Source organism: Legionella santicrucis, assembly GCF_001468135.1.
GTDB classification, from domain to species: domain Bacteria; phylum Pseudomonadota; class Gammaproteobacteria; order Legionellales; family Legionellaceae; genus Legionella; species Legionella santicrucis.
On record NZ_LNYU01000009.1, the window covers coordinates 224301 to 269708 of the forward strand.

A 45408-nucleotide genomic window follows, 5' to 3' on the forward strand; every position below is an offset into this window, starting at 1 on the left:
TCAAGCGTTCCATCAGGCGCTTGAGTTTTTTGAAACCCCTGTAGAAATAGTAGAAATTCCCTTTGCAAACAGTATATTGCCTGGTTATCTTTATCTGCATGAATCTTCAAATCATCCCAGACCTATTCTCATTGACACTGGAGGCGGGGATGGTACCAAAGAAGAGTGTTATAGTACTGCCGCTGAAGCATTAAAACGAGGCTTTCATTGCTTAACTTTTGAAGGTCCTGGTCAAGGCAGTATGTTGCGTTTCAATAAAATTCCTTTTATTCCTGATTGGGAGCAAGTGATTCATGCAGTTGTTGATTTTATTATAGACCGCCCTGAAATCGATCCCAATAAAATTTTCTTGATTGGCCGAAGCTTTGGAGGATATCTCGCTGCGCGGGCGGTAACCAAAGAAACACGAATTGCTGCGTGTATTGTTGATCCAGGTATATTTGATGCGAGTGCTAATCTAGAAGCAAAATTTAATTCGTTGATGACACAATTTCCAGATTTAAAAAATGCTTCTTTAGAGCAAGCTTTGGCTTATCTTATGAAAACAGATGAAAACTTACGATTTATGTTAGAAAGCAGGAAGTGGCGATTTGGTGCTAAAACTATTGAGGAAATGCTCCATAAAACTCGTGCCTACACGTTAAAGGGATTAGTCGAAAAGATTCAATGTCCCATGCTGGTTTGTGATAATACTTTAGAGTACATCACATTAGGTCAGGCAAAAAAGCTATATGATCAGCTACAGTGCAAAAAGCAATACATTCTTTTTGATGCTAAAGAAGGTACAGGAGGTCATTGTGAACCACTTGCCCCGAGATTATTTAGCGCAAAAATCTATGCCTGGCTCAACGCATTGTAAGTTATATTCAGGTGGTAAAATGAACTATACAAATTGATGCGAGCCAGCAAAATATAGGATAAGAATATGGATTTGCTGTCATTAATTACCTTGGACAAGCAAGCGGTTCTTGCGAAGTTAAATAGTTCTTTGGATGGTTTAACTCATTTAGAAGCTCAAAAAAGGCAAACATTATATGGAGTTAACGAAATTGCCCAAAGGCCTTATCGTCTTCTTATTATGGAAGCAATTTCACATTCAACTAATCCACTTGTTGCTATTTTGTTGATTGCAGCTGTAGTTTCAGCTTTTACTGGAAATGTTGTTAGTTCGATGATTATCATTATTATGGTTATAATGAGCATTGGTCTTGATTATTTCCAAAGTCATCGTTCACTTGTTGCCATCAAAAAACTACAACGACATATTGCGTCTACGGCAAATGTATTGAGGGATCAAAAATGGAATGAAATACCCTGTCGTGAATTGGTTCCAGGAGATATTATCCATCTTATCGCTGGTGATTTGATACCCGCGGATGCTTTATTACTAAAAGCTAAAGACTTACATATCCAGCAAGCGGCTCTTACTGGTGAATCTTTGCCTGTAGAAAAAGAGGCAATTTATGAAAATCATACCTCCCAAAATATAGCAGATGCCAAAAATGCTGTTTTTTCAGGCTCGTCTGTGGTTAGTGGCACAGCAACGGCGATTGTTGTAGCAACCGGACAGGACACGCAATTTGGCAATATCATTAAAGCATTTGCTAAAGTTGCGCCACATACTGAGTTTGAAAAAGGTATTACCCGTTTTGGTTTGTTCATCATGAAAGTAGTATTTTTTCTTGTACTCTTTGTATTCGCTGTCAATGTTTATTTGAAACGCTCTTTACTTGAGTCGCTGTTATTTGCTGTTGCTCTAGCGGTTGGCCTTACACCTGAGTTATTGCCGATGATTACTACTGTGACTCTTGCTGCGGGAGCAGTTCATATGGCAAGAAAAAAAGTAATCGTCAAAAATTTGTCTGCGATACAGAATTTTGGGAGCATTGATATCCTTTGTAGCGATAAAACAGGGACTTTGACTCGTGGTGAAATGATTTTAGAGCAACATATAGATCCCTTAGGCAATAAATCAGAAAATGTAATGTTGTGGGCCTACTTAAACAGTCTTTTTGGTACGGAAATTCCTAACCCATTTAATCTTGCTGTATTAAAAAAAGTTAATATTAATCCTTTAGATGCCGCAATATTAAAACACGATCATCCTGATCTGAAAACCTACCATAAAATCGATGAAATTCCTTTTGATTTTGAACGTCGCCGCTCGAGCGTTGTTGTGGAACAAGGTGGAGCGCATATTTTGATTATTAAAGGTGCACCCGAAAATGTAACTCAAGAGTGTACTCATTGTAATATAGAGGGTGAAATTCATCTAATGGATGAAATATGGTACAAAAAAATCGAGACTACTTTTTTGTCTTTAAGTAAGCTGGGGTATCGAACTTTGGCCGTTGCTTATCGTGAAATAGAGCCAAAATCTTCCTATGATGTGCGTGATGAAAAGGAAATGGTTTTAGGAGGGTTTCTCGCATTTTTTGATCCAGCACTTAAGGATATCCCTGAGGTTATAAAAAAATTATCTAGAGAAGGAGTAACGATAAAAATTTTAACGGGAGATAATGATTTGGTGACATCCCATGTGTGCCAACAAGTAGGACTTGATTCCAGTAGGATCGTGACAGGCGGACAATTAGAACATATTAGTGATATGGCATTGGGTGAAATTGCAGAAGAAGTAAATGTATTTGCGCGTATTTCTCCGATGCAAAAACAACGAATTATTAGTGTCCTTCGTGGACGTGGGCATGTAGTAGGTTATATTGGAGATGGAATTAATGATGTTCCTTCATTACATAGCGCAGATGTAGGCATTTCGGTTGCGGGTGCTGTAGATGTAGCACGCGAAGCAGCTGATATTATTTTATTGAAGCATCATTTAAGCGTATTGTTAAGTGGCATTCTTGAAGGGCGAAAGTCTTTTGGAAACGTGATGAAATATCTTATGATGGGAACCAGCTCAAATTTTGGTAATATGTTAAGCATGGCTGGGGCAATTCTTCTTTTGCCATTTTTGCCGATGTTACCCACGCAAATTCTTTTAAATAATCTTCTTTATGATATTTCTCAAATAGTAATTCCAACGGACAATGTAGATCCTAGTTTTGCACGTAAACCTAAACACTGGGATATAACACTCATTCGCAAGTTTATGTTTTACATAGGTCCTATAAGCTCTATTTTTGATTTTCTAACTTTTTTTGTCATGCTAAAGATTTTTGTTGCAACAGAATCTTTATTTCAAACCGGTTGGTTTGTTGAGTCATTAGCGACCCAAACGTTGGTTGTATTTGTAATTCGTACTGCCAAAAGCCCTTGGAAAAGCAAACCAAGTACCCCCTTAATCTGCATGGCATTATTTATTGTCTTTTTTGCAGCGCTGTTACCCTTTACTCCAATTGCAAAGTTTTTGGGGTTTGTTCCTTTACCGCCAACTTATTTTCTATTTCTTATTACAGCTACGGTAACTTATTTGTTTTTAGTAGAGTTCATTAAAAAGAAGCTAATGTGGAAATGGATTGCAACAAAGTGAAATAATAATCCATTACCCCAATGGATTTGAAAATTTTTGCAAATAAAGTGCGCCAAATTGATATGAAGCATAATCTGTGATATGTCCTACGTCACGATAAACAGGGATTCCGTTGACGTCTGCTTTGCATATTCCTTGTATGCATTGTACTTTCTTAGGATCAAAAATGATTAACTGTGGGTATTTGCTTTTCATTTTATGAAATAATTGACTAAGCCTTTGATCCGTTTCAAGTAAATTAAAATTACATTCAGCAGAGTTATAAGCTTTTCTTAATTTTATATGCTTAAAGAAACAGTCATGAAAGTTCTCTTGCATTCGCGCTGTCGCTTTAATTAATATGGGTTTTGCTCCAGAGCTTATAATTGTTGCCAGTGCTTTATCTAATGCGGCTTCTAATCGTTTTTGACCTAATACTAATGAACGTTTATCTCCTAAATGATTTATTACACTTGCTGATAAATAGTTTTCCCAGAGTTGTCCAATAATCACATAATCATAATGATTGTTTTGAATCATTTGATAATATTTTTGAGTGAGCTCATAACAGGATTGGTAAATTTGATTTTTAAAATGCCACCAGTCATAAAGATAAATTCCAGGTAAAGTGAGGCATGACGAGACCCCTTGCATTAATATTGTGGTGTTGGCATCTTTTCCTAGCACATCCATAAACCCCCAATAATGATTGGAAAATGAATCACCAATCATTATTGCTTTTTTACTGTCGCTTTTTTTAGAACCAACAAGACATTGCAAGTTGATCTCTTGTTCCTTATCAGTGATACATGTAGGTCGTAACTTACTTTCGTATTGTTCTAGTTGTTGATAAATGGTGGCTAATTCGCCATCAAAGCGTTTAGGAAACCCCTTATTGAGGCTGACAAAATAGGAAGCAAGATGGATAACAAATATTGGAATAAATACTAAGAGCACCAAAGTATAGCGTAATGGAATATGTCTTAAATGTCTTGCTGGTTTTTCGATATATTTCCAAGAAAGATAAGCTAATACAAAAGTAAGTATATAGGCAAAAAGTTGAATAGCGAAGGTTTCTACAATACCTTGATATCTTAAGAGTGAAAAAATAACCCAATGCCAAATGTATAGAGAATAAGATAATAGCCCTATAAAGACCATAGGTTTAGTGGAAAGTAATTTGCTCGAGAGGCATTCGGGGAAAAATCTTCCCAGAATAATAAGTACTCCTGTTGCGAGACAAACCGCAAGTGCAAGTTCGTCAGGATACCCTGTTAAAACTGGATTAAGATTTGCGATATAAAATAGCGAGAATAAAGCAACACCTCCAATGAGATTTAATAAATATCGATTCAGTTTATGAGTAATTGGAGGAATCAACGCAATGCAGGCACCAATTAAAAACTCATAGATTCTACTCAACAATAAATAATAGGTATGGGCAGGTAACGTTTTAGCATTGTGTAATGAATAGAGAAAAGCAATTAAAGTAAGAATATATATGGAAATAGGTAGATATTTTTCAGGTATAAAACGATATAAGCCATAAAGGAGGCAAGGCAGAAGTAAGTAACATTGCCATTCTATGGAAAGAGACCAGGTATGTAATAGCGGAAGTTGATGGGTATCCGGTGAAAAATAACCGGTTGTAGTTTTGTCAAAAAATAAATTGGATAAAAATAAAGAGGTTTTGCGCGCGCTTTTGCTGTACCGCATTAAATCATCAGGTAAAAAAAATAATACAGCCAATGCAGTTGTCAAAAAGAGTAAACAAACAAATACAGGTTGTAAGCGCCATAGCCTACGATTATAAAAATCTAAAAAGGAAAAAGAATGGTTATTTAGTGACCCATGAATAATACTGGTGATGAGAAAACCAGAAATAACGAAAAAGACATCGACACCTATAAATCCTGAAGGAAAAAAGTGGAGGCCGCCGTGATAAATTAGGACCAGTATAATAGCAATGGCTCTTAGTCCATCAATATCGGGGCGGTATGTCATTCATTCTCGAATAAAAAGAATAATGCTATCATTTTGGTTACGCTTTATCTATATAACTTGAGTTCTACATCAAGGCATTTCCATGCCTAGATGCTGCTAAACGAACGTTATCCCATAAATGCGTAGCATTTATAGGGAATCCAGTTCTAAATAAAATGAGTTCGATATAAAAAATGGCGTTTATTTTTTATATCGAACTCCTATTATATGATATAAATTAACATGAGCTTGGGGTAAGCGTTTTATTAATGGATAAAAATGAATACGATACGTGCTTTTTTCGCAATTGTACCTTCAAAGGAAATACGTCTTCATTTATTGAATATTTTGCAATCTTTAAAGCAAGACATGCCTGAAGATTATATTCGTTGGGTTGATATAGAAAACTTGCATATAACGTTGCACTTTATTGCCCAATTTCAATTAAAAGACATGGCCTTGGTGAACAAAAAAATATCAAACGTATTAAAGCATATTCCATGTTTCCAATTAAAATTAGGGCCAGTAGAATGGTTTCCCACGTTACGACATCCTAAAGTTCTTTCTTTGATTGTCGAACCGCATGATCTTTTAAGTAAACTTGTGAGTATTATTACTCACGCATTACACTTTTTAAATTATCCTATTGAATCTCGACCTTTTCGTGGTCACATGACTCTAGCAAGAGTGCGTCATCACCAGCATCAAAAGTTATTATCACAAATTAAATTGGGATATATCCCGCCAATTACTGTTGATAAGATTTATTTAATTGAAAGCAAACTAGGTCAAGGAAGATCGACATATACCACGTTGACTGAGTTTCAATTAATTTAGAACTAGAAAAGCAGTTGAGTTTGTAGTTGGTTTGTTGAGGATGGACACTTAACTACTTTTTCTAGTTTTAACGAATATTCATACTTTATTACCTATTTTTATTCAAAAGATTGATAAATCCCCACCAGTTCCGTACTTTCAATAACGTGCCCGGTTATTGCATTCAACAAGGCATCTCGACTAGCGTCATCCCCTAAGTTTATTACGGTGTTTAACGCATATAATTTAAAATGATAACTATGCGCTCCAACGGGTGGGCAGGGGCCACGATAACCTAATTCTCCCCAACTGTTTTTTGCAGTTGTAGCACCAGGAGGAATTGGGCTTGCAGTATCTAATTGGTGTATCGTTGGCGGAATATTAAATAAAATCCAATGGGTCCAAACTCCATCAGGAGCATCTGGATCATCAACTATTAATACAAGTGATTTTGTCTGTATAGGTATACTATGCCATGCTAAAGGAGGAGATTGGTCAGCTCCTTTGCAGGTATATTGAGTAGGGATTGTTGAGTTCATTTGGAATGCTGAACTTTCAAGAGTTAGGCCTCTAGCAAAACATTTATAATGAATCATACACAGTAATAAAAATACAAATAGAGAGTATTTTTTCATTTTGTTGACTCCATTTATCGGATAATAAAGTGTAGCATTGAAATCATCTACCTATGTTATTTCACTTGGGCTATTGGTTCCTATAATAGGATCAAGTAAAGTGGATTAAGTAGTTTCTTCCTTAAGTTTATGCGAAAGTAGGAATATAGATGGCAAAAGAATGTATTTTTGATTTAATTGTTGCAAAAAAAGAAAAAGCGTCTTTTGTTTTTGAAGACGAAAATTTTATTGCATTCTTGGATTCTCGTCCTCTATTTCCCGGCCATACTTTATTAGTGCCTAAAGTACATATTAAAACACTTTATGAGTTACCTGATACTTTGGTAGCGTCTCTTTTTTTATTAACCCAAAGAATCGGTAAGGCTGTTGAAAAAGCAACGGATGCTGCAGGAAGCTTTATTGCCATAAATAATACAATTAGCCAAAGCGTTCCTCATCTTCATGTTCATATTGTACCAAGAAATAAACAGGATGGATTAAAAGGTTTTTTTTGGCCTCGTACTCATTACGAGAACGAAATACATATACGTGAAGTACAAGAAAAAATAAGGCATCAAATAGAAATGATTTAAAGAAAGTAATGTACCTCTATTGTATCGTTACCTTAGCTTTAAATTGAATAACAAAATTCATCAGTTGTACTCTTGTAGTGGACTTTTTTTGTTTCTATGCATTGGTTTTTTAGCCTATGAGTCAGTTCTTCATTATGGCTAAAAGTTGTTGCCCATTCTTTAATCTTTGCAACAAGCCATCTGTGTTTATATGCAACTTCACCTTGAGCATTTAATTCTTTTACAACGAGGATTCGTGGTAATTTAAAAGGCAAAATGGATTCATTTAAAATGAGTATGGCCAAAAATATACGTAGTGAATAAAAAGAAGGTTGAAAATCACCGCTTCTATGATTAAGGCTTTTTAAAATATTGCATTTTGAATTAGTAAATTTTATATTCCCAGCGGTTAAACATCTGGCTTTATTTTGAGGTTCCCCTGTCATTTGGAAATGTTTAGGGGCACTAATGCCCGGTTGATTTTCTCGAGCAAACCATGCAATTCCATTCGTATCAACTAAAAAACGTAAGATAGGCTCTTCTTTTCGTAAACGTTTTTCGGTCAGTAATTTTTCTAAAGTGAATAATGATTCAATAAAATGAGTACATTCTTTATGATGAACTTTATTGATTAAATGATAAACATAGATAAAGTCTGGAGCAGCTGAAAAGAACTCTTGGTGCAGTTTAGAATAAAATAACATGGAAGTATCTCTATTTCCGGTAATGCGAATTGTCCACCTAAATTGTTGGTAATTTTTTCATTCTTGCTTTACAAGGTCAATAGTATATGATTAATTCATGTTCCGAACGGATTTAGTTCTGGACTTAAATAATAATAGGTTTGTTGATAAGTGCTTCCATATATAATACTAGGATGGTGTATGATGACCCATATCGCTTCAGCTGATACATCGCATTATGATAATGCGTATGATTATTCATTTCATACTTTACGAGGACATGAGCCATTGCCTCTTTCCTCTTTTCAAGGAAAAGTTTTAATGGTAGTCAATACCGCTTCTAAGTGTGGATTTACCCCGCAATATGCTGGTTTAGAGAAGCTTTATGAGCAATATAAAGACCGGGGTTTAGTTATATTAGGAGTGCCTTCAAATGATTTTGGGGGACAAGAGCCAGGAACAGAGGATGAAATTTCTAACTTTTGCCAAGTAAACTATGGTGTTAGCTTTCCAATAGCAGCTAAGGAAGTGGTTTCAGGAAAAAATGCACATCCATTTTATCTTTGGGCAAAAAAGGAATTGGGATTTGGTACGGCACCAAAATGGAATTTTCATAAGTACCTTATCAATCGCAAGGGAAAGCTGATTGATTATTTTTATTCGACCACTTCTCCAGATGCAGGAAGAGTTACCAAAATTATTGAGAAAGCATTAGACGAGCAAGTTTAAAAAAATAGCCTTGATTAGCTAAGGTATGTAAGGATTACTTAGGCTGCATCATAGCCACCTGCAACAGCGCTATAGACTTGTATCATACCATCGAGTAATTGAGCTTTTTCTTGTACTAAACTGAGCATGCTTCGATCTAGGTTTATCTTTGCGTTCACTACATTGCGGTAATCTTTTGCTCCTGCTTTGTATTGTGCTAATGCAATAGCATATCCTTTTTTCGCTGCTAAATATCCTCTGTGTGTTTGCAGATAAGATAATCTGCTTTTTTGTTCTGTCATTAGCGCATTATCTACATCTGCAAATGCAGCGTGTAATGTCTCTAGATAATCAAAATAAGTCGCTTTGAAGTTCGCTTTAGCAGATTTGATATTCTGGTAGGAGCTGGCATTAAATATTTTCATTGAAGCCGCAGCCTGAGCAATCCAAATATTAGTACTTAATTTTAAAAGATGGCTTAAATCAACAGAAGTACCTCCAACTAAGCCGGTTAATGAAATTGTTGGAAAAAAAACTGAATAAGCCACGCCAATTTGTGAATAAGCGATTTTAACATTATTTAAGGCAATCATAATGTCCGGACGATTTTTTAGAACGGACGAAGGTAGATGTTTAGGAATGAGGTTATCTAAGTTAAGCGAAAGTAAAGTACGGCTTGTGCTAATTGGTCCTGGATTTCCATTCAATAAGAAATGAATGGTGTTCTCACTTTGTGCTACCACATTTTCGATTTGTGGAATTTTTGTTTCCTCTTGTGCAAGCTGTTGATCAAGATTTGTTAATGTTTCAAGGTCACTAGCTCCTTTTTGAAACCGAACTTGCTCTAGTTGACGTAGTTTTTTTAAGTCATGGCATAGTGTTTTTTCTATCGCTAGTTGCTCGCGCTGGCTTAAGAGCATGAAATAAGCGCCACTCATTTGACTAATAATTCCTAGTTTTGTTGCTTGAGTTTGAGCTTTTTGGAGATCTAAAGAGGCTTGGGCTGCTTTAATGTCATTAATGTTGTTTAATATATTAACAGTATACCCCGGCACAAAACCTGCATTGTATTCTTTAAATCTCAAATTGGATAGGCTTGAGAATAAAGGAGTTTTAGCCAATTGTCCTTGGGGTGTAATATGCGTATTCCATGTTCTGCCTGCAATTCCGCTTGCGGATCCATCAAGAGTTGGAATCCAAGCATATTGAGCTGCTTTAAGCTGAGCTTGTGCTTGCTCAATCGTCGCATAAGAACTTTGGATTTGATAATTAGAAGAAAGCGTTTGATATATAAGTTGATCAAGCTCAGGGTCTTTTAACTTTTTCCACCATGCAATTTGACTTAAAACAGTTTCGTCGTTGACATACTTTACTCCACTACGAGTGCTTTTAGGATAATTAACTTTTTCAGGAGCGATACAGTTTTTGCAACATGATCCTAGCAACATAGTGAATAAATAGAGCAAGACAATTTTTAGTTTCATCATTTTATCACTTTATTTAATCGAGTTTTGTTCTAAATATTTTTCCTGTCAAAAGTACCAGGATCAAAGCAATGAATAAAATAGGTAAAATGTTAGGGATTATTTGGCTAACAGTATTACCTTTGAGTAAAATTCCACGCGTAATACGAATGAAATAAGTCATTGGAATACAGTATCCTAACATTTGGGCCCATATTGGCATGCCATAGAAAGAAAAAATATAACCTGATAGAAACATTGAAGGAAGTTGATAAAACACACTAAGTTGCATGGCTTGCATAGGAGTGCGTGCGATTGTGGAATAAATCATCCCAACCATCAGATTGGCAATAATAAATGGTGCTGAAGCAACATACAGTAAAAGCAAACTTCCTTCAGTGGGGATATTAATTAATAGCTTGCCAAAAATTAAAATACTTGTGAGCTGTAAATAACCCAAAACAATATAAGGGACTACCTTACCTAAAATAATCTCTGTAGGTTTTAAAGGAGTGCTGAGCAGCATTTCCATCGTACCGGATTCTTTTTCTGAAGTAATGGCGGTTGATGTGAGCATGACCATGGTTAATGTTAGTAATACACCAATTAAGCCGGGAACAATATTATAAGAGCTTGTATTCGATTCATTATAAAGTCGGTGAATCGTGAGGTTCACATTCCTTTGTGAGTTGGCTGGTACCGAGGCACTTAAACCTTGTTTATTAAAACTATTTAAAGTTTGGCTCAAAATCGGCAGTGCATTTCCTAGCGCGCTGGCACTACTTCCAGGATCAGAGCCATCAATTTCAACTAATAGTTGGGGGGTTTCATTACGTATGTATTTGCGGGTAAAATTAGGAGGAATAGTAAAAGCAAAACTTATTTTTCCATTAGCAAGATCTTGATTTTTTTGATTTTCACTAGATGCTTCATGAGTTACTTTAAAATAACCGGAAGCTTCGAGTGCACTGATATAACTGCGAGTTAAAGGAGAATTATCATAACTTACAATTGTAGTGGGTAAATGTTTGGGATCAAATTCAATAGCAAAACCAAAGAGAATAAGAAGCATAATAGGTAGAATAACCAACATGGCTATGGTGCCGCGATCTCGGGTAATAAGAATAAATTCTTTGCGGATTAAACCTGCAATGCGGGCAATCGATATTCCTTGTACAAGATTTTTATAGTTCTTCATTGCATTAATCCAATAAAAACTTCCTCAAAAGAAGGCGTAACCTCTTTAAAGGATAAGCTGTTGTCTTCTTGAATTAACTTATCCAATGCTTGATGGTTTCGTGATGAAATTCGCAATTCATTATTTACAATAGAGGCCAATAGTTCAGGGTATGAATGGTTTACTTTTTTAATTAATAAATTTTGTTCTTTCCTATCGGCTTCTGCGATAAAAGTTTTGACTTTCGAAGAGGGTATTAAGTTTTTTGTTGTACCTGTATAGAGTAACTTTCCTAAATTAATATAGGCAAGATCAGTGCATTTTTCAGCCTCATCCATATAATGGGTAGTTACTAAAATTGTAGTCCCGTCACGAGCAGTGAGCTTATGTAAATAATCCCAAAACTCTTTACGGGCTTTAGGATCAACACCAGCAGTAGGTTCATCTAAAAAGAGTAACCTGGGTTTGTGCAGTATGCTACAAGCCAGGGCTAAACGTTGTTTCCATCCTCCTGATAGCCGACCTGCTTGGGTTTTACGGTATTTTTCAAGACCAAGATCTTTGAGTATGTCATTTATTTCTTTGGCGGAGTCTTTTATTTGGAAAATATCTGCAATGAAGCGAAGATTTTCATAAACCGTTAATCCAACATAAAAACTGAATTTTTGTGGCATGTATCCAGTATGTTGTTTTATCTGGTTACTTTGCGTTCGGATATTGTAACCAAGGCAAGAACCTTCACCATCTGTGGGAGTTAAGAGGCCGCAAATCATCCTAATGGTTGTTGTCTTTCCACTACCATTAGATCCGAGAAAACCGAATATAGAGCCTTTTTCTACTTTAAGAGATATATGATCAACGGCAACTTTTTCGTCGAATTTTTTGGTTAATTCTTTAACATCAATAGCTAAATCACTCATCAGGCTAATTCCAAAGTTACAGGTTGGCCTAGATGTATTTTTTCTAAATCAGGCGAATTAATTTGGACTTCAACTCTAAAAACAAGTCGTTGGCGTTCCTCACGGGAATAGATGATAGGAGGAGTATATTCAGCAATATTAGAAATATAGGAAATATGTCCTGTAGCAAAATGAGCATTTTGATCTGTTTTAACTTTAATGTGTTCATTAAGCCGCAATTGACTTAATTTTTCCTCAGGAACAAAAAAAATAGCTTTAATATTCTTTTTTGTGATTAATGAAAGAATAGGGATACCTGCTTGGACAAATTCGCTTTGGGTATAATAGGTATCAAATATAATCCCATATTCTGGTGCGAAGTTTTCCTTACGGCTAACTAGCCATTTTTTATCTGAAACCTCTACCTGATTACTTTTGATTTTAATATTAATGTCATCAAGTTGTTGTTTGGAAATGTTTAAATCTCGTTGTGCCGCATCAAGATCATTTTGGCTAGCAGCATTTTGGTGACGCATATCTACAATGCGGCGATAATTAATTTCATTATAATTGAGTTGAGTTAAAATTTGTTGTCGTTGTGCAAGAAGTTCTTTAGTGTTTAATTGACTTATTTTAACATTATAAAGTTCATTGGTTTGCTCAAGCTTGAATAGAAATTGATTTTTTTTAACTATTTGTCCTTTTGATATGGGTAAATCAGTCAAACGTCCACCAAAGTCGGCGGATAAATAAACAAGATTCGCATCAATATAGCCACTAAACAATTTATTCTCTTTTTTGTTGCAAGAGATTAAAAGTAAGGTAATCAGTCCTATGAACAGCAAATTGCGCATTTCAAACCCATCCTGAGCTTTTTGCTTACCACGAGAATATCGCGGACAGCGATTTTGATGCTTTTATTAGGAGAAGTATATTAAGCATAAAGAATAGGCAGTGTCAAAAATAGACTCTATATGAAGAAAAATCTATACCTTGTTAATTTGTAACCTTTTTCCGAATTTGTTATTGACCTCTATCTAGTAAAATGCTAAACAGCCAGCGCCAAACAATTAAAGAGCTCAAAAACAACAAAAAGGATATCTCATGAATTTTAAATTACTTATTGGTGCATCAATAGTGCTGTACTCTTTGTTCGCTCAATCTGCTTTTGCTGCCGAGAAAAACATTATCTTTAAAAACGAAAGAGGGTCAATTTTAGAGATCAATATTTTACCTGATCATAAAATCGAGGGGTATTTCACTACGGCAGTTGCTTCTAAAACTTGCCCTCAGGCAATTAATCAAAAAAGACCTATTACTGGTTATATGACAGGGAATACCTTATCTTTTAGTGTCGTTTACCCAATGTGTGAATCAGTTTTAAGTGTCAGTGGACATTTTGATAAAGATCAAAAGACCATTGATGCAATTTCAATACTTAATAAGCAAGCAAATGACATTGCTCATGAAGGACCGGGGGCTCGTTTCATTGGTCACGATTCTTATAAAAGAATAGGATAAGATGATTGGAGGCCTGAAAGACGCTTAGGAGGCGACATTTTCGCGAAAGCAGAAATTCATTTTTATAGGAGCATTGAGCGCCTATCGATAGGGGCGCCTTGCCCGAACGGATCTATCCCCACAAAATTTAAAAAGAGGATTTAGTCACTATTTAGAGCCGTCCAGCCTGAGGAGGGAGCAAAATGCTCCATCTCGAGGGCCAGGTATAAGGTTATTGACAGCACTTCGCCCTTCCTCAGCCTGAACGATCTATGTGAAGAATAGATTAAAACCATTCTTAAATTTTGTGGGGATAGATCAGTGGCGTGAAGACGACTACAAGCTCCTGGAGTCAATGGCAATGGAGCAAAAAGCCTGTCCCAGGCTTTTTGCGGATACAAATCTAATTTTCAGTCAGTTCTCCTCTATTTATGAATAGGTTGGAATATGTTGTTTGATGTTTTGGACATTTCTTTGAGTAGTTCCTACTACCAATAAGAGTTGCGCTATGTAATAAAGGAGCATAATCAAAACAGCAAGGGGTTTTTTAGGTGACAGAACAAATAGATCCAATGCGAGCGTAAAGTCAGAGAGTAAAAAAAGACAAGCGCCAAGACGAATTAAACGTGATTGTTGCTTCACTTGAAAAGAACAAAAAACCATAAAAGTAAGAAGAAACAAATAAAGCGACACAGGTGTTTTCATTTCACCTAAATAGGGCCAAAGAACATATCCTCCAATAAGAACGAATACGAGTATCGGTAAAAAAGAAAGGAAATTTTTCTTTTGAAATTGTCCCTTTTTTAAAAAGAGACAAATGTAAGCGCAGTGTGTTGCCATAAATGCTAAGATTCCCATCTGAAGCGCGGCTTTAAGAGGTAATGTTAAAACAATGTCGCCAATGAGTGAAAAACTTAAGGCCCCGAGTAATAAGGATTTTATGGGTTGTTCTAAAGTAACTTGTAAGGTATACATCATAAGCAAAATAATAGGAATGGGCTTAAGGAACGTGGTTATAGGATATTGGATAAAGGGGAGCACTATAAGATAGAAAATCACACTCCATAAAATAAATGGTAGCGTTATTTTAAAGGGCTGTCCTGGCATAAACGTTCCTCACTGTGCATTGAAATATTTGATGCCTCAAGTATACACGAATGATACTAAGTTAACGTGAGTTTCGGCTAAAGAATCTCTTTAGCTCCAGTCTCTCTCGAACCGTTCGAAGTAAAACCACGCTCTCTGATACGAAACTCACAGGTCATAGAACGTCGTCTCTAGGTCATGCTTGCTTGTTTTTGATACACAGGATCGGTTTAAAATTTTTCCTTATTGGTTGTTTTTTGCATTTAAATCCAATCCTATCCTACAATAACATTATGACCAATATCTTGTTGTTACTAAAATGTAAGGATGTAACATGAGACAGTTGATAATGGCAATTTTTCTATTAATATTAGCTTCGTCTACCTATGCCAATGTTGCCAGTGATATTTTGTCAAGTAGAACATCAGATCAGCAGGCTCAGATTTTGGGTAATATTATTAATTCAGCCGGTTTGCCATGTACTCCTATCAAAGCCTTTTTTCAAGGACTTGATATATATGGTGCGGCCTATTGGAATATCGCTTGTACTGATGGTCGATCTTTTGTAATTCAAATTATGAATAATGCGGCAGCTACAACCACAATAGTTCAATGCAGCGCCATGAAATCATTAGGGGCCACATGTTTTACAGGATTTGGTCAATAAATAGTAATTCTGTTTATGATAATGGAAGGGGAGGTTTGGAAGTTTCATAAATTTTATTCATTATCTAAGTGATTGATTATAAAAAATAATATTTATGAATAAATAATTTTTTTATAATGCAAATATTGAGCAAAGAAATATTGTCATTGATTTCAATAAAATTTAGAATGAATTTTTTCAATGAGGGATAAGATAAAAAATGGCATCAGTATTTGAATTTTTAGGGATTAAAACACAATCTGTTTCTACTTCAGTACCTCTACTTGGTATAAACACTGAGCTTTACAAGCTACAAAGAGAATCAGAAAATTATTTCGTGATTCCAAAATCAGCTCAAGCAGCAAATGGTAATGCACTTGCTGTTGACATTAAAGAGGGGCAGAATTTTCTCTCTACAAATTCGACACATATCGAATTTTTAAATAAATGCATCGCGTTGTTTAAAGAAAAATCCGTGCAACTCCATAGTGTCGATCAAAAAATCTTAGGGAGTATTGCTTTTGGTGTAGTAGCGACTGCTTTGTCATTTCTACCTGTAGTTGGTTTCTTAGGTTGGATAGGATGGGGGGCTGCGGTTTATTATATCAATCAACGAGCGACAGCCTATACAGAGTATCATGAATCATTAACTCTATTGGTCGGAGCATGTAATTGGAGTCTTGGACAAGGTCCTGGCAAACGTAAGGATCGTTCTATTGAGCAGTTAACTAAGAATGAGGCGGTGCGGCATATGATGGCGACACTGTATCCTGTTCTTACAGAAGTTCAAGTGGAACATCTTATCGCTGATGATATCGAAGGTATTTTTGCTCAGGAACTCAAAGATTATAATACCAAGTTTCAATTGGGTTTTAATCCGCACCAATTCTTTTCTAAAAAGGACGATATTATTGCTTTAAGTAAAAAAGGAGCTGAGTTTAATCGTTGTATTTATGGTTTTAATAAAGGTGGTTTTACTGATTTTTTTGATGCCATTGTTTCTATTTTTCCCGATTTATATAAGGCGACGCTACATGGATTTCAACAGTTGAAATATTGGTGGCAAGGAAGAGCCCATTCAGCACAGAATACCGAGGAATTACATGCTTCTGAGGTTGGATTAACTCACTAAAAAGTAACGCTTCACTGTATTGTCTTTGATAGTATTTCATTTTCTATTAAATGATTTCCCATTGAACTTCAAATGCTATTGTTGTTCATTTTTATCATTGTTGATTCTTTATGATCAATGTATAATCACTCCTTGTGATTTTTATAGATAGTTTTCTGAATGTTATACAGAACTCTATTTAGATTTTATGTGGAGTAAAAATGCAATCTAAAGTGGAAGAGGCTGATATTTTTATCTATGGTAAAATGGGGCCTAAAGAAACAAATCGAATTCTCGCGGGCAAGGTTGAATTGCTCAAAAAACAGTTTGATTTTTCTTCTAAGATCGAGGTATTACAAGAAAATGAGAGGAAATTATGGTTGATTCGTGAGAGTCGAGTGGAGGGATTACTCACAGTCCAGTCAATAAGTTATGAAAAAAAGTCATCCAAATGGAAAATGAATACACCTCAACGTTATTTGTTATCCAATGAAAAAGGATGGATATGTAATAACGAAAGCCCTGGAAGTGATCTATTTGAGGCCATTGCTGCGTCTGTAGGTGGTATTATCAAGTTGACAGAAGAAAATACAGCGCCACATCTTCCTGGATTATTAAACCTTTTAGCTGAGAACGGTTATGATCCAGATAACAGAATAAATCCAAAATTGGGTGAAGAAACACAAACAACAGCATACACGACTTACACGCATACTCCTTCTCACACTAAATCACAAGCTAGTCATTTGAAATCAACGACTATTTCTTTGCCAGAAGGAATATTTATGGCTCTTTCATGCCCGCTTGCTACTAAAAAAACGGGCGAAGCAAAATTGATGAAAGATCCTGTGACTCTTGTTGCGGATGGTATTACCTACGAACGAGCTCATTTATTGGAAGAGTATCCAGCTTTACAAGAAGGTAGTGATTTTTATCCTAATATAAAGCTTAAAACGATTATTAATTATATTGCTGCAAATTCACTACAACCTAATGAGTATTTGGCTAAATTAGAGAAGGTAGAAGAGGATATCCAAGATCCTGTGCAGCTTATAACTATGGAAAATCCTGTTTTAAGTCCTAGTGGATACTCCTATGAGCAAAGCTCAATAGCGCAATGGATTCGTTCAAAACAAAGTGATCTTCCTGTATGGGGTAATATTCGGCTAATTCCTGATCCAGTTACTCGGATGGATATTAGAGGTAAGACGCTTGTTCCCAATGTTAACTTAAGGTTATTTATTGACGCATGGCCTAGTTTTTACGAGGAACAGCGACTCAGTTGTCAGCAATCTCTTCAGAATAGCTGACAAACGTTCTCCTAGAAAATAAGCTTTACTTTAGAAGCTTATTTTCGGTTTTTATCCGCTTAAGAATAAAAAGCATGGGCAAGTTGAGCTCCAATAAGTACATTGTTTTTAATTAGAGCGATATTTGCATGTAAGCTTTTTCCTTCAGTAAGCGTCGCGACTTCAGCTAATAAAAATGGAGTTAACGCTTTTCCAGAAATGTTGTTTTGTTCTGCTTTATGTAATGCGTTGATGATAATTGGTTCAATCTCATTACTAGGAATATTGAATTCAGCTGGAATTGGATTTGCGATTAATACCCCAGAGGCTGCGTCTATGCACCAATGAGTTTTTAGTATTTTAACAAGGGATGGAATATCATTTACCGATGTTGATAATTGATAAGGGGTTGAATCACTATAAAAGGCGGGTAAAACCTGAGTACGGTAACCAATGACTGGTACACTCATTGTTTCTAAAAGTTCTAATGTCCGAGGCAAATCAAGAATCGCTTTGGCGCCAGCACAAATTGTAGCAATGGGAGTTCTTGCAATTTCAATTAAGTCAGCAGAAATATCTTGGGCATCGCCTCGATGTACTCCGCCAATTCCTCCTGTTGCAAATAATTTAATCCCGGCTTTAGCGGCACAAAATAAGGTTGCAGCCACAGTAGTGCCTGCAGAATATTCATTGGCTATTATAAATGACAAATCACGTCGACTTGCTTTATATACTTCGTTGTTACATGAAAAGTGCCGTAATTCTTGTTCTGTTAAGCCGATTTTTATTTTTCCATCAAGTACAGCGATTGTTGCGGGAGTTACACCTTGTTCACGAACAATTTGCTCTACTGCTTGTGCTGTTTCATAGTTTTCAGGATAGGGCATTCCATGGGAAATGATAGTGGATTCCAAAGCTAATACAGGCTTTTTATGCTCTATAGCGAATTTAACTTCTGGTGAATAATCAAAAAATTGCAGCATGATCTGTTTCTCTTAGTTTATATGTGAATTGAATTTCGCTAAGCGTTTCAAGATTAATTTGTTCATTTACTGTAAGCGGTGATTGTATGGTTAGCGCAGCCATTGCAGCTCCTGTTTGGCATGCTTGAGCTATAGGCGTTCCTTGCTTTAACTCATAGAGAACTCCAGCAAGAAAAGCATCACCAGCCCCACTTACATCAACTACTGATTCAATAAAAAATGCTGGAAAATGCTTTTGAATTTTTTCATTAACGAGTACATAACCGAATTTACCTAAACTAATAATGCAATTTTCCACCCCTTTATCCAGTAATATTTTTCCTGCTTTGATGCAATCAGGGATTGAGTGAATGGAAATATTCGTTAATGTTTCTGCTTCAAAACGATCTGGTTTTAATAAAAAAACGTGTTCGAGGCAGGAGGATAATTTTTTTGCTTTTATTACGGAGACTGGATCAATACATAACTTAATATTTTGGGTACGGCCTATATTTAAAGCATGCTCAATGATAGGTTCTGGTAAATTGGTATCCAAAAATACAATATCTCCACAAGTCCATTCCTCCCAAGATTGAGTAAATTTTTGAAAAGGAATATGCTTAAAAATTTCCATGTCTGCTAAAGCAATATATAATTCACCCTCGTGATCGAGAAGGACGTCATAATGTGCGGTTTTTTGCTGAGGGATAGTGAGAATATTTTTAATGACTATGTCTCGATTTTTTAAATGTTTTTGGACATCTATTCCTTCTTGATCGTCACCTACGACACTGCATAAATGAATGTTATTGGTCAACAAAGCAAGATTTTTAGCTACATTATGTGCGACTCCACCAAATGTGGATAGGGATGAAACCGGGTTCGAAGTTCCCAATTGTAATTGATGGGTAGGGGTTAGTTTTCGATCAACGGTGATCCCACCAAGGCAAATTATTTTTGTCATGAAACGCTTAAAAATAACTTAAATAATGCGCATCATATCATGGGTGCTGAAAATTAAAATGAAAGATTGATTCATTTTATAAATTTAAAGGGGCCATCATTTTCAGATTATTATGGATAATTACCAAGTTCCTGGCATCCACGAACCATGTAATCCGTGAGGGATACGGCGTGGCATTTTAATCCGTGCCAGTGGTTCATCTTGGAAGTTCTGTGCATCTAAAATAAGGAATTCGCTTTGATTTGTAGCAGCATCATAAACAAATAAGAGCAAATAACCATCATCTTCTGCTTGGCTGGATCCGACAGGTGCGAAAACTGCTTCACCAATTTCTACGTGAGGGCCGAAATTATGAGTCCATGATTTTTGGTGGAGTACATCATATTTGATTAATGTATTAAACGCTCCTTTAGGATTTCCCGTTTTTGATGGTGTATAGATAAATTGATGCGGCAAAGTATCATAATCTTCTCTAATACGTGGAAATTCAACAAGGCGTTCGTCTAACTCACTATTTTTTATTGTTCCAGTTTTTAAGTTAAGGCAAATACGATTTAATCGTGGTGGAATGGATTGATTTTCTTGGGCTAGAAGTACTATTTTTTCATGTTTCACATAATCGATGATGATTTTATGATCTTGCTCGTATGCATTAGCAAAATGAAAAACAAAAAAAGGTTCTGTGTGCAACCATTTCATTTCTCCACCTGAACGCTGCATGATGCCAATGCGCACACCTAGCTCTGGTTTCCAGCTCAATACAGCGCCACCAGCCATAATTTGTTGTAGATCAAAGACTACAGGGCAGTCAAAAACAAGTACGTAATTCGTGGTTAAAATAAAATCATGTACCATAGAGCAATATGATTTTTCAATGTCCCATTTTTGAATTAATTTACCTTGTTTATCAAAGCGATAAAAAGTTAAATAAGGTGGAGTTAATGCATAATTGACAAACCATAACTCACCGGTTAGGGGATCCCATCGAGTATGCGCGCATACATCTATAGGAGGGTGATTTTTATAAGGCTGCCATTCGCCGAGGGTGTCTAAGTGTACATTCATCTCGTATGCTGGAGATCCTTCATTGAGCGCCAGGTAGGTATTGTGGTGACGAATAATATGAATGAATGCTCCATTTTTAATAGCAATAGGCTGATCTTCAGGGCCTGCCCATAGGGGATCTATGGGCTTAGGTTTTAAGACACTACTATAAAGTGCTTTTCCTGCTTTTTGCTCTTTAACTAATCCTTTAGTTTTAACAAATCGATTTTTATAGGCTGCTTGACCTTGGGCAATATAAAGAGCATGGATCATACCATCGCCATCATAAGGGTAAGTGTATGAAATAGGTGGAAATGCTGGATTAGGCCCATTACGCATATACACTCCCAATAGGTCTTGGGGAATTTCACCAATGACTTCTAATTTTTTTATGTCTAATTCATCGTGAACTGGAGCAAAATTTCCTAAAAGATAAGGATTCGTTGAGTTATTCATACATTCCTCAATTTGGTTCACTATTAACTATAGAACATAATCTATAATTGCTTAAAGAAAATTTATAAGGACAAACTATGGGATTGATGATTGATGGACACTGGCATGATGTTTGGTATGATACTTCTAAGACAGGTGGGAAGTTCAAGCGAGAACCTGCTCAATTCCACTTTACAATTAGTAATGAATCAAACGCACGTTTTCCTGCGGAAAAAGGACGCTATCATTTGTATGTATCACTCGCCTGTCCATGGGCGCACCGTACACTCATCTTTAGAAAGTTGAAGCAATTAGATGATTATATTGATGTCTCTATCGTACATCCGCACATGCTTGAAAAAGGCTGGGAATTTAAAAAAGGAATGGGGGCTACGGGAGATATCCTTTATGGACTTAATTATTTGTATGAGCTATATGCCAAAGCAAACACTCAATATACAGGTAGAGTTACTGTGCCTGTTTTGTGGGATAAAAAAGAAAAAACCATTGTTAGTAATGAATCAGCAGAAATTATTCGTCAGTTTAATCATGCATTTAATCATTTAACGGGCGATTCACAGGATTTTTATCCTGAATCTTTGCAGTCAGAAATAGATCTCTTAAATGACAAAATTTATAATTCGATTAATAATGGGGTATATCGTTGTGGTTTTGCAACAACACAAAATGCATATGAAGAGGCTTACGTCGAATTGTTTGCTTTGCTTGATGAGTTGGATAAACGTTTGCGCCATCAAAAATATTTATTAGGTGATCAACTTACAGAAGTGGACTGGCGTTTGTTTACAACATTAATTCGTTTTGATGTGGTTTATTACGGCCATTTTAAAACGAATCAACAACGAATTAGTGATTATCAAGCGTTACAACCTTATTTAAAACGTCTGTATCACTATCCTGGAGTGTATGAAACTGTAGATTTTTTACATATTAAGCAGCACTATTATTACAGTCATAAAACAATTAATCCAACACAGATCGTTCCTTTAGGACCGCAAATCTCTTTTGATTGATCATTATAATTAATAAGAAACAGACCCGCACACCTTAATACACCAAGGTGTGCGGCAAAAATAGTTGCATTAGCCTACTCGTCTTGCGCTTTTATGCCTCCTGCCATAACACATTTCTCTTGCCTAGACTCAATTCTTACGACGGGCTGAAATTATTTGGTTTTTTGTTTCTTTTTTAAATCCTCTTTAACCCAATTAATTAATCCACCTTTTATAAGTAATTCAATTTGACGTTTGGAAAGAGTTTGTTCGACTTCAATTTCTTTATCATTAATTTTTATCTTAAACGAGTCCTTATCTAAGATATTAGGAAAGTCATTGATTTCAACCATGTCATTTAAATGGATCGCATCATAATCTTTGGTGTTTTTAAATACTAAAGGCAAAATGCCAAAATTAATTAGATTTTGCCAATGTATACGGGCAAAGCTTTTTGCAATTACAGCCCTTAAGCCTAAATAACGGGGCGCTAAAGCCGCATGTTCTCGGCTTGAGCCTTGGCCATAATTATCTCCGCCTACAATAACGTGGCCTTTTTTATATTTTTTCGCACGACTTGCATAATCTGAATCGATATGGTGATAAGTAAACTCGCTAATTTTAGGAATATTGCTACGATAAGGAAGAACCTTAGCACCAGCGGGAGAAATTTCATCAGTTGATATATTATCTCCAACTATAAGTAATACAGGTATTTTCAATGAATTAGGGAAGGGATCAAAATCAGGCAAGGTGACAATATTGGGGCCCTTTACCAATTTAATGTATTTAGCCTCCTCCAAAGGCAATGGTTCTTCAAAACACCCAAGATTTAGTATTCTTTTATGGGGTAGTTTTATTTCAGGATAAGGCATATCCAAAGTTCTGGGATCGGTAATAACACCTGTTAGTGCCGAGGCTGCGGCTGTTTCAGGGCTACAAAGAAAAACTTTATCTTCATCTGTTCCTGAGCGCCCAGGAAAATTTCTTGGCACAGTGCGTAAACTGTTTTTCTTTGTTGCAGGAGCTTGCCCCATACCAATACAGCCATTGCATCCAGCCTGATGGATACGAGCACCAGCATGAATTAGATTCCCTAAATGTCCATCACGAACTAATTCTTCTAAAATAGTTCGTGAAGTTGGATTAATATCCAATGACACATTCGTATGTACAGTACGACCTTTTACGATTTCTGCGGCAATCGCAAAATCACGATAACCTGGATTTGCCGATGAACCAATATAAGCCTGATAAATTTCTTCTCCAGCAATTTCTGCAACAGGAACTACATTTCCGGGGCTGGTTGGTTTGGCAATAAGAGGTTCAAGTTTGGATAAGTCAATTTCTTCATCTTTATCATAAGATGCATTTTTATCCGCTTTTAATTCTAGCCAATCTTTTTCACGATCTTGACTTCGCAAAAATTCTTTGGTGATTTCATCTGAGGGAAATACAGTGGTTGTTGCTCCTAATTCAGCCCCCATGTTGGCAATGACATGTCTATCCATAGCACTTAAGTGTTTTAATCCTTCTCCATAGTATTCAATGATATAACCCACACCTCCCTTAACATCATGTCGACGTAACATTTCCAGGATAACGTCTTTAGCACTAACCCATTTAGGTAATTTTCCGGTTAAATGGACGCCAAGAACTTTAGGCATTTTTATATAAAGTGGATAGCCGGCAATAGCCATGGCTACCTCTAGTCCGCCAGAGCCAATAGCTATCATGCCTAATGAGCCAGCGGCACAGGTATGGCTGTCTGAACCCGTTAAGGTTTTTCCTGGCTTACCGAAATTTTGCATGTGTACTGCATGACTAATTCCATTTCCTGGACGGCTAAAATAAAGACCAAATCGCCTTGCTGCACTCGCAAGAAAGAGGTGATCATCTGGATTTTTGTTATCTTCTTGAATTAAATTATGATCGACGTATTGAACAGAAATTTCAGCTTGGGTACGTTCGAGCTCAATTGCTTCTAATTCAAGCATCACTAATGTGCCGGTTGCATCTTGACAAAGAGTTTGATCTATTTTTAGCGCAATTTCTTTTCCAGCGCTCATTTCTCCATCAAGAAGATGGGCTTTGATGATTTTTTCTGTAACATTCATGGGCTATTTCCTCCGTGAGAATAGCTAATTGTTAAAATATAGCACAGCAAAGCAAATAGGCTAAACTTCAAAAATAAAGATTGTTTTGGAGAGTTGGCATGAACTACAGTGATCGCTATCAAGCAGGCCATGTTCTAGCTGATTTATTAAAGGATTATGCAAGCAGGACTGATGTAATTATTTTGGCGTTACCTCGGGGTGGGGTACCAGTGGCTTATGAAATTGCAAAGAAGCTGTCATTAGAACTTGATATTTTTATCGTAAGAAAATTAGGTGTTCCCGGCCATGAAGAGTTTGCCATGGGGGCTATAGCATCGGGGGGTATCGTTGCTTTAAATGAAGAAGTTTTAAGTACTCTCCATATAGAAAAGGATGCTGTCAATAATGTATTACAATCAGAACAGAGTGAATTATCACGCCGTGAATCAGTTTACCGCGGTAATAAATCTTTTCCGGATCTTATGGAAAAAACTATAATTCTTGTGGATGATGGTATTGCCACAGGTTATACAATGCGCGCAGCTATTGCTGCTTTGAAACAGAAGCATCCTGCAAAAATTATTATTGCAGTTCCTGTTGCTGCGCGATCTACTTGTGATGAGCTAGCCTCTTTAGTGGACTCAATCATCTGTCCACTTCGGCCAGTTAATTTTTATGCTGTAGGATTGTGGTACAATGACTTTTCACAAACAACAGATGATGAAGTAATAAAATTGTTGGCAATTTCAAATTAATTATCGCCTCATTCAAATCTGCTTATTTTTATTTGTGGCAATATTTAATCTTAAATTGTACTTTTTATGAATTTAGGATGTGTTGACAATTCAATTTCCGACCTCCTGCGGCTTGTCTGCGGGATGCAGGATCTTGAAAGACGAATTGCCAACAGCCTCTAATAAAACTTGATATAGTTTATAGTTTGCTTGTTTGAGTCATCATATCTTGATTTTCGAGCAGCGAAATGTAGAAAATTAAGGTATTTCGCCAAGATAGCAGAATTGTAAATAGTCCTTTTAATTAATTTTCTAATTGAAAATAAAGGTGTAAAAGATGAATGACTTAATGGATAAAATTATTTTAATCACTGGTGCCTCAAGCGGAATTGGTCAAGCTTGCGCCCAGTTGTGTGCTAAATATGGTGCACGCCTCATATTATGTGCTCGGCGCGTAGAACGTCTCGAACAATTAGCTAAGGAATTGAGTCAACGTTATGGTAAAGAACATTATATTTTACCTTTAGATGTACGTGAGCATGAGCAAGTCAAGACGCAACTTGATTCCTTACCTAGCCAATGGCAGTCGATTGCGATTTTAATTAATAATGCTGGATTGGCCTTAGATACTCTTCCTGTGCAACAAGGTATTGAAGAGCATTGGGATATTATGATTGATACTAATGTTAAAGGATTGCTTTATGTAAGTCGCGCTCTAATTCCAGGTATGCTTGAGCGAGGGTATGGTCATGTGGTTAACATTGGGTCAATTGCAGGTCATGAATGTTATCCAAATGGCAATGTTTATTGTGCAACAAAGCATGCAGTACATGCTCTTTCAAAGACAATGAGATTAGATATGCTTGGTAGTCCTGTTCGTGTTACTGAAATTGCTCCGGGCGCGGTAGAAACCGAGTTTAGTGAGGTGCGATGGAATGACAAAGAAAAAGCAAAAGAATTCTATAGTGATTTTCAACCCTTGTTAGCCGAAGATATAGCTGATGCAATAGTATATTGTATTACTCGTCCTCTGCATGTAGACATTGAGGAAATGATCATAATGCCTACAGTGCAAGCTTCCGCTAATCATATATCAAAAATTAAGAATAGATAAAGGTTGTTCAAAAAATTCACACAAGTGGGTCTTTTAGTCTATTATTTATACATATAGGTAATGACTTATCCTGCCTGAACCATTCAATAGTGTCAGATAGGGAGGTTGTTTTGGAGAGTGGTGTGTAAGCCTATGTAGATGGTAGGAAGCCTTAAGCTCTGCATAAACCTCCATTATAAATTTAGTTACAGGCTCAGAATACAGGAAGTCATTGCCTGTATTTTCAGAATCCTCCCAAAAAATCAAGCGCATATTTTGTATATAAATTAATCATAATATATAATTAACTTACACTTGTTGGATTGGAATCTCTAGGAGGATGGAAAAACTAATTGCGTTTTTAGTTTTAAGCACGCCATTTTTTTAACCGTGATGCCGAGTTTTCTACACCGACTTCAACTTTAGATAAGCCAGTGTAAGGATTGAATGCTATCACAGTAATTCATGTGCTTAAAGCAGGAACTAATTATGCTTATTGGTACAAATGACGCCATTAGCATCTTTGGTAATTTTTCAGCAGGATCTTTATTAGTATTCAACAATTAGGATGGGATTATGAACAGATTGATTCTTGCTTTAATGATGGTTGGGTCCCTACTGTTAGTCACCGGTTGTGTTACTGAAAGAGTATATTATACACCAACTTATACCCCAAATTATGCTTATTCTGTTGGTTATTATCATACTAGTCCTTATTGGAACATCGATTATTTCAATAATGATGATGACGCCTATTACTACGGCTATGATGATTTAGGGGATGTAGGGTATTGGGGGATGTATGACACTTATCAAGTTTATTAGAGCCTGTTTGCAATGCTACTGCTTTGGCAAAACGGCGTGATGTTTGTGCTACGATGCTATACAAACTTTGTGTACGTTTGCTCTTCATTGCTCAAACATCAAGCAGCTAGCGAATTATAAACAGACTATTGAATCTTCATAGTCGGATTATGAAGATTCAATATATCATAATCCATACAGATACAATTAATTCTATATCCATATAATCTTGTTGATAATTATGAAAATAATCATCATTATTCTTTAGCTCGAGATACATATTCGCCTTTACGAGTATCTACTTTAATTAATTCACCTGTTTGTACAAATAAAGGTACTCGCACTACCGCACCTGTTTCTAGTTTTGCTGGTTTTCCGCCACCTCCGGAGGTATCGCCGCGTACACCAGGATCTGTTTCTATAATTTCTAAAATAACAAAATTAGGCGGGGTTACCTGTATGGGATCATTATTCCATAGAGTAACAATGCAAATGTCCTGTTCCTTTAACCATTGTTCTGCATCAGCAAGTACGTCTTTGCTCAAAGCATATTGTTCAAAACTGTCTGGAACCATAAAATGCCATTGTTCGCCATCATTATAGAGATATTGCATTTCTACATCAGCAACATCGGCAGAAGGTAAAGATTCTCCCGACTTGAAGGTACGTTCCACGACTCGGCCTGTTTTTAAATTTCGAATTTTAATACGAGTAAATGCTTGGCCTTTACCTGGTTTAACGAATTCACAATCAAGAATGGTGCAAGGTGCGTCATCAACCATTACCTTTAAACCATTTTTAAATTCATTGGTGCTATAGATTGCCATTAGTGCTCCACAGTTGAGATTTTGCTTGGTTTTAGTTAAAGTTCGCACAGTTTATCAAGTCTGTGTTATTAATGCGAGATACCTCTTTAAGTTGGCAAAAAAAATTAGCTCAGGGATTTACTTCAGTAACTGAATTATTAACTTATCTGGAGTTACCCTTATCAACTGGGAATTTACATGCTGAAAAGCAATTTCCTAGCCGTATTCCTTTGGGATTTGCAAACCGCATGCAAAAAGGAAATCCTCATGACCCCTTGTTACTCCAGGTTTTGGCCTCTGAATATGAGCTGCAAGGGGGCGAAGAATACAGTATCGATCCTTTAGATGAGCATAGTAAGAATTCAGTTCGAGGGCTTATGCACAAGTATCATGGTCGGGTTTTATTAACAATGACTGGTGTATGTGCAGTGAATTGTCGTTATTGTTTTCGCAGACATTTTCCTTATCAGGCTAATAATCCTGGACGAGCAGGATTTAAAAGTATTTGTGATTATATCGCTCAAGATACGAGTATTACCGAAGTAATTTTAAGTGGCGGTGATCCCTTATTAGCATCTGATGTTGTTTTTGCGGAGCTGATAGAACAGTTAGAGCAGATCGCTCATTTGCATACTTTACGCATCCATACACGTATTCCTGTAGTTTTTCCAGAGCGGGTTGATTCGGGCTTACTTTCAGTATTAAAAAAGGTTAAATTGAATAAGGTTATTGTGTTGCATTGTAATCATGCGCAAGAACTTGATGATTCTGTGCGACAAGCACTTCATGAGTTACGTCAAATAGGCTGTCATTTATTGAACCAAACAGTTTTGTTAGCGGGCATTAATGACAATGCTCATGTTTTAGCTGATTTGAGTCAAATATTATTTTCATTTGGTGTCTTGCCCTATTATTTACATGTATTAGATAAAGTAAAAGGGGCAGTCCATTTTGATTTGCCTTTTAATACGGTACAAGGTATTTATCGACAGTTACAAAATTTATTGCCTGGGTACTTGCTGCCTCGGTTAGTTCGCGAAGAACCTGGAAAATCAAGTAAGACTTTATTAATTTAACGAGTTTGGGGATAAGAAGACGAATCATTACTACGGAACATTCGGGTTGGGAAGGTGTTTATGCCGTCTCGAAGTCAAGATTTGGAGATGATGCTAGCGAATCTTCTCGGCGTGTACGGATCGAGATAAACATTGGATCTAATGAAATTTCTATCCTGAATTGAGGTTAATTTTAAAGACATGAAATTTAAAGAAGAGACCAAATGAGAAAGCTACCTGTTTTAAGTGTTGGCGATTGTATTGAAATTATTGCGCCATCCTCTCGTAGTACTGACAAACAGTTATTTGAATTAAAAGAATTGTTAGAGTCTTGGGGATTAAACTGTATTGTGCAGAAAGATATTTTTGCCAAAGATTTATTATGTGCTAATACGGATGAAATGCGTTTGAAGCATCTAAAAAATGCCCTGCAAAATTCACAGACAAAGGCGGTGATTTGCGTACGCGGAGGATATGGCTCTGCACGCCTGATCTCGAAATTAGCAGATATCCATCCTCCCGAAAGTAACAAAATATTTGTTGGTATTAGTGATGTGACTTGCCTTCATCTTTATTTACAGCAGCATTGGGGATGGCCAACAATTCATGGAGCAGCAGCCCCTGATAAATTTTCCCCGGAATCCCTTGCTTCTGTAAAGTCACTGTTGTTTGATGATGCACCAGTAACATTTAATGGATTAATCCCACTTAACAAACACGCACAAAAAGAAGGTTGTATCCAATCCTACGTCACTGGTGGTAATTTAACAATTATTCAATCTGGAATTGGAACATGTTGGCAAATTAATAGCCAAGATAAGATTGTTTTGCTCGAAGAGATTGGGGAGCGAGGATACCGTGTTGATCGCATGCTGGAGCATTTAAAGCAAGCATGTATTTTTACAAATGCTGCTGCAGTTTTATTGGGTGATTTTCTTGAGGGCTATGAACCTAATGGTACCTCTCTCATTGATCCTGTTTTGCAGCGTTTTGCAGAAAGTAGCGATATTCCGGTGTTAAGAATCAGAGGAGTAGGTCATGGTCCTATCAACTTACCTATTCCTTTGGGAACAAAAGCATCTTTGCAATTAGGTGAAAATGCGCATTTAACTTGTTTTCGATAAAAAACCTGATGTCGATAGAGTTCACTAAGTTCTAGACACGGCGCAAGCAAAGTGAGATGAAGATGTGTACAAAAGTACATGACTGAGCTTAGCGAAACTTACAACGATGACACCACGCGTAACTTTTTATGGTTGAAACATTACCGCCGTACCTGGCGCGTGTCATGGGATGGGCGCGGTTTCGTTTGGACGTCGATTTAGCGGCAATAGAAGTCATTGATAAGGTGAGAACAGAGGACCTCGCGTGGTCTCGTGAAAATCTTGCTGCGCCATCAATCCTAGAGGTACCACTGCACATAGGCACTCAATAGCAATACCACTATTTGAGTATCATAATAACAGGAATGAGTTAGGATAATAAGGATTGATGATTCCATCCAGATAAAACCAAGATTGTTTACTGCAAAGATGACAATCGGAAAGGAGAATATCCGCAAACAGAGTTTGTATTTCTGGGATACAGTTTCCGGTGAAGAGAAGCCAAAAATCGCAAGAATAACAAGCTATTTTTAAGCTTCACTGCTGCAGTAAGTCCTGCTGGTAGCGGGGAGGCTCCGTTGGTCGACTCTACTAACGATGTATAGAACCTAATGGGGGGCGCCATTAATCAAATTGAGGTTTCTTTATCTTGATATAACCTAATGAGCTTTTCCTGGGCGCAGTTATTGCCTTGAGTAATTGATTTATAACTGCCATCGCTTTGCATCTCCCAGGTATTGCTATTATCTTTAAGGTAGTTTTTAATAATTTCTTGCTTTATACGTTTTTTGCAATTGTCATCAAGAATAGGGAACATAATTTCAATGCGATGATATAAATTCCTTTCCATAAGGTCAGCGCTCGAACAAAAATAAAATTCTTCCTCATCGATCCGAAAATAAAATATTCGATGATGTTCTAAAAATCGCCCTATATAGGAAAGTACTCGTATATTTTCTGAAACTCCGGGCAATCCTGGTTTTAAACAACAAACCCCACGTACAAGCAAATTTATTTTGACTCCGGCCTGTGACGCCCTATATAAAGCTTGAATAATGGTTTTATCTGCCAATCCATTTACTTTAAGAAGAATTTCGCTATCTCCTTTTTTTAAGGCAGTAGCGGTACATTGTTCTATATATTGCAATAAAGTTTTTTGTAACGTAAACGGGGAATGGCTTAATGATTTGAGTTTAACTACTTTACCTAAGCCGGTTAATTGTTGAAAAATAATTTGGGTATCTGAAGCAATTGTCGGCTCACAGGTTAATAATCCAAAATCAGTATAACGTTTTGCAGTATATTCATGATAGTTTCCAGTACTTAAATGAACATAGCGTTTCAATTTTCCATGAGCTCTACGAACAACTAAGGTCATTTTGGCATGAGTTTTAAATCCTACAACGCCATAAAGCACAAGAATTCCTGCGGCATGCAAACGGTTTGCTAATTTCAGATTGGATTCTTCATCAAAGCGAGCCCGCAATTCGATGACGGCAGTAACTTCTTTGCCAGAATGAGCTGCATCAACTAAAGCATCAACCATAACCGATTCCGATCGAGTTCGATATAGAGTCTGACTAATTGCTAGAACATTAGGGTCATTTGCTGCTTGCCTCACAAAATCAATCACTACATCAAAGCTTTGATAGGGGAGATGTAATAAGATGTCTTGTTCGTCGAGCACGTTAAATAAATTACGTTCTGATTTGGGGAATTGGGGGTATTGAGCCGTAAAACGAGGATAATTCAGATCAGGTCTATTAATACTGTTAATGGCTGTTAATTGACGCTGAATATTCACTGGACCATCACAATAATAGGTGTCTTCATGACGAAGATGGTATTTTTGCAGTAAAAAATCAACTATTTTTTCAGGGCAATTTTTTTCAATTTCAAGTCGAACTACATGACCATAGTGACGTGAAAAAATTTCACGCTGTACTGCCTTGGCTAAATCATCAATTTCTTCTTCACGCAAAAATAAGTCACTATTGCGAGTAAGACGAAAAGAATAACAACCACTAATTTCCATTCCGGGGAATAAACTATCTACATGAGTTGTAATAATAGAAGAAAGGTATACAAAATAATGAGCATCACCACATAACTCAGAAGGTAAATGAATGACTCTTGGAATTGAGCGAGGAGCATGTACTACGGCATAGTTAATTTTACGATCAAAAGCGTCTTTTCCACTTAGAGAAATAATAAAGTTTAAACTTTTATTAATTAATTGTGGTAGAGGGTGAGCTAAGTCCAATGCTATTGGGCTAATTATAGGTTGAATTTCATGTTTAAAATAATGTTTTGCCCACAAATGGATGTCATCAGTCCATTGCTCCGTTTCAAGAAAGTGAATCTTTTCTTTGTTCAATGCAGGAAGAAGTTGTTTGTTAAATATAGAGTAGAGTTGTTCAATGAGTTTATGTGTTTTTTGACTAATCTGGCTGAATGCTTCATCAGGACGCAAACCATCAATCGTTAATTTTCCAGAAGACATTGCGATTTTTTCTTTAAGGCCAGCAACACGAATTTCAAAAAACTCATCGAGATTACTGCTGCATATGCTGAGAAAGCGCATTCTTTCTAACAAAGGAACGCGTTCATCATTAGCCAACATAAGGACTCTCTGATTAAAGGCAATAATAGAGAACTCTCTATTAATATAATACTCCGGATTATCCAGTTTAGTTTCCAAAAGTAACTCCATTGATTTTTAAAATCCTAGCCCAGTCCATATTTTAAGATACAGTTTACTTTAAGATCTATTTACAAATCTAATTCAACGCACTAGAAAAAAACAAATTCCAATAAATAATATGAAACCATAAAAAGGTGACAAATTCCAAAAGGTTAAAGCAAGAAAAAATAGGATGCAGCACAAAGCAATGGGAATGGAAAAATACATACCGACAACACCTTGGGCAACGGAATAACTTGCTGCAGCGAGTAAAGCCAGAGCACCGTATTGTACCCCGATCATGATTTTACGCATTCCTGGTCCATTGTGACTGGTCAACCAATGGTATCCAGCTACAGCCATAAGTAACCCTGGTAAATTAAGACTAAGGATGGCAAAAATCAATCCAGTGATTCCAGCTGCTTTATATCCTATAAGCGCAGATAATTTAATCCCCGTTAGTCCTGGGAAAATGAAGGTCGAGCCAACCATTGCAACAAACTCTTCTTGTCCTATCCAATGTCGGTACTCAACAGCCTCATATTCCATGAGTTTTAACATTGAGTTACCGCCTCCTAAGGATATGAGGCCGATTTTTCCAAAACTTAGGATGATATCAAATAGAGTCCTTAGCATAATTTCAGTAGACTTTTAAGGAAAGTTACATATTCGCAGGAAACTTGTTCTCCTAGCAAGTGTTTGGAAATAGTTTCTACTAAATGAAGCGATCTCCCTTCAATACAAACACTAAAATAGATTTTGTTAAGGACTTCGAGGCGCGCAAGCTCCATTTTTATTTTCGGTTTTGTTGGAAAGGTATAAATCAATGCTTCTTTTTTAACAGAAATTTCTATGCTTTCTTTTGCAACTAATCGAGTTATTTCCAGTAATTCAGGGTCGTTTAATTCAGTTTGATGTAACGAGTTTGGAGAACTTAAGAGTATTTTGGCGCCAAAACCAAAAGCAGAATCTTTTTTTTGGAATAACGGTTTGTAAATTAATTGGTTACGCCTCTTTTTAATATTATAGTTTTGGCCTGGTAGTAAATAATAATCATCTTCCTTATGTTTTTGTTGGTAATGACTAATGTTTAGTAGTGAAGGGTCAATCGTGTTTAGAATAATTGATTTATTTTCTGGCCAGAAATAACGAATTTCCCATTTGAGATGATCATCTTTTATGTCCACAAAGGTTGCTAAGGGCAGGCTTTTTTCCGGAGCAAATTCAAAATTCCAAATCAAACGTTGTTTCATGCGCAATTGCTACTTATAAAGTAAAGAGTATATACTACACTTTTATCGTCCAAAGCAAGGGAAGGTATTGATATTATGGCCATTTTGTTTTTTTTGCTCTACCTGATATTTACTTTAGTGGTGCTCTATAGAGCAATGAATCCATTAGTTTGGGAATTAGGAAGCGTTTTTTATTTAATCATAGCAACATTCGCTATTGGTTTGCCTTGGATTATTGGTTTTCTGCTTTGGTTAGTAATTATCACGGCATTACTTGTGGTTTATCTAGAACCTTTGCGTGCAGTTATTGCGGATTATCTTTACAAAACAGCAGGGAAATCAATTCCTAAATTGTCGAAAACGGAAGAGGAAGCACTTAATGCTGGTGATACTTGGTTGGAACAAGATATTTTTACAGGAAAGCCTGATTGGGATCGATTAGCCAACGTAAGTACTGCTCTTTCAACAGAGGAGCAGGCATTCCTCGATAATGAAACTCAAACATTATGTGGTATGTTAGACGAATGGGAAATCAGTCAGTCCCATGATTTACCTAAGAATGTTTGGACTTATATTAAAGAAAATGGCTTTTTAGGATTAGTAATTCCTAAAGAATACGGTGGCAAAGGTTTTTCTGCACGTACTCATTCTGATGTAGTGATGAAAATTGCCAGCCGTTCTGGGGTAGCGGCGGTGACTGTAATGGTACCTAATTCGTTAGGCCCAGGAGAGTTAATAAATTATTACGGGACAGAGGAACAAAAAACTTATTATTTGCCACGTTTGGCAAAAGGTATTGATATTCCTTGTTTTGCTTTAACTGAACCAGGCGCAGGTAGTGATGCAACATCAATCCAGTCAGATGCTATTGTTGTAGAGAAAACTGTTGATGGTGAAATGGTATTAGGTTTAAACATTACTTTAGACAAGCGCTGGATTACTTTAGCTCCAATTGCTACGTTGATTGGTTTAGCCGTTAATGTCAAGGATCCTAATGGTTTATTACAAGGAGAAGGAGTGGAAGGTATTACTTGTTTACTCATTTCTCGTGATACTCCTAATCTAGAAATTGGAAATCGGCATTTACCTGCAGATCAGCCTTTTATGAATGGTACCATTCGTGGAAAAGATATTTTTGTGCCTATATCTACTGTAATTGGAGGACAAAAAAGAATAGGAAGTGGATGGCAAATGTTGGTTGAGTGTTTATCAATTGGCCGCTCTATTTCTTTGCCTGCTTTAGGGGCTGCTTCTTCTTCTGTTTGTTATTTGGCAACTAGTGCTTTTGCACGTGCTCGTTGCCAATTTAATGTGGAAATTGGTCAGTTTGAGGGCGTGGTCGAGAAACTTGCAGAGATTGCTGGATTAAATTATTTGATTAATTCAACTCGTTTACTGACAGTAGCCGCTGTAAATGAGCATAAAAAACCCTCGGTTGCTTCAGCAATTACTAAGTACTTTAATACTGAACTAGCGCGAGTTGTTGTGAACTCCGCTATGGATGTGCATGCGGGGCGGGGAGTCGTAGTGGGCCCCCGCAACTACTTAACTAATTTTTATCAAGGGGTTCCTATTTCCATTACCGTGGAAGGGGCAAATATAATGTCTCGGAATTTATTAATCTTTGGCCAAGGTTCAATGGCATGCCACCCCTATATTCGTGATGAGTTCTATGCTATTTCCAATCAGGACAAAGAAGCATTTAGAAAGGTTATTTGGAAACATATTCAATACTTCTTGCAAAATTTTGCCAAAACAATATGTTCCGCATGGACAGCTGGTGTGTTTATTAGTGCGCCGAAACAAAAAATGAAACGCGAGTACAAGAGATTAGCGCGTTTAAGCCATGCTTATGCTTGGCTTGCGGATTTGTCTTTGATTAAATTAGGTGGTGATTTAAAGCGTAAAGAACGCTTGTCTGCTCGTCTAGCAGATGGAATGTCCTATCTTTATATGGCAATGGCTGTTTTACGTAATGTGCAATTAAATGGCGATCACCCCGATGATCAATTATATGCTCAGTGGGCGGTTTCTTATTGTTTCTATCATGCACAAAAGGCGATGATTAATTTATGTAATAATTTTCCATCCAGAGTTCTAGGCGCTGTGGTGCGTTTTTTGGCGTTTCCTCTAGGACAGACTATGCGTTATCCAAGTGATAAGCTGGATTATAAATTAGTAAAATTGGCAGCGCAGAATAATCTTTATCGGGATCGAGTGAAAAAATCGATTTATTTAAGCGGTGATCCACAACAACCTGTTGATCGAGTCGAGCATGCTTTACAATTAATTATTAAAACTGAAGAAATCGCTCAAAAACTGGGAGATTTGAAACGAGTTAAATTTGGTAAATTAAGAGCAAAACTACAAGAAAAAGTTGAAAAGAACGAAATTAATCAACAGGAAATGGATATGTTACTCTCTGTGGAGGCTGCTCGTTGGGATGCGATCCTAGTGGATGAATTTACTTTTGACTCCATGAACAATCGTTCATTTAAATCGGTAATTGATGAAATTCAATCACCATTTATGCAGGATTTGAAATCTGATACGAGCATATAATTTGGATTACTGTCATTGATTTAAGGACCTTGTTGTCATTCTCGTGAAAGCGGAGCTCATTTTGTTGTAAGTATAATGCAAAGATAGAGATGGATTTTCGCTTTTACGAAAATAGGATAAATACCATTAAGTTAATGGCAGTGATGATTAGGATGGTGAAGAGAGTAGGGAAGTTTTGTACAAAATTGAGTTTTTCTGTGTTAACTCATAATATATGTTATATTTTTACAAATTTTTAACAGCATGGTAAAACTAGAAATTCTGTAAGTTAAATGATTTTGCTATAATTAGGTCAATACGATAATAGAACCCGCGAGAGAGATGATTTATGTCCGCAAACGCCCCTTCGATCACCACTACTAAAGATGTCACATTACCTCCTAAATCAGAGCTATTAAAGGCGATGCAAAATGCGGAAAAATCACCAGAACTTGCTCACTATTTAAAAGATCGAGTTCATGACATTGTTCAAAAATCAAAGTACTATAATAAATCACCCGAAGCAAGAGAGGCCGCCAAAGAAATAGAAAAGGCAGTAGATGAGTTTGTGCAATTTGTTGATTATAAGTTTTCTCAAAGATCGCAGATTTGGCTTGGTGATCTTCCTGAGACTTCAAGCTTTAAGAATATGCAGAAGGGCATTGCTGAAAAAGCAGTAAGCGATTTAACAGATAAAAATTATGAAGGTATTCGATTTGACTTTGCTATCAGTCAAGATGGGCATTTTGTTCGTGGTTATGCAGTGGCCGGAACAGATGCGCCACTAGAAGAGGATACCGTTGTGTCGTTCGATCAATTATTTAACGCATGGCTAGCAGAGAAGTATGAAATTGCTACAGAAAATGGTTATTTATTTAAAACCGATGACAAAGGCAATCAAATTCAAAAACTTACCGTGGAAGAAGTGGAACAATTACTGGCTGAGTCAGCAAAAGACTTTCGAGACTATGTCCGAGAAAGTAATGTATCTACTGAGCTTATAACTCGTCAACGTGAATATCCGGGTGAGCAACGACTGGAAGAACAACGCAGACGAGCAGCTGCTGCAAAAGCGGTTGAAAAAGTTATAGAAACTGAGGAACTAGAGACTGTATCTCAAAAAACTGAAGAGCCAGAATCTGGAGTTGAACCACAAGGTCCAGGACATTCATGAGCGGCCGAATATACTTATAGTTTGAGTTAAGTCCTCCTTCTGGTTCTAACAGATTTTACTCAAGGTTCTGAGTTAATTCTGATTTGCTGCCTGTAATCTTGATATGGAGCCTATATCGAACCAGATGCCCTTATAAACATGGGCCGTGACCTCATGATGTTCCGCGCGATGCCGAATTAATGGGGTCACAGAATAACGCCCTTGTTTACAGTTTGCGAATACCTGTGGATGATAGCAGCAGATACCTGCAAGAGTATAATCCTGGGGTACGTTACAGAGTTGATTTCTATTTATGATGCCAAAATCTCCATGATGATTAAGGGCTGGATTTTTGGGAACCAAAATGACATGAATGGAACCAACATGTGCTGGTTGTAATAAAGAAAAATCAAAATCAGTATAGATGTCTGCGTTTACAGTAATAAAAGGTTGATTCCCTAACAGTGGTAGTGCATTTACGATGCCGCCACCAGTTTCAAGACCGCCCGGGGGTTCTGGTGAATAACAAATTTCAACACCCCAACGTTCCCCAGCGCCTAAATATTGACGAATTTGCCCGCCAAGATAAGCATGATTAATCACAATTTGTTTAAAACCCGCTTTTGCCAAATTAATGATATGATGTTCGATTAACGGTTTACCCTTAATCATGCAAAGCGCTTTTGGTATTGCCTCAGTGATTGGTTTTAATCGTTCTCCTCGGCCGGCAGCGAGTATCATTGCTGTTTTCATGGTAAATAGACTCTCATTTGAAGAAAGTGATAAAACGGACGCAGTTCTTCATAAATCTCTGTACATTCAAGAACATATTTTAACGTCAACGGCAAATCCTTAAGGTATCCTGGTTTATTATCACGTAAATATAAACGACAAAAAATTCCTAAAACTTTTAAGTGTCTTTGCAATCCGCAAAGATCAAAGGCGCGAATAAATTCAGGTAAGGAGTAATGATTGGCTACCGCACTCTGATGAGTATAAAAGAAACTCACCCATTCTAGGATTTGTTTACGTGGCCAAGAAATATAACAATCTTTGAGTAACGAAACTAAGTCATAAGTTAAAGGGCCACACATGGCGTCTTGGAAATCAATAACACCCAATCCAACTTCAGTTTGCTCCTTGATGAGCATTAAATTACGTGAATGGTAGTCTCGATGAATAAACGTTAGTGGTTGTTGCGCTATTTCTGTGGCAACCCATTCCATTGTTTTCTGTACTAAGGTTAATTCATCTTGATTGAGATCTAAAGCAAGATACGATTTAAAAAACCATTCAATGCATAGATTCATTTCCTTAAGCATATGAGGTTTATCAAACGGAAGTAACCTAGGATCGTGAATGGAACAGGATTGAATTTTAATTAAAGTTTCTATAGCTTGATGATAATATTTATTGGCTGTTTCAAATCGAAGATCATTCAATAAAAGTTGATCCCCTAAGTCGCTTAATAATAGAAATCCTTGTTCAAGATCTATAGCAAGAATTTCAGGAGTAAGTATTCCTGCTTTTTTAAGGGTTTGGGCAATATGTATAAATGGCTCAAGATCTTCTTTACCTGGGGGGGCATCCATTACCACATAGGTTAAATCATTGTGGTGAAGGCGGAAATATCTTCTAAAACTTGCATCTCCAGCTAAAGATACTAAGTGAAAATCTTGATGCTTTAACGTGTAAATGAGCCATTCTTTCAGTGCGTTTTCTCTTGCATGCATGGTATACTTCCCCCTCGACTTTTTGGCTGTAACTTATAATTTGATCTCCTCTTTCCATAAAATGGGGTAGGTTTTATATGAAAAACAACTCACCGATTGATCAAAAGTAATTTAGTTACATGTTTTTTGGCGCATGATAAGGCATTTTATTACTCGTGAACAAGATTTCATTCAAATGGTTCTTGATGAGCATGCTGGCTATGGTGCTTATTGTGTTTATGGTACTTTATCATACTTTCGCCTATTCTGCCCCATTAATTAATGAACCAGTACAAGCATGTGTCATAGCACGCGATGTTGATTTAACTGATGCAATAAGAGCCAAATTTGCTCAGTGTCTTGGTTGGCAAGCGGATCAAAGTTCCCCTATTTGCCATGGTTCTTACCAACCCATCACCGTTAATCCGCTTACAACATCTGATGAAATACGGATTATGGCGGATCGTGTTTCTTTTTATCAAGATAAGCCTTCTACCTTAACCGGACATGTAGAAGTACAACAAAACCTGAGAATAGTTAATGCACAAACAGCTTATGTATTCCGTGATCCTAAAAGTAATCAAATTACCAAAATTGAGTTTTTAGGCAATGTACATTACCTAGAACCAGATAAATTATTGATTGCTCGTAGAGCATCAATTAATCCACAAGATAAATCGGGTCAGATTGAAGATGTACTTTATCGATTTAATACCAATAAGCGTGAAGCAACTTTACCTGCATGGGGAAGAGCAAGTTTAATGCAGCGCTTTGCTAATTCTGATTATTTATTGCGTCAGGCTACTTATACAACGTGTGCACCACAAGATAAAGCATGGGATGTTGAAGCTAAATCTATTGTTATTGATAATAAGAAAAAAATAGGAGTTGCCAGAAATGCTAAGTTACGTATCCACGAATGGCCTGTTCTCTATGTTCCCTACTTAAGCTTTCCAACAACTAAAGAAAGAAAATCAGGATTTTTAATGCCTTTGACAGGGTATTCTAATGTAGGTGGTTTTGATTTAGGATTGCCCTATTATTGGAATATCGCACCTAATTATGATTTAACTGTAACCCCCCATCTTTATACAGAACGTAATGTAATGATTGGCGGAGAGTTTCGTTATTTAACATCAAAAAGTATGGGGATCATTACTGGTGATTTTTTACCAAATGATGCTGCTTATCGTAATTTTTTAAACAGTCATGTGGACGAATTTCCTTGGTTCAGAAATGAATCAACTAATCGTTGGTTTTGGGGCGTTCGTAATACGACGCAATTTAATCCTGACTTGCGATTAAATGTGAATGTTCAACAAGTTTCTGACGATTACTATTTCCAGGACTTTAGCACTAATTTAGCGCTTATTACTGAAAGGCAGTTATTACGTCAAGCAGATTTAACCTATGCCACAGAGCACTGGACTTTTAGAGGTATGGCACAAAGTTTTCAAACTTTGCATCCAATTAATGAAACTCCTATAGCAGATCAATATGAACGTTTGCCACAATTATATGCACGTGGTTATTATTATGATTTACCCATGCAGGCTAATTTAAATGTGACTGGACAATATGATCAGTTTTTTTGGCCGACATCAATACCACAAGAGGTTCCAATATTAATGCCTCAAGGTGTTCCAATAGAAATGCCTCAAGGCCCCAGATTTCATCTTAATCCTGGACTTTCATTACCACAAAGAACTAATTGGGGATATGTTACTCCATCCGTAGAGTTTGTAGAAAACTATTACCAGGTTCAAAACAATTGGAATAATATGCACACGGATTACAATCGCTTTATTCCGCGTTTCAGTACTCAAGGTGGTTTGTTTTTTGAGCGTAATTTTAATTGGGGAGGAGGCTCTTATACACAAACTTTAGAGCCAAGTTTATTTTATTTGTATGTACCTTTTTATAATCAAAACCAGTTGCCTATATACGATACTGCGAATATGATTTTTAATTTTGATCAACTTTTTAGGACAAATCGTTTTTCGGGCTTTGATCGGATTGGAGATGCGAATCAACTTAGTTATGCACTTACAACTCGTTGGTTATTAGACGAAACTGGATCTGAGTTAGCTGCTTTTTCTATCGGACAAATCAAGTATTTCTCGAATAGAAAAGTACAACTTTGTCGTAGTCCTACTGGTTTGTGTATTGCAAATCCATTGGAAATAGGACAATTATCACCATTTTATGGATTTTCTCCTATTGCTAGTCGTGCTATGTATTCTTTGGGCCCGTTTTGGAAGTTGCTGGGAGATTATGTTTGGGATCCTGCTACTTCTGCTACAAACAATGCTGATTTAAATATTCATTACCAGCCCAAGCCAAATGCGGTTGTTAATTTGGGTTACAGTTATTTGGTGAATGGGGATGTTACAGCAGTAAGAAATAATCTAGGTGTTGATAACGCCTTGCATCAAGTTCTTGCTTCTATTTCTTGGCCATTAAGTGATAGATGGAGCGCGATAGGCGCTTACAGCCACAATATTAGTAAAGATTATAGTATGATGTCGTTATTAGGAATGCAATATGACAATTGTTGTTGGGCAGTACGAATTTTAGGTGGGAGAACATTTAAAAGCTTAGACGCAAATTATTCCCCCCGATATAATAATAATATTTATTTGCAAATTTTATTAAAAGGCTTAGGATCAGTAGCAAATAGTGATCCAGGAAGTGTATTGAATACATATATCCCAGGATATAGTGATCCATTTCATCGTTAAGCTATTGAATGATAAAAATTGAACAAATCCGCTTGAGTTTTGGATAAAAATAACCTAAATTGCTCGAAAAAAAGTAAATAAGGATTCAGATATGTATAAGAAAATAGCACTGATATGCATCTTCTTTTCTGTTGTAAGTATTGCACAAGCAAAACAAATGCTGGATAAAGTAGTTGCCGTTGTCAATGATGGTGTTATTACTGAGAGTGAGTTAAATAAACAAGTTGAATTATCTAAAAAGCAAATTCTTGCACAAAAAATGCAATTACCTGAAGAGTCTGTATTACGTAAACAGGTGTTACAGCATTTGATTGATGTTGACTTACAAATGCAAATGGCAAAAAAAAATGGTCTTGCTGTCGATGATACAGAATTAAATCAGGCAATTGAAAAAATTGCGTCGGCGAATCATGCTACTTTAACTCAGCTACGCGAAGAAATTGTCCGCCAGGGTATGACTTGGGATGAATATAGGGAAAATATTCGTAAAGAAATGCTCTTAAGCCATTTGCAGCAAAAAGCAGTTGGCAGAGATGCAATGGTTACAAGCGAACAAGTCGATCAATATTTAAAGACAGAGGGTGGAATTGTCGATCGCTCAACACTAACATACCGCATTCAAAATATAGTTATTCCTTTGGGTGAGGAACCTACATCAGAACAAGTAAAAAAAGCTAAAAATAAAGCCGATCTCTTGTTGACAAAAATAAAGAAAGGGGATGATTTTAGTCGTCTTGCTATAGAAAACTCAAGCGGCGAGTTTGCATTAGAGGGTGGTGATTTAGGTGAGCGACATCTCGCAGAGTTGCCAGAACTATTTGCAAAAGAAGTTGTAAAAATGAAAGTGGGTCAAGTTGCTGGACCTTTGCGTGCAGGAAACGGTTTTCAACTCATAAAATTGGTTTCTATTGGTGGTGAAAATCAACATCATATTATTACTAAAACCCATGTACGTCACATTCTTCTAAAGCCTGATCCGAGTATGCTTCCTGAGGATGCAAAGAAACAAGTTAAGAATATTTATCAGCAAATAAAAGCGGGGAAAGATTTTGCTCTGATGGCAAAACAATATTCGCTAGATTCCTCAAGTGCGGTAAAGGGTGGTGATTTGGGTTGGGTTTCGCCGGGAGTGTTAGTTCCTGAATTTGAAAAAGCGATGGATAAATTAGCCATTAATGAAATAAGCCCTCCAGTTAAATCGCAATTTGGCTGGCATCTTATTCAAGTTCTTGGGCGTAAGCAAGAAGATGATTCGGAAGCGTTTAAAGTTCAACAAGTAAGGCAATTTTTACAGCAAAGAAAATTTGCTGAAGCAGTACAAAATTGGCAGCAACATATACGAACAGATGCATATGTTAATATTCTTGATAAGGAATTAGCATGAAGCCGTTACTTATTAGTAGTGGAGAGCCAGCGGGTGTTGGTCCAGACTTATGTTTGGCTCTTGCAGGTTACAATTTTCCACTAGTAATTCTAGGAGATCGAGATGTTTTGGAGGCTAGGGCAAAGGAATTAAAACTAGATGTTTGCTTCACTTCGTACGAAAGTGGGGAGTTTATCGAGCCAAGGCCTGGTTATTTACCGGTGCTGTCTCTTTCTTGTCCTGCTCCTGTGCAAAGTGGATGTCTTAATCCTGATAACGCTGGTTATGTTGTGGAGTTACTAAATCAGGCGGCAAGGTTATGCGGCAGAGGAGATTTTTCCGCATTAGTGACTGCACCCGTTAATAAGGCAAACATTAATAAAGCTGGTATCCCATTTAGTGGGCATACTGAGTATTTCGCGCAATTTTATAATGCGGAAACAGTGGTTATGATGTTGGCTTGTCCACAGATGAAAGTGGCTTTAGTTACAACACATCTTCCTTTACGACAAGTGGCTGATTCGATTACCTCCAATTTAATTATAAAAGTAGTAAGTCAAATACATCAATCCATGATTAAAGATTTTAATATTTTAAATCCACGCATCAGGGTAGCCGGGTTAAATCCTCATGCTGGGGAATCAGGCTATTTAGGGCGGGAGGAAATTGAGATAATTTCGCCTGCTTTAACGTTTCTTCAAGATCAAGGTCTTCAAGTTGAGGGGCCTATGCCTGCAGATACAATGTTCATTAAAAATCAATTAAACGATTGTGATGTCTACGTTGCTATGTATCATGATCAAGGGTTACCCGTACTAAAATATGCTGATTTCCATGAAGCGGTCAATGTAACTTTAGGACTACCAATCATTCGTACCTCTGTAGATCATGGAACAGCTTTAGAACTAGCTGGAAAAAATTTGCTTGATACAGGATCAATGTTTGCCGCGGTCGAGATGGCTAAGTCTATGGCTTTATCTAGGATGAGATGATGACAATAATTAGTTTAATTGCTGCAGTCGATGAATCTGGTGGGCTAGGGATCAATAATCAATTACTTTGTCATTTACCGGCTGATTTACAACATTTCAAATCAATAACAATGGGAAAACCCATTATTATGGGAAGAAAAACATTTATTTCTATAGGAAAGCCACTTCCAGGCAGACTGAACATTGTGTTAAGCCGATCATTATCTCTTATTGATGGGGTTCATGTTTTGGACTCGTTAGAAAAAGCAATTGAATATACAGCAGAACATCGTGAGATAATGATAATTGGTGGGGCGGAGTTATTTAATGACGCGATTGATAAAGCAAGTTCTTTATATATTACACATATACATCATCAATTTGCAGCAGATGTCTTTTTTCCAAAAATCGATGAATCAGTTTGGCATTGTCGCAATGAGCAATTCCGACATCAAGATGAAAAAAATAGATATGATATGACCTTCTGTTTTTATGAGCGCAATCACTAATATATTTTTTGTTCCGGAAGTGCATTTAGTACTATTTATTATTCTTCGTGATCCCTTACTTATCTAATAATCTTATTATCCTCATGTAAATCAGCTTCGAATTCACATTAATGTTAGAAAATGATTTCAATAAAGATATGGAACTATTACAAGTGATTCATGTCATTTTAGTTGAATGAATGAAATGAGCTAAGCGCAATATGCGATAAATATGTATCCAATATGGGCATGTTGAAATCTATATGGATTACAATAGATAAGTGATAAAAACAAATTTTAAAAAAAGCAAAAAAGTGTTTGACACTGAGCCTGAAATGAGTAGAATACGCAGCACACCTTGAGGGTGAAGTTCATTAAGAAGAGAGAAGACAAACTGTG

The 45408-nt window shown here is 36.7% G+C and carries 40 protein-coding genes; 22 read left to right on the plus strand and 18 right to left on the minus strand.

The window, feature by feature from the left end:
* Together Lsan_RS02885 and mgtA are read left to right on the plus strand one after the other, a co-directional pair.
* Nucleotides 1–859, plus strand: an 859-nt coding sequence (locus Lsan_RS02885) for an alpha/beta hydrolase family protein (RefSeq protein ID WP_237762014.1), incomplete at its 5' end; no start/stop codon positions are given.
* 66 nt (nt 860–925) lie between these two features.
* Entirely contained in the window at nt 926–3490 is a 2565-nt protein-coding gene (gene mgtA / locus Lsan_RS02890; RefSeq protein WP_058513029.1) for a magnesium-translocating P-type ATPase, read from the plus strand.
* A 12-nt stretch (nt 3491–3502) separates the two neighbouring features.
* Here the strand turns inward: mgtA and Lsan_RS02895 are convergent, their stop codons facing one another.
* Nucleotides 3503–5473 carry an acyltransferase family protein gene (locus tag Lsan_RS02895; protein ID WP_058513030.1) on the minus strand — a complete coding sequence of 657 codons (1971 nt, stop codon included), beginning with the start codon at nt 5471–5473 and terminating at the stop codon, nt 3503–3505.
* 258 nt (nt 5474–5731) lie between these two features.
* Here Lsan_RS02895 and thpR point away from each other — a divergent pair, with 258 nt between their 5' ends.
* Nucleotides 5732–6289, plus strand: coding sequence for an RNA 2',3'-cyclic phosphodiesterase (thpR, locus tag Lsan_RS02900; protein WP_058513031.1), 558 nt, complete (start codon nt 5732–5734; stop codon nt 6287–6289).
* A 98-nt stretch (nt 6290–6387) separates the two neighbouring features.
* Here thpR and Lsan_RS02905 read toward each other — a convergent pair whose 3' ends face one another.
* Nucleotides 6388–6903 (minus strand): YbhB/YbcL family Raf kinase inhibitor-like protein, encoded by a 516-nt coding sequence (locus Lsan_RS02905; protein ID WP_058513032.1) that lies wholly within the window; start codon nt 6901–6903, stop codon nt 6388–6390.
* A 149-nt stretch (nt 6904–7052) separates the two neighbouring features.
* Here Lsan_RS02905 and Lsan_RS02910 point away from each other — a divergent pair, with 149 nt between their 5' ends.
* On the plus strand, nt 7053–7475 hold the full coding sequence (locus Lsan_RS02910; RefSeq protein WP_058513033.1) for an HIT family protein: 423 nt from the start codon (nt 7053–7055) through the stop codon (nt 7473–7475).
* A 38-nt stretch (nt 7476–7513) separates the two neighbouring features.
* Here Lsan_RS02910 and Lsan_RS02915 read toward each other — a convergent pair whose 3' ends face one another.
* Entirely contained in the window at nt 7514–8158 is a 645-nt protein-coding gene (locus tag Lsan_RS02915) for a hypothetical protein (protein ID WP_058513034.1), read from the minus strand.
* 180 nt (nt 8159–8338) lie between these two features.
* Here Lsan_RS02915 and Lsan_RS02920 point away from each other — a divergent pair, with 180 nt between their 5' ends.
* Nucleotides 8339–8866 carry a glutathione peroxidase gene (locus tag Lsan_RS02920; protein ID WP_058513035.1) on the plus strand — a complete coding sequence of 176 codons (528 nt, stop codon included), beginning with the start codon at nt 8339–8341 and terminating at the stop codon, nt 8864–8866.
* Between the two features lie 38 nt (nt 8867–8904).
* Here the strand turns inward: Lsan_RS02920 and Lsan_RS02925 are convergent, their stop codons facing one another.
* Genes Lsan_RS02925 through Lsan_RS02940 form a run of 4 tightly spaced genes read right to left on the minus strand, consistent with a single transcriptional unit; the run spans nt 8905 to nt 13238 of the window.
* A complete protein-coding gene (locus tag Lsan_RS02925) occupies nt 8905–10332 on the minus strand; it encodes a TolC family protein (protein WP_058513036.1) in 1428 nt (475 codons plus the stop codon).
* A gap of 13 nt (nt 10333–10345) precedes the next feature.
* The gene (locus Lsan_RS02930) at nt 10346–11506 is read right to left on the minus strand and encodes an ABC transporter permease (protein ID WP_058513037.1); all 1161 of its coding nucleotides are present in this window, start codon (nt 11504–11506) and stop codon (nt 10346–10348) included.
* The gene (locus tag Lsan_RS02935; RefSeq protein ID WP_058513038.1) at nt 11503–12405 is read right to left on the minus strand and encodes an ABC transporter ATP-binding protein; all 903 of its coding nucleotides are present in this window, start codon (nt 12403–12405) and stop codon (nt 11503–11505) included. Before Lsan_RS02935 ends, Lsan_RS02930 begins: the two co-directional genes overlap by 4 nt.
* On the minus strand, nt 12405–13238 hold the full coding sequence (locus Lsan_RS02940) for an HlyD family secretion protein (protein ID WP_058513039.1): 834 nt from the start codon (nt 13236–13238) through the stop codon (nt 12405–12407). The genes Lsan_RS02935 and Lsan_RS02940 overlap by 1 nt, the downstream gene beginning before the upstream one ends.
* A 250-nt stretch (nt 13239–13488) precedes the next feature.
* On the opposite strand from Lsan_RS02940, the gene Lsan_RS21395 reads away from it, so the two are divergent.
* Complete coding sequence (locus tag Lsan_RS21395) at nt 13489–13905, plus strand: avidin/streptavidin family protein (protein WP_083505071.1); 417 nt, start codon at nt 13489–13491, stop codon at nt 13903–13905.
* Nucleotides 13906–14313: 408 nt separating this feature from the next.
* On the opposite strand, the gene Lsan_RS02950 is transcribed toward Lsan_RS21395, so the two are convergent.
* Complete coding sequence (locus Lsan_RS02950; RefSeq protein ID WP_058513040.1) at nt 14314–14991, minus strand: lysoplasmalogenase; 678 nt, start codon at nt 14989–14991, stop codon at nt 14314–14316.
* A 313-nt stretch (nt 14992–15304) separates the two neighbouring features.
* On the opposite strand from Lsan_RS02950, the gene Lsan_RS02955 reads away from it, so the two are divergent.
* From Lsan_RS02955 to Lsan_RS02965, 3 genes are all read left to right on the plus strand, one after another.
* Nucleotides 15305–15637, plus strand: coding sequence for a hypothetical protein (locus tag Lsan_RS02955; protein WP_058513041.1), 333 nt, complete (start codon nt 15305–15307; stop codon nt 15635–15637).
* Between the two features lie 199 nt (nt 15638–15836).
* Nucleotides 15837–16748, plus strand: coding sequence for a hypothetical protein (locus Lsan_RS02960; RefSeq protein WP_058513042.1), 912 nt, complete (start codon nt 15837–15839; stop codon nt 16746–16748).
* A 200-nt stretch (nt 16749–16948) separates the two neighbouring features.
* On the plus strand, nt 16949–18037 hold the full coding sequence (locus tag Lsan_RS02965) for a U-box domain-containing protein (protein WP_058513043.1): 1089 nt from the start codon (nt 16949–16951) through the stop codon (nt 18035–18037).
* A gap of 59 nt (nt 18038–18096) precedes the next feature.
* On the opposite strand, the gene Lsan_RS02970 is transcribed toward Lsan_RS02965, so the two are convergent.
* The 3 genes from Lsan_RS02970 to Lsan_RS02980 form a co-directional block, all read right to left on the minus strand.
* Nucleotides 18097–18999: a pseudouridine-5'-phosphate glycosidase gene (locus Lsan_RS02970; protein ID WP_058513044.1), complete on the minus strand. Its 903-nt coding sequence runs from the start codon at nt 18997–18999 to the stop codon at nt 18097–18099.
* On the minus strand, nt 18983–19942 hold the full coding sequence (locus tag Lsan_RS02975) for a carbohydrate kinase family protein (protein WP_058513045.1): 960 nt from the start codon (nt 19940–19942) through the stop codon (nt 18983–18985). Before Lsan_RS02975 ends, Lsan_RS02970 begins: the two co-directional genes overlap by 17 nt.
* 120 nt (nt 19943–20062) lie before the next feature.
* On the minus strand, nt 20063–21442 hold the full coding sequence (locus Lsan_RS02980) for a carotenoid oxygenase family protein (RefSeq protein ID WP_058513046.1): 1380 nt from the start codon (nt 21440–21442) through the stop codon (nt 20063–20065).
* A gap of 77 nt (nt 21443–21519) precedes the next feature.
* On the opposite strand from Lsan_RS02980, the gene Lsan_RS02985 reads away from it, so the two are divergent.
* Entirely contained in the window at nt 21520–22455 is a 936-nt protein-coding gene (locus Lsan_RS02985; protein WP_058513047.1) for a glutathione S-transferase family protein, read from the plus strand.
* Nucleotides 22456–22607: 152 nt separating this feature from the next.
* On the opposite strand, the gene Lsan_RS02990 is transcribed toward Lsan_RS02985, so the two are convergent.
* Nucleotides 22608–24551 carry an aconitate hydratase gene (locus Lsan_RS02990; protein WP_058513048.1) on the minus strand — a complete coding sequence of 648 codons (1944 nt, stop codon included), beginning with the start codon at nt 24549–24551 and terminating at the stop codon, nt 22608–22610.
* Between the two features lie 98 nt (nt 24552–24649).
* Between Lsan_RS02990 and Lsan_RS02995 the strand changes: the two genes are divergently transcribed.
* From Lsan_RS02995 to Lsan_RS03005, 3 genes are all read left to right on the plus strand, one after another.
* Nucleotides 24650–25285: a phosphoribosyltransferase gene (locus tag Lsan_RS02995; protein ID WP_058513049.1), complete on the plus strand. Its 636-nt coding sequence runs from the start codon at nt 24650–24652 to the stop codon at nt 25283–25285.
* A 316-nt stretch (nt 25286–25601) separates the two neighbouring features.
* A complete protein-coding gene (locus tag Lsan_RS03000; protein ID WP_058513050.1) occupies nt 25602–26378 on the plus strand; it encodes an SDR family NAD(P)-dependent oxidoreductase in 777 nt (258 codons plus the stop codon).
* A gap of 555 nt (nt 26379–26933) precedes the next feature.
* Nucleotides 26934–27182, plus strand: coding sequence for a hypothetical protein (locus Lsan_RS03005; protein WP_058513051.1), 249 nt, complete (start codon nt 26934–26936; stop codon nt 27180–27182).
* Between the two features lie 236 nt (nt 27183–27418).
* Here Lsan_RS03005 and efp read toward each other — a convergent pair whose 3' ends face one another.
* Complete coding sequence (gene efp / locus Lsan_RS03010) at nt 27419–27988, minus strand: elongation factor P (protein ID WP_058513052.1); 570 nt, start codon at nt 27986–27988, stop codon at nt 27419–27421.
* 71 nt (nt 27989–28059) lie between these two features.
* Between efp and epmB the strand changes: the two genes are divergently transcribed.
* The 3 genes from epmB (at nt 28060) to Lsan_RS21925 (ending at nt 30457) form a co-directional block, all read left to right on the plus strand.
* A complete protein-coding gene (gene epmB / locus Lsan_RS03015; protein ID WP_058513053.1) occupies nt 28060–29043 on the plus strand; it encodes an EF-P beta-lysylation protein EpmB in 984 nt (327 codons plus the stop codon).
* Between the two features lie 203 nt (nt 29044–29246).
* Complete coding sequence (locus Lsan_RS03020; RefSeq protein ID WP_058513054.1) at nt 29247–30146, plus strand: S66 peptidase family protein; 900 nt, start codon at nt 29247–29249, stop codon at nt 30144–30146.
* Nucleotides 30147–30310: 164 nt separating this feature from the next.
* Complete coding sequence (locus Lsan_RS21925; RefSeq protein ID WP_157068280.1) at nt 30311–30457, plus strand: hypothetical protein; 147 nt, start codon at nt 30311–30313, stop codon at nt 30455–30457.
* A 296-nt stretch (nt 30458–30753) separates the two neighbouring features.
* Here the strand turns inward: Lsan_RS21925 and ppk1 are convergent, their stop codons facing one another.
* The 3 genes from ppk1 to Lsan_RS03035 all read right to left on the minus strand — a co-directional run bounded on the left by ppk1 (nt 30754) and on the right by Lsan_RS03035 (nt 34061).
* Nucleotides 30754–32826, minus strand: coding sequence for a polyphosphate kinase 1 (gene ppk1 / locus Lsan_RS03025; RefSeq protein WP_193392672.1), 2073 nt, complete (start codon nt 32824–32826; stop codon nt 30754–30756).
* A gap of 84 nt (nt 32827–32910) precedes the next feature.
* A complete protein-coding gene (locus Lsan_RS03030) occupies nt 32911–33444 on the minus strand; it encodes a chromate transporter (RefSeq protein WP_058513056.1) in 534 nt (177 codons plus the stop codon).
* Nucleotides 33438–34061, minus strand: a complete 624-nt coding sequence (locus Lsan_RS03035) for a hypothetical protein (protein WP_058513057.1) — start codon at nt 34059–34061, stop codon at nt 33438–33440. Before Lsan_RS03035 ends, Lsan_RS03030 begins: the two co-directional genes overlap by 7 nt.
* 75 nt (nt 34062–34136) lie before the next feature.
* On the opposite strand from Lsan_RS03035, the gene Lsan_RS03040 reads away from it, so the two are divergent.
* Complete coding sequence (locus tag Lsan_RS03040) at nt 34137–36602, plus strand: acyl-CoA dehydrogenase (RefSeq protein WP_058513058.1); 2466 nt, start codon at nt 34137–34139, stop codon at nt 36600–36602.
* A gap of 328 nt (nt 36603–36930) precedes the next feature.
* On the plus strand, nt 36931–37755 hold the full coding sequence (locus Lsan_RS03045) for a hypothetical protein (protein WP_058513059.1): 825 nt from the start codon (nt 36931–36933) through the stop codon (nt 37753–37755).
* 72 nt (nt 37756–37827) lie between these two features.
* Here the strand turns inward: Lsan_RS03045 and Lsan_RS03050 are convergent, their stop codons facing one another.
* Together Lsan_RS03050 and Lsan_RS03055 are read right to left on the minus strand one after the other, a co-directional pair.
* Nucleotides 37828–38487 carry a nucleotidyltransferase family protein gene (locus tag Lsan_RS03050; protein ID WP_058513060.1) on the minus strand — a complete coding sequence of 220 codons (660 nt, stop codon included), beginning with the start codon at nt 38485–38487 and terminating at the stop codon, nt 37828–37830.
* Nucleotides 38484–39467 (minus strand): aminoglycoside phosphotransferase family protein, encoded by a 984-nt coding sequence (locus Lsan_RS03055; RefSeq protein ID WP_058513061.1) that lies wholly within the window; start codon nt 39465–39467, stop codon nt 38484–38486. Before Lsan_RS03055 ends, Lsan_RS03050 begins: the two co-directional genes overlap by 4 nt.
* 185 nt (nt 39468–39652) lie before the next feature.
* Here Lsan_RS03055 and Lsan_RS03060 point away from each other — a divergent pair, with 185 nt between their 5' ends.
* From Lsan_RS03060 to Lsan_RS03075, 4 genes are all read left to right on the plus strand, one after another.
* A complete protein-coding gene (locus tag Lsan_RS03060) occupies nt 39653–42187 on the plus strand; it encodes an LPS-assembly protein LptD (RefSeq protein ID WP_058513062.1) in 2535 nt (844 codons plus the stop codon).
* A gap of 91 nt (nt 42188–42278) precedes the next feature.
* Nucleotides 42279–43571 (plus strand): peptidylprolyl isomerase, encoded by a 1293-nt coding sequence (locus tag Lsan_RS03065; RefSeq protein ID WP_058513063.1) that lies wholly within the window; start codon nt 42279–42281, stop codon nt 43569–43571.
* Nucleotides 43568–44542: a 4-hydroxythreonine-4-phosphate dehydrogenase PdxA gene (gene pdxA / locus Lsan_RS03070; protein WP_058513064.1), complete on the plus strand. Its 975-nt coding sequence runs from the start codon at nt 43568–43570 to the stop codon at nt 44540–44542. The genes Lsan_RS03065 and pdxA overlap by 4 nt, the downstream gene beginning before the upstream one ends.
* Nucleotides 44542–45030 carry a dihydrofolate reductase gene (locus Lsan_RS03075; RefSeq protein WP_058513065.1) on the plus strand — a complete coding sequence of 163 codons (489 nt, stop codon included), beginning with the start codon at nt 44542–44544 and terminating at the stop codon, nt 45028–45030. The genes pdxA and Lsan_RS03075 overlap by 1 nt, the downstream gene beginning before the upstream one ends.
* Nucleotides 45031–45408 lie beyond the last annotated feature (378 nt).

Bases quoted from the DNA above. Each gene is read 5' to 3' on its own strand.
- Lsan_RS02975 (WP_058513045.1), bottom strand. From the start codon at position 19,942: ATGACAAAAATAATTTGCCTTGGTGGGATCACCGTTGATCGAAAACTA.
- Lsan_RS21395 (WP_083505071.1), top strand. From the start codon at position 13,489: ATGAATTTTAAATTACTTATTGGTGCATCAATAGTGCTGTACTCTTTG.
- Lsan_RS02930 (WP_058513037.1), bottom strand. From the start codon at position 11,506: ATGAAGAACTATAAAAATCTTGTACAAGGAATATCGATTGCCCGCATT.
- efp (WP_058513052.1), bottom strand. From the start codon at position 27,988: ATGGCAATCTATAGCACCAATGAATTTAAAAATGGTTTAAAGGTAATG.
- Lsan_RS03075 (WP_058513065.1), top strand. From the start codon at position 44,542: ATGACAATAATTAGTTTAATTGCTGCAGTCGATGAATCTGGTGGGCTA.
- epmB (WP_058513053.1), top strand. From the start codon at position 28,060: ATGCGAGATACCTCTTTAAGTTGGCAAAAAAAATTAGCTCAGGGATTT.
- Lsan_RS02980 (WP_058513046.1), bottom strand. From the start codon at position 21,442: ATGAATAACTCAACGAATCCTTATCTTTTAGGAAATTTTGCTCCAGTT.
- Lsan_RS02905 (WP_058513032.1), bottom strand. From the start codon at position 6,903: ATGAAAAAATACTCTCTATTTGTATTTTTATTACTGTGTATGATTCAT.
- Lsan_RS02985 (WP_058513047.1), top strand. From the start codon at position 21,520: ATGGGATTGATGATTGATGGACACTGGCATGATGTTTGGTATGATACT.
- Lsan_RS03060 (WP_058513062.1), top strand. From the start codon at position 39,653: ATGAGCATGCTGGCTATGGTGCTTATTGTGTTTATGGTACTTTATCAT.
- Lsan_RS03050 (WP_058513060.1), bottom strand. From the start codon at position 38,487: ATGAAAACAGCAATGATACTCGCTGCCGGCCGAGGAGAACGATTAAAA.
- Lsan_RS02965 (WP_058513043.1), top strand. From the start codon at position 16,949: ATGCAATCTAAAGTGGAAGAGGCTGATATTTTTATCTATGGTAAAATG.
- mgtA (WP_058513029.1), top strand. From the start codon at position 926: ATGGATTTGCTGTCATTAATTACCTTGGACAAGCAAGCGGTTCTTGCG.
- Lsan_RS02910 (WP_058513033.1), top strand. From the start codon at position 7,053: ATGGCAAAAGAATGTATTTTTGATTTAATTGTTGCAAAAAAAGAAAAA.
- Lsan_RS03055 (WP_058513061.1), bottom strand. From the start codon at position 39,467: ATGCATGCAAGAGAAAACGCACTGAAAGAATGGCTCATTTACACGTTA.
- Lsan_RS21925 (WP_157068280.1), top strand. From the start codon at position 30,311: ATGGGATGGGCGCGGTTTCGTTTGGACGTCGATTTAGCGGCAATAGAA.
- Lsan_RS03040 (WP_058513058.1), top strand. From the start codon at position 34,137: ATGGCCATTTTGTTTTTTTTGCTCTACCTGATATTTACTTTAGTGGTG.
- Lsan_RS02960 (WP_058513042.1), top strand. From the start codon at position 15,837: ATGGCATCAGTATTTGAATTTTTAGGGATTAAAACACAATCTGTTTCT.
- Lsan_RS03035 (WP_058513057.1), bottom strand. From the start codon at position 34,061: ATGAAACAACGTTTGATTTGGAATTTTGAATTTGCTCCGGAAAAAAGC.
- Lsan_RS02895 (WP_058513030.1), bottom strand. From the start codon at position 5,473: ATGACATACCGCCCCGATATTGATGGACTAAGAGCCATTGCTATTATA.
- Lsan_RS02995 (WP_058513049.1), top strand. From the start codon at position 24,650: ATGAACTACAGTGATCGCTATCAAGCAGGCCATGTTCTAGCTGATTTA.
- Lsan_RS02935 (WP_058513038.1), bottom strand. From the start codon at position 12,405: ATGAGTGATTTAGCTATTGATGTTAAAGAATTAACCAAAAAATTCGAC.
- Lsan_RS02915 (WP_058513034.1), bottom strand. From the start codon at position 8,158: ATGTTATTTTATTCTAAACTGCACCAAGAGTTCTTTTCAGCTGCTCCA.
- Lsan_RS03020 (WP_058513054.1), top strand. From the start codon at position 29,247: ATGAGAAAGCTACCTGTTTTAAGTGTTGGCGATTGTATTGAAATTATT.
- Lsan_RS02950 (WP_058513040.1), bottom strand. From the start codon at position 14,991: ATGCCAGGACAGCCCTTTAAAATAACGCTACCATTTATTTTATGGAGT.
- Lsan_RS02955 (WP_058513041.1), top strand. From the start codon at position 15,305: ATGAGACAGTTGATAATGGCAATTTTTCTATTAATATTAGCTTCGTCT.
- Lsan_RS03065 (WP_058513063.1), top strand. From the start codon at position 42,279: ATGTATAAGAAAATAGCACTGATATGCATCTTCTTTTCTGTTGTAAGT.
- Lsan_RS02970 (WP_058513044.1), bottom strand. From the start codon at position 18,999: ATGCTGCAATTTTTTGATTATTCACCAGAAGTTAAATTCGCTATAGAG.
- Lsan_RS02920 (WP_058513035.1), top strand. From the start codon at position 8,339: ATGATGACCCATATCGCTTCAGCTGATACATCGCATTATGATAATGCG.
- Lsan_RS03005 (WP_058513051.1), top strand. From the start codon at position 26,934: ATGAACAGATTGATTCTTGCTTTAATGATGGTTGGGTCCCTACTGTTA.
- Lsan_RS02940 (WP_058513039.1), bottom strand. From the start codon at position 13,238: ATGCGCAATTTGCTGTTCATAGGACTGATTACCTTACTTTTAATCTCT.
- Lsan_RS03030 (WP_058513056.1), bottom strand. From the start codon at position 33,444: ATGCTAAGGACTCTATTTGATATCATCCTAAGTTTTGGAAAAATCGGC.
- Lsan_RS03000 (WP_058513050.1), top strand. From the start codon at position 25,602: ATGAATGACTTAATGGATAAAATTATTTTAATCACTGGTGCCTCAAGC.
- Lsan_RS03045 (WP_058513059.1), top strand. From the start codon at position 36,931: ATGTCCGCAAACGCCCCTTCGATCACCACTACTAAAGATGTCACATTA.
- Lsan_RS02990 (WP_058513048.1), bottom strand. From the start codon at position 24,551: ATGAATGTTACAGAAAAAATCATCAAAGCCCATCTTCTTGATGGAGAA.
- Lsan_RS02925 (WP_058513036.1), bottom strand. From the start codon at position 10,332: ATGATGAAACTAAAAATTGTCTTGCTCTATTTATTCACTATGTTGCTA.
- thpR (WP_058513031.1), top strand. From the start codon at position 5,732: ATGAATACGATACGTGCTTTTTTCGCAATTGTACCTTCAAAGGAAATA.
- pdxA (WP_058513064.1), top strand. From the start codon at position 43,568: ATGAAGCCGTTACTTATTAGTAGTGGAGAGCCAGCGGGTGTTGGTCCA.